The sequence below is a fragment of the Arthrobacter sp. GmRoot5-12 genome, assembly GCF_059739365.1.
The window spans coordinates 2,721,608-2,778,052 of sequence record NZ_AP046056.1; the positions used below are offsets into that span (position 1 = coordinate 2,721,608).

The 56,445-nt window shown below is 66.3% G+C and carries 53 protein-coding genes (2 of these 53 only partly in view); 37 read left to right on the forward strand and 16 right to left on the reverse strand.

Annotated elements, in window-relative coordinates; translation table 11 throughout:
- Positions 1-1,485: the 5' portion of a beta-galactosidase gene (locus tag AC6JAM_RS12445; RefSeq protein ID WP_497934785.1), read on the reverse strand. 567 nt of this gene lie to the left of the window's left edge; 1,485 of the gene's 2,052 nt are visible here — the first part of the coding sequence; it begins with the start codon at positions 1,483-1,485; the stop codon falls past the left edge of the window.
- A gap of 198 nt (positions 1,486-1,683) precedes the next feature.
- On the opposite strand from AC6JAM_RS12445, the gene AC6JAM_RS12450 reads away from it, so the two are divergent.
- Genes AC6JAM_RS12450 through AC6JAM_RS12470 form a run of 5 tightly spaced genes read left to right on the forward strand, consistent with a single transcriptional unit; the run spans position 1,684 to position 6,823 of the window.
- On the forward strand, positions 1,684-2,973 hold the full coding sequence (locus tag AC6JAM_RS12450) for an ABC transporter substrate-binding protein (protein WP_056392636.1): 1,290 nt from the start codon (positions 1,684-1,686) through the stop codon (positions 2,971-2,973).
- A gap of 45 nt (positions 2,974-3,018) precedes the next feature.
- The gene (locus AC6JAM_RS12455; RefSeq protein ID WP_018768924.1) at positions 3,019-3,972 is read left to right on the forward strand and encodes a carbohydrate ABC transporter permease; all 954 of its coding nucleotides are present in this window, start codon (positions 3,019-3,021) and stop codon (positions 3,970-3,972) included.
- On the forward strand, positions 3,969-4,886 hold the full coding sequence (locus tag AC6JAM_RS12460; protein WP_056392638.1) for a carbohydrate ABC transporter permease: 918 nt from the start codon (positions 3,969-3,971) through the stop codon (positions 4,884-4,886). The genes AC6JAM_RS12455 and AC6JAM_RS12460 overlap by 4 nt, the downstream gene beginning before the upstream one ends.
- Positions 4,887-4,904: 18 nt before the next feature.
- Positions 4,905-5,540: a hypothetical protein gene (locus AC6JAM_RS12465; protein WP_018768922.1), complete on the forward strand. Its 636-nt coding sequence runs from the start codon at positions 4,905-4,907 to the stop codon at positions 5,538-5,540.
- 2 nt (positions 5,541-5,542) lie between these two features.
- On the forward strand, positions 5,543-6,823 hold the full coding sequence (locus AC6JAM_RS12470) for an MFS transporter (RefSeq protein WP_497934786.1): 1,281 nt from the start codon (positions 5,543-5,545) through the stop codon (positions 6,821-6,823).
- Here AC6JAM_RS12470 and AC6JAM_RS12475 read toward each other — a convergent pair.
- Together AC6JAM_RS12475 and AC6JAM_RS12480 are read right to left on the reverse strand one after the other, a co-directional pair.
- On the reverse strand, positions 6,810-10,073 hold the full coding sequence (locus AC6JAM_RS12475; protein WP_497934787.1) for a family 78 glycoside hydrolase catalytic domain: 3,264 nt from the start codon (positions 10,071-10,073) through the stop codon (positions 6,810-6,812). The genes AC6JAM_RS12470 and AC6JAM_RS12475 overlap by 14 nt on opposite strands.
- A gap of 5 nt (positions 10,074-10,078) precedes the next feature.
- Positions 10,079-11,287 (reverse strand): Gfo/Idh/MocA family protein, encoded by a 1,209-nt coding sequence (locus tag AC6JAM_RS12480; protein WP_134164119.1) that lies wholly within the window; start codon positions 11,285-11,287, stop codon positions 10,079-10,081.
- 192 nt (positions 11,288-11,479) lie between these two features.
- Between AC6JAM_RS12480 and AC6JAM_RS12485 the strand changes: the two genes are divergently transcribed.
- The 6 genes from AC6JAM_RS12485 to AC6JAM_RS12510 all read left to right on the forward strand — a co-directional run bounded on the left by AC6JAM_RS12485 (position 11,480) and on the right by AC6JAM_RS12510 (position 17,097).
- Positions 11,480-12,202, forward strand: coding sequence for a YesL family protein (locus AC6JAM_RS12485; protein WP_223992630.1), 723 nt, complete (start codon positions 11,480-11,482; stop codon positions 12,200-12,202).
- 124 nt (positions 12,203-12,326) lie between these two features.
- On the forward strand, positions 12,327-13,856 hold the full coding sequence (locus AC6JAM_RS12490; RefSeq protein ID WP_497934788.1) for an extracellular solute-binding protein: 1,530 nt from the start codon (positions 12,327-12,329) through the stop codon (positions 13,854-13,856).
- Positions 13,857-14,831: an ABC transporter permease gene (locus AC6JAM_RS12495; protein ID WP_018768916.1), complete on the forward strand. Its 975-nt coding sequence runs from the start codon at positions 13,857-13,859 to the stop codon at positions 14,829-14,831.
- Between the two features lie 2 nt (positions 14,832-14,833).
- Complete coding sequence (locus AC6JAM_RS12500) at positions 14,834-15,706, forward strand: carbohydrate ABC transporter permease (protein ID WP_018768915.1); 873 nt, start codon at positions 14,834-14,836, stop codon at positions 15,704-15,706.
- 23 nt (positions 15,707-15,729) lie between these two features.
- Positions 15,730-16,425: a rhamnogalacturonan acetylesterase gene (locus tag AC6JAM_RS12505; RefSeq protein ID WP_018768914.1), complete on the forward strand. Its 696-nt coding sequence runs from the start codon at positions 15,730-15,732 to the stop codon at positions 16,423-16,425.
- Positions 16,426-17,097 (forward strand): DUF1961 family protein, encoded by a 672-nt coding sequence (locus AC6JAM_RS12510; RefSeq protein WP_134164117.1) that lies wholly within the window; start codon positions 16,426-16,428, stop codon positions 17,095-17,097.
- A gap of 94 nt (positions 17,098-17,191) precedes the next feature.
- On the opposite strand, the gene AC6JAM_RS12515 is transcribed toward AC6JAM_RS12510, so the two are convergent.
- Positions 17,192-17,755: an ABC transporter substrate-binding protein gene (locus AC6JAM_RS12515; RefSeq protein ID WP_223992628.1), complete on the reverse strand. Its 564-nt coding sequence runs from the start codon at positions 17,753-17,755 to the stop codon at positions 17,192-17,194.
- A 197-nt stretch (positions 17,756-17,952) separates the two neighbouring features.
- Positions 17,953-18,135 carry a hypothetical protein gene (locus tag AC6JAM_RS12520; protein WP_018768911.1) on the reverse strand — a complete coding sequence of 61 codons (183 nt, stop codon included), beginning with the start codon at positions 18,133-18,135 and terminating at the stop codon, positions 17,953-17,955.
- Here AC6JAM_RS12520 and AC6JAM_RS12525 point away from each other — a divergent pair.
- Positions 18,070-18,447: a DUF7793 family protein gene (locus tag AC6JAM_RS12525; protein WP_043424831.1), complete on the forward strand. Its 378-nt coding sequence runs from the start codon at positions 18,070-18,072 to the stop codon at positions 18,445-18,447. The two genes, AC6JAM_RS12520 and AC6JAM_RS12525, sit on opposite strands and share 66 nt — an antisense overlap.
- Before the next feature lie 17 nt (positions 18,448-18,464).
- On the opposite strand, the gene AC6JAM_RS12530 is transcribed toward AC6JAM_RS12525, so the two are convergent.
- Positions 18,465-19,484: a LacI family DNA-binding transcriptional regulator gene (locus AC6JAM_RS12530; RefSeq protein WP_223992627.1), complete on the reverse strand. Its 1,020-nt coding sequence runs from the start codon at positions 19,482-19,484 to the stop codon at positions 18,465-18,467.
- A 150-nt stretch (positions 19,485-19,634) separates the two neighbouring features.
- Here AC6JAM_RS12530 and AC6JAM_RS12535 point away from each other — a divergent pair, with 150 nt between their 5' ends.
- The 8 genes from AC6JAM_RS12535 (at position 19,635) to AC6JAM_RS12570 (ending at position 27,955) form a co-directional block, all read left to right on the forward strand.
- Positions 19,635-19,979 carry an L-rhamnose mutarotase gene (locus tag AC6JAM_RS12535; RefSeq protein ID WP_018768908.1) on the forward strand — a complete coding sequence of 115 codons (345 nt, stop codon included), beginning with the start codon at positions 19,635-19,637 and terminating at the stop codon, positions 19,977-19,979.
- A 120-nt stretch (positions 19,980-20,099) separates the two neighbouring features.
- Positions 20,100-21,266 carry an L-rhamnose isomerase gene (gene rhaI / locus AC6JAM_RS12540; RefSeq protein WP_144601091.1) on the forward strand — a complete coding sequence of 389 codons (1,167 nt, stop codon included), beginning with the start codon at positions 20,100-20,102 and terminating at the stop codon, positions 21,264-21,266.
- A 6-nt stretch (positions 21,267-21,272) separates the two neighbouring features.
- Complete coding sequence (locus tag AC6JAM_RS12545) at positions 21,273-23,309, forward strand: bifunctional aldolase/short-chain dehydrogenase (protein ID WP_497934790.1); 2,037 nt, start codon at positions 21,273-21,275, stop codon at positions 23,307-23,309.
- Positions 23,306-24,757, forward strand: a complete 1,452-nt coding sequence (locus tag AC6JAM_RS12550) for a rhamnulokinase (protein WP_497934791.1) — start codon at positions 23,306-23,308, stop codon at positions 24,755-24,757. Before AC6JAM_RS12545 ends, AC6JAM_RS12550 begins: the two co-directional genes overlap by 4 nt.
- A gap of 106 nt (positions 24,758-24,863) precedes the next feature.
- Complete coding sequence (locus AC6JAM_RS12555; protein ID WP_497934792.1) at positions 24,864-25,883, forward strand: acetylxylan esterase; 1,020 nt, start codon at positions 24,864-24,866, stop codon at positions 25,881-25,883.
- Positions 25,884-26,198: 315 nt separating this feature from the next.
- Positions 26,199-27,338, forward strand: coding sequence for a 3-deoxy-7-phosphoheptulonate synthase (locus AC6JAM_RS12560; protein WP_018768903.1), 1,140 nt, complete (start codon positions 26,199-26,201; stop codon positions 27,336-27,338).
- A 154-nt stretch (positions 27,339-27,492) separates the two neighbouring features.
- Positions 27,493-27,705: a helix-turn-helix domain-containing protein gene (locus tag AC6JAM_RS12565; protein ID WP_018768902.1), complete on the forward strand. Its 213-nt coding sequence runs from the start codon at positions 27,493-27,495 to the stop codon at positions 27,703-27,705.
- A 151-nt stretch (positions 27,706-27,856) separates the two neighbouring features.
- A complete protein-coding gene (locus AC6JAM_RS12570) occupies positions 27,857-27,955 on the forward strand; it encodes a 30S ribosomal protein bS22 (RefSeq protein ID WP_003792170.1) in 99 nt (32 codons plus the stop codon).
- Positions 27,956-28,034: 79 nt separating this feature from the next.
- Here AC6JAM_RS12570 and AC6JAM_RS12575 read toward each other — a convergent pair whose 3' ends face one another.
- Positions 28,035-28,853, reverse strand: a complete 819-nt coding sequence (locus tag AC6JAM_RS12575; RefSeq protein WP_018768901.1) for an HAD family hydrolase — start codon at positions 28,851-28,853, stop codon at positions 28,035-28,037.
- Between the two features lie 78 nt (positions 28,854-28,931).
- Here AC6JAM_RS12575 and AC6JAM_RS12580 point away from each other — a divergent pair, with 78 nt between their 5' ends.
- Together AC6JAM_RS12580 and AC6JAM_RS12585 are read left to right on the forward strand one after the other, a co-directional pair.
- Positions 28,932-29,186 (forward strand): glutaredoxin family protein, encoded by a 255-nt coding sequence (locus tag AC6JAM_RS12580; RefSeq protein WP_018768900.1) that lies wholly within the window; start codon positions 28,932-28,934, stop codon positions 29,184-29,186.
- Positions 29,187-29,279: 93 nt separating this feature from the next.
- A complete protein-coding gene (locus tag AC6JAM_RS12585; RefSeq protein WP_018768899.1) occupies positions 29,280-29,984 on the forward strand; it encodes a redox-sensing transcriptional repressor Rex in 705 nt (234 codons plus the stop codon).
- Between the two features lie 113 nt (positions 29,985-30,097).
- On the opposite strand, the gene AC6JAM_RS12590 is transcribed toward AC6JAM_RS12585, so the two are convergent.
- Both AC6JAM_RS12590 and AC6JAM_RS12595 read right to left on the reverse strand, forming a co-directional pair.
- Entirely contained in the window at positions 30,098-30,898 is an 801-nt protein-coding gene (locus AC6JAM_RS12590) for a hypothetical protein (protein WP_497934794.1), read from the reverse strand.
- Between the two features lie 208 nt (positions 30,899-31,106).
- Positions 31,107-31,655, reverse strand: a complete 549-nt coding sequence (locus AC6JAM_RS12595) for a YceI family protein (RefSeq protein ID WP_018768897.1) — start codon at positions 31,653-31,655, stop codon at positions 31,107-31,109.
- Positions 31,656-31,870: 215 nt separating this feature from the next.
- On the opposite strand from AC6JAM_RS12595, the gene AC6JAM_RS12600 reads away from it, so the two are divergent.
- The 10 genes from AC6JAM_RS12600 to AC6JAM_RS12645 all read left to right on the forward strand — a co-directional run bounded on the left by AC6JAM_RS12600 (position 31,871) and on the right by AC6JAM_RS12645 (position 45,975).
- A complete protein-coding gene (locus tag AC6JAM_RS12600; protein WP_142071195.1) occupies positions 31,871-32,551 on the forward strand; it encodes a histidine phosphatase family protein in 681 nt (226 codons plus the stop codon).
- A 35-nt stretch (positions 32,552-32,586) separates the two neighbouring features.
- A complete protein-coding gene (locus tag AC6JAM_RS12605; RefSeq protein WP_043424873.1) occupies positions 32,587-33,165 on the forward strand; it encodes a TlpA family protein disulfide reductase in 579 nt (192 codons plus the stop codon).
- A gap of 14 nt (positions 33,166-33,179) precedes the next feature.
- Positions 33,180-33,935 (forward strand): cytochrome c biogenesis CcdA family protein, encoded by a 756-nt coding sequence (locus AC6JAM_RS12610; RefSeq protein WP_268001924.1) that lies wholly within the window; start codon positions 33,180-33,182, stop codon positions 33,933-33,935.
- The gene (resB, locus tag AC6JAM_RS12615) at positions 33,935-35,692 is read left to right on the forward strand and encodes a cytochrome c biogenesis protein ResB (RefSeq protein ID WP_497934797.1); all 1,758 of its coding nucleotides are present in this window, start codon (positions 33,935-33,937) and stop codon (positions 35,690-35,692) included. Before AC6JAM_RS12610 ends, resB begins: the two co-directional genes overlap by 1 nt.
- Positions 35,692-36,804 carry a c-type cytochrome biogenesis protein CcsB gene (ccsB, locus tag AC6JAM_RS12620; RefSeq protein ID WP_497934798.1) on the forward strand — a complete coding sequence of 371 codons (1,113 nt, stop codon included), beginning with the start codon at positions 35,692-35,694 and terminating at the stop codon, positions 36,802-36,804. Before resB ends, ccsB begins: the two co-directional genes overlap by 1 nt.
- 197 nt (positions 36,805-37,001) lie before the next feature.
- Positions 37,002-39,089, forward strand: coding sequence for an Hsp70 family protein (locus AC6JAM_RS12625; protein WP_497934799.1), 2,088 nt, complete (start codon positions 37,002-37,004; stop codon positions 39,087-39,089).
- 1 nt (position 39,090) lies between these two features.
- Complete coding sequence (locus AC6JAM_RS12630; protein WP_144601096.1) at positions 39,091-41,190, forward strand: LuxR C-terminal-related transcriptional regulator; 2,100 nt, start codon at positions 39,091-39,093, stop codon at positions 41,188-41,190.
- A 165-nt stretch (positions 41,191-41,355) separates the two neighbouring features.
- Positions 41,356-42,462 (forward strand): IniB N-terminal domain-containing protein, encoded by a 1,107-nt coding sequence (locus tag AC6JAM_RS12635; RefSeq protein ID WP_497934801.1) that lies wholly within the window; start codon positions 41,356-41,358, stop codon positions 42,460-42,462.
- 154 nt (positions 42,463-42,616) lie between these two features.
- A complete protein-coding gene (locus AC6JAM_RS12640) occupies positions 42,617-44,485 on the forward strand; it encodes a dynamin family protein (protein WP_497935956.1) in 1,869 nt (622 codons plus the stop codon).
- Positions 44,482-45,975, forward strand: coding sequence for a dynamin family protein (locus AC6JAM_RS12645; protein ID WP_497934803.1), 1,494 nt, complete (start codon positions 44,482-44,484; stop codon positions 45,973-45,975). The genes AC6JAM_RS12640 and AC6JAM_RS12645 overlap by 4 nt, the downstream gene beginning before the upstream one ends.
- Before the next feature lie 3 nt (positions 45,976-45,978).
- Here the strand turns inward: AC6JAM_RS12645 and AC6JAM_RS12650 are convergent, their stop codons facing one another.
- Both AC6JAM_RS12650 and AC6JAM_RS12655 read right to left on the reverse strand, forming a co-directional pair.
- Positions 45,979-46,548, reverse strand: a complete 570-nt coding sequence (locus AC6JAM_RS12650) for a hypothetical protein (protein WP_224084111.1) — start codon at positions 46,546-46,548, stop codon at positions 45,979-45,981.
- A 5-nt stretch (positions 46,549-46,553) separates the two neighbouring features.
- Positions 46,554-46,943 carry a PLD nuclease N-terminal domain-containing protein gene (locus tag AC6JAM_RS12655; RefSeq protein ID WP_018768884.1) on the reverse strand — a complete coding sequence of 130 codons (390 nt, stop codon included), beginning with the start codon at positions 46,941-46,943 and terminating at the stop codon, positions 46,554-46,556.
- 61 nt (positions 46,944-47,004) lie between these two features.
- On the opposite strand from AC6JAM_RS12655, the gene AC6JAM_RS12660 reads away from it, so the two are divergent.
- Positions 47,005-47,319 carry a DUF4229 domain-containing protein gene (locus AC6JAM_RS12660; protein ID WP_018768883.1) on the forward strand — a complete coding sequence of 105 codons (315 nt, stop codon included), beginning with the start codon at positions 47,005-47,007 and terminating at the stop codon, positions 47,317-47,319.
- Here AC6JAM_RS12660 and AC6JAM_RS12665 read toward each other — a convergent pair.
- The 5 genes from AC6JAM_RS12665 to AC6JAM_RS12685 form a co-directional block, all read right to left on the reverse strand.
- A complete protein-coding gene (locus AC6JAM_RS12665) occupies positions 47,316-48,197 on the reverse strand; it encodes a 1,4-dihydroxy-2-naphthoate polyprenyltransferase (RefSeq protein WP_026265707.1) in 882 nt (293 codons plus the stop codon). The genes AC6JAM_RS12660 and AC6JAM_RS12665 overlap by 4 nt on opposite strands.
- 76 nt (positions 48,198-48,273) lie before the next feature.
- Positions 48,274-49,467, reverse strand: coding sequence for an AMP-binding protein (locus tag AC6JAM_RS12670; RefSeq protein WP_223992608.1), 1,194 nt, complete (start codon positions 49,465-49,467; stop codon positions 48,274-48,276).
- Positions 49,468-49,479: 12 nt separating this feature from the next.
- Positions 49,480-50,433, reverse strand: coding sequence for a 1,4-dihydroxy-2-naphthoyl-CoA synthase (locus tag AC6JAM_RS12675; RefSeq protein ID WP_497934806.1), 954 nt, complete (start codon positions 50,431-50,433; stop codon positions 49,480-49,482).
- A gap of 22 nt (positions 50,434-50,455) precedes the next feature.
- Positions 50,456-50,896, reverse strand: coding sequence for a VOC family protein (locus AC6JAM_RS12680; RefSeq protein WP_056392678.1), 441 nt, complete (start codon positions 50,894-50,896; stop codon positions 50,456-50,458).
- A 52-nt stretch (positions 50,897-50,948) separates the two neighbouring features.
- A complete protein-coding gene (locus tag AC6JAM_RS12685) occupies positions 50,949-51,710 on the reverse strand; it encodes a CPBP family intramembrane glutamic endopeptidase (protein WP_497934807.1) in 762 nt (253 codons plus the stop codon).
- A 166-nt stretch (positions 51,711-51,876) separates the two neighbouring features.
- Here AC6JAM_RS12685 and AC6JAM_RS12690 point away from each other — a divergent pair, with 166 nt between their 5' ends.
- The 4 genes from AC6JAM_RS12690 to AC6JAM_RS12705 form a co-directional block, all read left to right on the forward strand.
- A complete protein-coding gene (locus AC6JAM_RS12690; protein WP_018768877.1) occupies positions 51,877-52,224 on the forward strand; it encodes a hypothetical protein in 348 nt (115 codons plus the stop codon).
- Entirely contained in the window at positions 52,224-54,770 is a 2,547-nt protein-coding gene (gene nirB / locus AC6JAM_RS12695) for a nitrite reductase large subunit NirB (RefSeq protein ID WP_497934810.1), read from the forward strand. Before AC6JAM_RS12690 ends, nirB begins: the two co-directional genes overlap by 1 nt.
- Positions 54,767-55,102, forward strand: a complete 336-nt coding sequence (locus AC6JAM_RS12700) for a Rieske (2Fe-2S) protein (protein WP_497934811.1) — start codon at positions 54,767-54,769, stop codon at positions 55,100-55,102. Before nirB ends, AC6JAM_RS12700 begins: the two co-directional genes overlap by 4 nt.
- Before the next feature lie 174 nt (positions 55,103-55,276).
- Positions 55,277-56,445 carry the 5' portion of an amino acid permease gene (locus AC6JAM_RS12705; RefSeq protein ID WP_497934812.1) on the forward strand. Its footprint extends 292 nt past the window's final position, so the window shows 1,169 of its 1,461 coding nt (coding positions 1-1,169); the start codon lies at positions 55,277-55,279; its stop codon lies off the right edge, out of view.

Sequence of the window (56,445 nt, forward strand, 5' to 3'; positions counted from 1 at the left end):
GTAGCTGACCAGCACCGTTGCGCCGGAGTCGGCCGCAGCGGCGACATTGTCAGCGGACTCATCGGACACGGCGTACAGCGTGCACACCAGCACCAGGTCGTAGCCTTGCAGTGACGTTGACGGATGCACCAGGTCCACGGAGACTCCGCGCAGGACCAACGACCGGTGGAACGCCCGCAGCAGGTCCAGGTACTTCACGTCGATGCTCGGCTTGGAGTCGATCTCAGTGGCCCACCAGGCCTCGTAGTCGAACACAATGGCGGTACGCGACTGGACCCGCGAACCGCGCACGGGTTCGAGGCGTTTCAGTGCCGCGCCGAGCTCCACCACCTCACGCCACACCCGCGTGTCCCGTCCGCCGTGCGGGACCATCGCTGAATGGAATTTCTCGGAGCCCACATAGCTCTGCCGCCACTGGAAGAACATCACGGCGTCGGCCCCGCGTGCCACGTGCGACAGTGAATTGCGCAGCATCTCGCCGGGCATCTTGGGCTGGTTGCGCGGCTGCCAGTTAACGGCCGACGTCGAATGCTCCATCAGGATCCACGGGTCGCCCCCCGAGATACCACGGGTGAGGTCCGCGCTGAACGCGAGTTCCAGGTGGCGTTCCGGGTCCGCGGCCACAAGGTAGTGGTCGTTGGCGATGACGTCCAGGTCTTTGGCCCAGCTGAAGTAGTCCATGGATTTGGTGGCACTTGAGGCCATCAGGTTGGTGGTGCAGGGGATGTCCGGGGTCACCTCGCGAAGGACGGCCACCAGCTCCCGGTAGTAGTCCATCAGCGCCCACGAGTTGAACCGCTGGAAGTCCAGTTGCTGGCCCGGGTTCAGGGTGGACGGGGCGACGGCGGGCGGCAGGATTTCGTCGAAGGAGCCGTAGTTCTGGGACCAGAATGCCGTGCCCCAGGAGGCGTTCAAGGCATCGATGCTCCCGTGCCGGCGTTCGAGCCAGGCGCGGAAGGCGGCTGCGTCCTCTTCCCCGTAGAACTCCGAGACGTGGCAGCCCAGTTCGTTGTCAACGTGCCACAGCGCCAGCGCGGGGTGGTTCTTGTACCGTTCGGCGAGTGCGCGCGTGATCCCGGCGGCGTAGCGGCGGTACACGGCCGACGACGGCGTGTAGTGCCGCCGTGAGCCTGGTCCCAGCACGGTCCCGTCAGCCGTTACCGGCAGGATTTCCGGGTGTTTGCGGACCAGCCAGGCGGGAGGCGCGGCGGTGGCGGTGGCCAGGGCCACTTTAACGCCGACCCCGGCGAGGTTGTCCATGACTTCGTCCAGCCAGCCGAACTCGTAGTGCCCTTCCGCGGGTTCCAGCAGGGCCCAGGAGAAGATGCCGATGCTGAGGAAATTCACGCCCGCTTCCTGCATGAGTTCCAGATCCTCCAGCCGGACACCCGCGGGCCATTGCTCGGGGTTGTAGTCGCCCCCGAATGCGATGCCCCCGACGTTGCTCCAAACTTTGGACGGGCGGGTGCTTTCCTGCTGTGTCATGGGACTCCTTTGTCGACTGAGGTGCTGCCTTACAGTGAGGAAACGCTTTCTTGGAAAACGCTTGCCTGTGGGCTTGGAAAACGCTTGCCCATTGCTTCGAATGCAGCTATTGTATCGTTTCAGACGCCATGTTAGCCAGCTCACTACTTACGTTGTAGACCGAGCCGGGCCAGGCACCCGTAGAGCAAGGAGGCTCCCGTGATCAACAGAAGGCATTTCCTCACAACCGTGGCCATCGGCACCGCATCTGCCGCAGCCCTGGCAGCCTGTGGGAACGGAGGCAGCTCGTCCGGCCAGACCGGATCCGCTGAAAAACCCGTGACCATCAACTACACCTGGTGGGGCAACGACGACCGCGCCGAGCGGACCCGCAAAGCCATCGCCCTGTTCGAGTCGAAGAACCCGGACATTAAGGTCAACGGCAACTTCACGGACTTCGCCGGCTACTGGCAGAAGCGCGCCACCGAAGCGGCAGGCGGCGGCCTGCCTGACGTGATGCAGTGGGACCTGTCCTACCTGCGCGATTACGGCCAGCGCAACCAGCTCCTGGACCTGGGCACAGTGAAGATCGATACCTCCGCGTTCGAGAAATCACTCCTGCCGTCCGGCCAGATCAAGGGCAAGACCTACGGCATCCCCACCAGCACCAACGCCTTCGCGGTCTACTACGATCCCGCCAAGCTGGCTTCCCTGGGCATCGCCGAACCCACCGGTAAGTGGACCTGGTCCGAATTCCAGGCATTCCTGAAGGAAGTTGGGGACAAAGGCAACGGCACCCTGTACGGCTCCACGGACTTCACCGGCGTGTGGTGGCAGTTCAACATTTGGCTCCGGCAGAAGAACATCCAGGCTTTCACCAGCGACGGGAAGCTGGGATTCAGCAAGGACGACCTGAAGACCTGGTGGAACCTCAACTCGAAGCTGCGCGGCACCCAGGCCCTCGTGCCGGAAGACCGGGTAACCCAGCTCAAGCCCAAGTCGCCGTTCGGCTCCAACGTCAGTGCCGCCGAGGTTACCTGGGACAACTTCATGGCCGGATACCTGGCCGACAGCGGTGCCAAGCAACTCAAGCTGGTACCGGTACCCTCGGACGACCCGAACAACCTGGGCCTGTTCCTGAAGCCGTCCATGCTGATGGTGGCCAGCGCCAAGACCAAGTTCAAGGACGCTGCCGCACGCTTCATCGATTTCATGGTCAACGACCCCGAGGTGGGCCAGATCTTCAAGACCTCCCGCGGCGTTCCGGCCTCCAAGACCCAGCGCGACGGCACCACGTTCGATGGCGCCGACAAGCTGGTGGTTGATTACGAGAAGTCCATCGAGCAGTACCTCAAGGACGCACCCGAGCCGCCCATCGTTGGTTTCGGCACGCTCGAAGCGTCGTTCGGCCGGATCGCCTCCGACCTCAACTACGGCAAGCTCACCGTTGACGGTGCCGTCGACGCGTGGTTCAAGGAAGCCGAAGACCTCATCAAGCAGAATGCCTGATCCGGCCAGTGCCGATCGAGTGTTCACGACTGACGGATTGAACTCGTGACTCAAAGCCCAACCCTGAGCAGGCGCCAGGGGCACTCCGGTACCGCGCTGCCGCGCAAGTCGCGGCAGCGCGGGGCGGATGCCCGCGCCGGTTACACCTTCCTGCTGCCCTGGCTGCTGGGTTTCATCGCCCTGACGGTCGGGCCGATGATCTCCTCGCTGTACCTGTCGTTCACCAACTACAACCTGTTCGAGCCGCCCAAGTGGATCGGCTTCGACAACTACGCCACCCTCTTCCAGGACGAGCGGTTCCTGCAGTCCGTGGGCGTGACCCTGTCCTACGTGGTCTTCGGCACCCCGCTCAAGCTCGCCGCGGCCTTGGCGGTGGCGATGCTGCTGAACAGCAAGCGCCGCGGCCAGGGCTTCTACCGGTCGGCTTTCTACGCCCCGTCCCTGATTGGGGCCTCCGTGTCCATCGCGATCGTCTGGAAGGCCATGTTCGGCGATTCCGGACCCGTTGACCAGGGCCTGTCCTTCTTCGGGATCAACATCGGCGGCTGGGTGGGGAATCCGTCCATGACCATGCCCATGATGATCCTGCTGACCGTGTGGCAGTTCGGCGCCCCGATGGTGATCTTCCTGGCCGGCCTGAAGCAGATCCCGGGCGAACTCTACGAAGCAGCATCGATGGACGGTGCCGGTCCTGTCCGGAAGTTCTTCAACATCACCTGGCCCATGCTCTCCCCGGTGATCTTCTTCAACCTCCTGATGGAAACCATCCACGCGTTCCAGATCTTCGCGTCGGCGTACATCATTTCCAACGGTGAAGGCGGCCCCGCCGGATCCACCCTCTTCTACACCCTCTACCTGTACCTGCGGGGCTTCAGCGACTTCCGGATGGGCTACGCCTCAGCCATGGCATGGTTGCTGGTGATCGTGGTAGGCATCATCACCCTGATCTTCTTCCGCACGTCCAAGTCCTGGGTCCACTACAGCGGTGATGCAAAATGACAACCACGGCAACCCCCGTCCAGCCGGCCCCGGGCGCCACCGCCCCGGCCTACAACCCGAAATCCGAATCCAGCAGCGCAAAACGCGCCAAGAGCACCATCTTCCACGCCGCAGCGCTCGTGCTGACCTGCGTGGTGCTCTACCCGGCCCTGTGGATGATCGCCTCCGCGTTCAAACCCAACTCGGAAATCGGCGGCCAGAACACCTCGCTGTGGTCCAACAACTTCAGCCTTGACAACTTCGCCACCGCGATGGACGGCATCGGCGGGGTCTCCACCCTGCAGTTCTTCACCAACTCGCTGATCCTGGCCGTCGGCGCCGTCGTGGGCACCATCCTCTCAGCGAGCGTGTCCGCCTACGCCTTCGCCCGGATCAAGTTCCCCGGACGCAGCGTGTTCTTCGGCATGATGATCGCCACCTTGCTGCTGCCGTTCCACGTGGTGATCATCCCGCAGTACATCATCTTCCAGCAGCTCGGACTGGTGGACACCTACGTCCCCCTGCTCATCGGCAAGTTCCTCGCCGGAGACGCGTTCTTCGTGTTCCTCATGGTCCAGTTCATGCGAAACCTCCCCGCCGAACTCGACGAAGCAGCCCGCATCGACGGCGCAGGGCACGTCCGGATCTTCACCTCCATCATGCTGCCCCTGATGAAACCGGCCCTGATCTCCACCTCGATCTTCTCCTTCATCTGGAGCTGGAACGACTTCCTGGGCCCGCTGCTCTACCTGAACACCCCCGACAAATACCCGCTGCCCCTGGCCCTGCGCCTCTTCGTGGACCAAACCCAGTCTTCGGACTACGGCGCCATGATCGCCATGTCCGTCCTGGCCCTGCTCCCCGTGCTGATCTTCTTCCTGATCTTCCAGCGGTACATCGTCGAAGGCGTTTCCACCCAGGGCCTCAAGGGCTAACGGTCAACGGAGAGAAAAATGAGCATCATGGACAGCACCACACCGGCAGCCCACCAGCACGAGCCCATCCCGGTGAACAGGTTTGCCCTGTTCTCCGAAACCCTCCTGGCAGGACTGCTGGTGCTGGTGCTGTCCATCCCGCTGGTCACCATCCCCGCCGCCTACGCCGCCGGCATCGCCCACCTGAAACGCCACCTGGCGGGCCGGGATGATTCGGTCCGCGGACTCTGGAGCCTCTTCAAGGAGGCCCTGCCGGGCAGCTGGAAGCTGGGCCTCACGACGGCGGCTGCCGCTGTCGTGATTGTCCTCAACCTCCTGCTGGCCTGGGTGGGGCAGCTTCCCGGCCGTGGTGTGGTGCTGCCTGCCACCCTGGTCCTGGCGGCCGGGGCGGCGATCGTGCTGCTCCGCACCGCCTCCGCCTGGTCCGACGGCCAGCCCACCGGCGCCACCGGCAACAACATGTGGCACCAGGCCCTCCGTACCGGCAAGGACATCTCCCTGCGCGACTGGACCGGTTCGCTGCTTCTTGCGGCCGCGCTGTTCTGCGCAGTGGTGTTCGTCTGGATGCTTGCGGCGCTCTTCGTGGTGGTCCCCGGCACCCTGATCCTCGCCGCGGCCGCAGTCAAACTCCGTTCCCACCGCACCCTCCGGTAGCTGTGCCTTCCCGACGAACCCGTTCCGGACCCGCCGCCAGTCCCGGTACCACCCGGGCCCGCTGGTACCACCCCCTCAGCCAACACAATTACCGTCTGTTCCTGGCCATGCAGCTGGCCGGGAGCCTTGGCGTGTGGATGCAGCGGCTGGCGCAGGACTGGCTGGTGCTGCAGCTGACCGGAAGCCCCGCGGCGGTGGGGGCCGCCGTCGCCCTGCAGTTCCTGCCCATGCTGGTGGTGGGCCCGCTGGCCGGACTGGTGGTGGACCTCTTCCCCAAGCGCCGGATCATGATGGTGTGCCAGTCCGTCATCGTGCTTCTGGGCCTTGGGCTGGCGGCATGGGCGGCAAGCGGCACCCTGACCGTCTGGGTGGTCTACGGCAGCTGTATCGCCCTGGGCGTCACCGCCGCAGTGGACCAGCCCACCAGGCAGGTCTTCGTCAATGAAGTGGTGGGCGACGCCGCCCTGCGCTCGGCGATCGGACTCAACAACGCCCTGTCCCAACTGGGCGCCATGGCCGGGCCTGCGCTGGGCGGCATCGTGATTGCGCAGGCAGGACCGGCGGCCGCGTTCGCTTTGAATGCGTTGATCGGGGTTGTGGTGCTCGGCCTGATTGCCGGCATCCGGTTGCACGAACTGCACCCCGGCGCACCGGCCGAAAGGGGCCGGGGCCAGGTCCTTGCCGGCTTCCGGTATGTCCGGGAGAGGCCGCGCCTGCTGCTCCTTATTGTGTTGGCCGGGCTGCTGGGCGCCTTTGGCATGAACGGGCCGGTGGTCCTTGCCGCCTTTGCCGAGCGGGTGTGGCACAACGGGGTGGAAGGCTTTGGCCTGTTCAACACGGTCAGCGCCTTGGGCGCACTGGCAGGCGCACTCCTGGCGGCACGGCTGGGCAACATGGGCCGAAAGGGCATCGTGGCCGCGGCGGCCCTCTTCGGGTTGTCCCAGCTGGTGGCCGCGCTCATGCCCACCCTGGTGCTGTTCGTGGCGATGCAGCTGGTGGTGGGTGTGATGACGCTGCTGTTCCTGACCTCAGCCGCCACGGCCGTCCAGCTCGAAGCCGGTCCCGCTATCCGCGGCCGGGTGATGGCCCTGTATTTGCCGCTCCTGCTGGGCGGGCATGCCTGCGGCGGCCTCCTGGCCGGCTGGCTGACCGAGCAGTTCGGTGTCCGGGCCGGGCTGGTGGTCACCGGCTGCCTGGGCATGCTGTCCGCCGTGGTCATCGGCTTCCTGCTCTGGCGGCACGGGCGGCGCACCCGTCCTCCCGTGGCAACTACCGGGCCGTAAACGTCCAGGTGCCGGTGTGCACGCGGAATTCCCTGGCGGCGCCGGCCGCTGCGCGCAACGGGACGGAAGGTACGACGACGGCATCCGCGGAGGGCCCCTTCACCCCGTAGGCGCCGTCGGGCAGCCGGACGATTGCCGTGGTTCCGGGTGGAATGGTGCATTCCAGTTCCACCAGGCCGCCGCGCCGGTGCCAGCCGGCCTGAACGTATCCGTTGCCGGTAGGGACGCTGCCGCGGGCATGCTCCAGCCGGCAGAGCGGTGGTTCGACCACTACTTCGGTGCCGCCGGCCACGGCGTACCGGATGCCGAGCAGGTGCTCAAGGATCTCGTTGAGCACGGACGCGGACCAGGCATGCGACTGGCTGTAGTCGCTGCCGTCAACCAGGTCCCACGCCTCCCACGTGAAGGTGGCCCCGCGGTCCAGGAGCCGTGCCCAGCCGGGCTGCCCCTTGCCGGTGAGCAGGTCCAGCACGGCGTCAGTCATGCCCTGGTCCACCAGCGCGCGGACCAGCCGGTGGACCGTCATGGGTCCCTGCCGCATTCCGATTCCGGCAATCCGGGCGGCATCCGCAGCCCCATAGGCGGGGTCAGTGATGCCGAGCGACAGCGGGAAGGACGTGGCGTGCTGGGAAGCGTGGGAACTGGGTGTCCCGTCCTCGTGGAGCCCGTCCACCATCACCCCGCCAACGCGCAGCCGGCTGCGGATCGCGCCGGCCAGGGTGCGGGCCATGCCGGCATAGTGGGCCGCCGCGTCCTGTTCGTCGGCCGCGCCGCAGAGCCGGGCGGTGGACACCAGGGCCGAGTAGGCCTGGGCGTTGACGGTGGTTTTGGCCGCGCAGTCCATGTCGTAGCCGAACCGGCCGGGCGCCGGCCAGTCGACGATGCCGTGCAGGTAGGGTCCGGAGCCGCCGCCCAGCCTGGTGACCAGTCCCGCCGTCGGGCCCTCCGCCGGAATGTACCGGAGCGCATAGTCGGCCGTGTCGCGCAGGTGCGGCAGCAACTCCCGGACCAGGGCAAGGTCACCCGTGCGCAGGTGATACTCCTCCGCCCATTCCGGCAGCATCAGTGAAAAATCGGGGATGTCGCGCTTCCCGTCGCCGTTGGGATAGACAGCGTTGTAGCGCCCCTTCTCTTCCCCGTCATGCCAATAGCGGCAGGCTGACCAGGCGAACTCCCGGAGCGCCTGCGCCGTATAGGCGTGTTCGCCGAACAGCGCCATGGTGGCATAGGAAATGTTCGCGGCGTCGGCCAGGAACTGGCCTTTTTCCCGGGTGGGAGTGTCCACGAACTGTTCCTGGATGCCATGCAGCGCAGAATCGCGGAGCAGGCCGAACACCGCGTCCAGGGTTGGGTCCGAACTGCTGAAGCTGCCCTCGGCGGGGTGGCTGGCATGGACGGTAGCGGCGCCAACGCGTGAGACTTCCGCGGCATCCACGCCGGGAAGCTCCAGGTAACGGAAGCCCAGATGCACTGAGGCCCGGTACTGCTGGGGCCCGGAAGCCTGGGTGTAGGGGAAGGACATGTCGGTGTTCTGGCTGGCGGTCTTCCCGGCGTCCACCCTGCCATCGGGGCGCAGGACGTAGCCGGCCCGGAGCATCACGGTGCGCCCGGGCACCCCGTCCAGGAAGTTCACCTCCGGCCGCGCGGCGATGACCTGGCCAAAGTCGGCAACCATTGTGCCGTCGTCGGCCGTCAGGAACTGCCGTGGCGCCACGAACCCGCCGGCAAGGAAGGTCCTGCGGGGGTGCAGCCGGGGAAAGTCCGACGACGGGTGGCCGGCAATGGGGATGGCGGCCGGCAGGTCAAAAGCCGCGTCAAGGGACGCGGCTGCCTGTCCGTCGAGGTGCTCGACGGGATCGCCCTCGTCGTTGCGGTAGCCGGCCTGGCGGTACGGCGCCTCGCCGGCGGACCAGCCAGGGCCCGAGGCAAGGATTTCCCGGCGCCCGTCGTCGTAGTCCACGGTGAGCCGGACCAGGAGGCCGGGGATGCCGGCGGCGCGGCCTTGGCCCGGGCCGTACCAGTGAAGCAGGGCCGTCACCGGCACGGGCGTGTCCGTGGGGTGTCCGGCGAGGAGCTCCGTAAGGTCGGCGGCGTCGTAATAGCCCTCGCCGGGGTAGCCGAACGAGGTGGTGCTGAGGCAGTGCGTTCCTGCCACGGAGAACTGGGCGTGATGGTGGGCTGCGGCGTAGAGCCGGGCACGCCGCACGGTCCCGCCGAGTGTGAAGGTGGTCCGGAACAGGGTCCACTCATCCGGCTGGCGGTGAAGGGTGGTTCGGGGCCAGTGCGCCAGGCATGCCAGGGCCTGGTCAGCGTCCGTGTCGAAACGGTGGTCCAGCAGCAGGTTTTCGCGTCCGCCGGCAGTCCCGGCGACGCGCAGGGAGGCGTACTCGGCCTGGCTCCGCGGGCCCTGGTGCAGCGCAAGCATGGCTGCGCCGCCTTCGTCAACAGGGACGTCAACCGCCAGCAGTTCGGCGCCGTCCACGGCGACGCGGATGATCCGGCCATCATCGCTGACCGCAAGGTTCCGCCAGGCGCCGGACGCCGCGTTGGTGGCCTGGGCGCTGGCTATTAATTCCGTCTCCGGAGCCGCGGGGGAGGGGATCTCCCATGCAGGGGCGTGGCGGAGCACCACTTCCCCCGTGGCGCCCAGTTCCAGCAGCAGGCCGGTGCCGGGGCCGCTGCTGCGCAGGAGCAGGCCGGCCCGGCCCATCACGGGGCGTACTCGGGCGTCAATCCGGAAGCTGGGCAGCGCAGGGCAGGGAACAGGGAGGAAGGGGGAACCTGCCACCCGGAGTGCGTGGTCGAGCACTTCCAGCGGGGCCCGTCCACCCGGGGCCCGTCCCATCCAGCCGGCCCGCCACGAACTGTCCGTGAGGCCGGTGCTGAAGGGCTGGAGGGCGGACCAGGGACCGGGGACACCGGTGGCGTCCCGGATGCGCACGCGCCAGGCGTAGTCGCTGTCCTCGTCAAGGCGGGAACCGCCGTACGGAACGCCACGCTGGGAGGAGGCCGGCACCTGCCCCGAGTTCCACAGCACGGCGCCCGGGGCATCCTGGACCTCAAGCTCGTAGCCGGTCTGCCGCGCAAGGGCGGGGTCGCCGTCGTCGTCCTGCCCCAGCTGCCAGCTGAACTGAGGTGACAGTGCGGCGGTCAGGCACGAGGCAAGCCCGTCCGTCAGGAGGTTGATGGCGTGGAGCTGCCCTGCGTCTTCCGAAATCGCTGCGGCCTCGCGGTCTGGGGCTTCCTCCACGCCCCTCATGAGGCCGGGATTTCGAAGGAAGTTGGTTTGGCGGCAGCCCAGGGGAGGCCAAGCTCACTGAACGTGGCATGCTGCCGGCCCGCGCGCTCCAGGGCGTCCTCGATGCCAACCACCACGGCATGGGCTGCATCGCCTTCGCCTTCCCACCGGACATGCGCTGGATCGATGGGAACGGGACGCGGTGCTGTCCTGACGGCCTCAAGCACCAGCATGAACGCCCCGCTGTCCAGCAGGCTGCTGATCAGCGGAACGCCGTGGGCCCGGTGGGCCAGGAGGTTCTCCGTCAGGTCGTCGCGGCCGTAGGTCTCCTCCGTGCGCCCGGACGCCGTCTCGATGGTGAGCCGGTCCTCGGTGTAGTGGAACACCGCACTGCCGGCCGAGCCCTGAAGGGTGACATAGGGCTCCACGGATTCCGACGCGCAGATGGTCAGGGCGCAGGTGATCGGCAGGCCCGTAGCGGTGCGGATCCGGATCACGGACGTGTCATCCGACTCGATGTCGTTGGCACGGTACAGGTCGGTCTCCACGGAAGCGAGGTCCGCGGTGGTGCGCGCCCCGGCAATCCGCAGCGCGGTTGCCACGGCGTGCGCAAGTGGATTGGTGGCAACACCATCCACCACGTCCACCCCATTGATGCTCCGTTTTCCCGCCCAGCGGGAGCGCTTGAAGTAGGCCTTGTCCCGCACCCAGCGGCCGGTGGCGGAGATGCCTTCCAGGGTTCCGATGGTTCCGGCGGCAACCAGTTCTTCGATGGCTTTCAGGGCGTGCGAGCCGAGGCTTTGAAAGCCGATTTGTACCTCCCGGCGCGGTTGCGATGCCGCCGAACACAGCCGGTTGAAGTCCACGAGGGAGGCCACGGGAGGCTTCTCCAGGTACAGCTCAGCGTCCGTTGAGAGGGCGGCCAGGGCCAGCGGGGCATGGGTCTGGATGGGCGTAGCCACAATGATCAGGTCCAGGTCCCGGGTCGCCTCGAGGAGGTCATCGAGCCCCTGGTAAACAGCGGCCGACGGCGGGACGGCGCCGGGTGCCGGCGGCTGCGGGTCCGCCACGGCCACCAGTTCAACGCTCCCGGCCGCCTGGAGGCGTTCGAGGTTCCGAAGGTGATGGGTGCCAAAGCCGTGCACCCCCACCAGGGCAATCCTTGCCGCAGCAGGTGCGGCGACTGTCCCGGCGCCGCCGCCGGCGGCTTCCGTTGCTGTTCCCAATGGTTCTCCGTTCTGCCCGGGCACCGGCCTGCGGGTACCAGCATCGAGGTGCGCAGCAGTCCAGCAAGCGCTTTCCACCTTTTAGTGTGCGGTATGCAGGCGTCCCCCGTCCAGCTATGTAACGATTCAAAATTCCGCTTGACCCGGGTGTGGAGGGAGGGCTAGATTTTCGAGGAACCGATTACTGGCGTGATGCGGACCACTTTCCGCTTCGCCTCTGCAACGATGGAGAAGGGGGATTGCGGCATGCTGTCCGGAACCTTGAGTGCGCGCGCCTACTCATTTTTTGACACGCTCGTATGGATAGCCTGCCTCAATCTGCTGTGGATCGCCTTCACCGTTCTGGGTCTGGGGGTCTTCGGTGCTGGACCGGCTACTGCCGCCGCCCAGATTGCGGTGCGCAAGCGGGCCGCTGGGGACGCCGCTCCTCTGCTGCGTGGCTTCACCGCCGCATACTTCCGGAGCTTCCCCAGGGCGAACATGCTTTCACTCCCGGTCATGGCCATCGCAGCGGCGCTTGTCCTGAACTGGAACTACTTCTCCCGGGGCGCAGGCCTCTTTTCGCAGCTCATGGCGGCCGGCATTTTCGTTGCGGCGATCTTCGTGGCCGGTGCCGCCTGCTACGTGTTCCCCATGTATGCGCGGTATGAGCTCCCAATGGCGCAGTACCTGCTGGTGTCCTCCCGGTTTGCGGTGCGGCACCTGGCGGGAACGGTGATCCTGCTCTTTGTTTCGGCCGCGGTGGTTTATGCCAGCGGCAGCCTTCCGGGCCTGATCCCGTTCTTCAGTATCGGCGTCTGGCTCTACCTCACCGGCTGGTTGTGTGACCGCTTCTTCACCGCCAATGACGCGGCCGTAGCAGCTGTGGCGGAACCAGCCGTCCCGCCAGCCCTCCAGCAGGCCTCGACTGCCTGACTTCCCCCGGGCAGCCGGCCGCTTGCATTGATGTGGCCCAGACCTGCCCGGACACGTGACTGAAACGTATCAACAAGGGGCGGAACAACCCCCAAGTACCCCAACGAAGTGGAAAAGGAAGAATATGATCCGCAGGAAACTTTCCCTGGCCGCCGCCGTCGTCACCGCCACGGCACTGAGTCTCACGGCCTGCAGCGGGAGCAACACTCCCGCTGCGGACCTCACCTCGGTCTCCATCATGGCCCCGTTCCTGGAGGCGCAGCCGCCAGCAGCGGACGGCGCGGTCCAGAAGAAGCTGGAAGAACTGACCGGCAAACAGGTCAAGATCAACTGGGCCCCCAACGCCTCCTATGAGGACAAGACCAACATCACGCTGGCCGGATCCGACATCCCGCAGGTCATGGTGATCCAGGGCAAGACACCCGGCTTTGTGAAGAACGCCCAGGCCGGCGCCTTCTGGGACCTCACGGACAAGCTGGACAAGTACCCCAACCTCAAGACAACTCTTCCGGACATCCAGAAGAACGCCAGCGTCAACGGCAAGGTCTTTGGGGTATTCCGGGGCCGCGCCCCCATGCGTACGGCCGTCATGTTCCGGCAGGACTGGCTGGACAAGCTGGGTCTCCAGCCGCCCAAGACCGTGGAGGACCTGTACAAGGTGGCCAAGGCCTTCACCGAACAGGACCCGGACGGCAACGGCCAGAACGACACCTACGGCATCACCATCCCTAAGTGGGGTGCGCTGGGCACCAACAGCCCCTACGACGTGATTGAGGAGTGGTACGGCGCGGGGAACCGCTGGACGGAGCGGGACGGGAAACTCATCCCCAGCTTCGAAACGGACGAATTCCTCGAGGCGGACCGGTTCATCAAGAAGATGGTGGACGAAAAACTCATCAACCCGGACTTCGCCACCTTTGACAGCACCAAGTGGAACGAACCGTTCTTCAACGGAAAGGGCGGCATCATTGTCGACGTCGATTCCCGGGTGAGCGTGCTGATCAACCTGTTCAAGCAGGCAGACCCCAACAACTTCCAGAACAAGGTGGGCTTCGTGGGCAACCTCGAAGGACCCGACGGCGAACTGCACGCGCACCCCACCGACGGCTACTCAGGATTCCTGGCCATTCCCAAGGCCAGTGTCAAGAGCGAGGCCGAGCTGGGCAAGGTCCTGCAGTTCCTGAACACCATGAACGGCAAGGACGTGGCCGTCCTGCTGAACAACGGCATCGAAGGCGTGAACTTCACGGTGGAGGACGGCAAAGCGGCCACCATCAAGCCCGAGACCGCTGAGGGCAAGGCTGTGACCACCGATATCAAGAGCTACGCGCAGCTTGGCATGAATGTGGCGGGCAACCAGTTCTACCCGGTCAAGCAGCCCACCGACTACGAGCAGCAGGTGTTCGACAAGCGCACCGAAGTGATGGAGGAAGACTTGAAGAGCGCCGTCTACAACCCGGCCGCCCCCTACGTCTCAGAAACCTACGTTGCCAAGGGTGCGCAGCTGGACAACATTGTGGCCGATGCGCGCATCAAGTACCTCGCCGGCCAGATCGATGAGCAGGGCCTCAAGGACGCCATCAAGCTGTGGGGCACCAGCGGCGGCAACAAGGTCAAGGAAGAGATCAACAAGCTGTGGCAGGACAACAAGTAAATGGCAGCCCCTGTCATTGACACCCTCGCCGGGGAGCAGACGCGCGGGAATGCCACCGCTCCCCGGACCGGGGGCAGGTTCTCTGTCCATTTCGCCCACTACAAGTGGCTGTACCTGCTGCTCCTGCCCGGTGTGGTGTACTTCGCGGTGTTCCGCTACGCCCCCATGTACGGGGTGTCCATCGCGTTCAAGGATTACGTCCCGTTCCTTGGCGTGAACGGCAGCCCCTGGGTGGGGTTCCGGAACTTCGAGGACTTCTTCGCGAACCCCGACTTTCCCCGGCTGCTGGGCAACACCCTGATCCTGGCCTTCCTGAACCTGGGCGTGGCCTTTCCGCTGACCATCATCCTGGCGCTGCTGCTCAACGAGGTCCGGCTGTCCATCCTGAAGCGTACGGTCCAGACGCTGGTGTATATCCCGCACTTCCTGTCCTGGACCATCGTGGCATCGCTGAGCTTCCTGCTGTTCGCGTTGGATATTGGCCCGCTGTTCCAGCTCCTGAACAACGTCCTGGGCACCCACATTGATTTCCTGTCCGACCCCGCGTGGTTCCGGCCCCTGATCGTGCTGCAGGAAATCTGGAAAAACACGGGCTGGGGGACCATCATCTTCCTGGCGGCTCTGTCCACCGTGGACCAGGACCAGTATGAGGCGGCGATCATCGACGGCGCCGGCCGGTTTCGGCGGGTCTGGCACATCACCCTTCCCGCGATCCGTTCCACGATCATCGTGATGCTGATCCTGGCCATCGGGCAGATGCTCAACACGGGCTTCGAGCAGATCTACCTGATGACCAATGCCCTGAACCGGGAAGTGGCGGATGTCTTTGACACCTACGTCTACTTCGTGGGCATCACCCAGGGTGCCTACAGCTACTCCACCGCGGTGGGCCTGTTCAAATCCCTGGTGGGCATTTTGCTGATCTTCGGCACCAACGCCCTGGCCAAGCGATTCAACCAGAGCGGACTGTTCTAGCCATGAAAATCCACAACACCCGCGGCGGCCGCGTCTTCGATGCCGTCAACTACGTCTTCCTGTCCCTGATCGGCATCATCACGCTGTTGCCGTTCGTCTACGTCTTCGCCGGGTCCTTCGCCAACGAAGCCGAGATCACCCGCCGGGCCTTTTTCGTGTGGCCGGAGCAGTTCACCCTGGGCTCCTACGAATACATCTTTGCCACCCCGGCGTTCATCCGCGCTCTGGTGACCACCATCCTGGTCACCGCGGTGGGCACCCTGGTCCAGCTGGCCTTCACCGTGACCATGGCCTACCCGCTGGCCAAGAAAACCCTCCGCGGCAGGAACGTCATCCTGTCCCTGGTGGTTTTCGCAATGGTCTTCTCCGGCGGCATGATCCCTACCTTCCTGCTGGTCAAGGACCTGGGCCTGCTCAACACCTACTGGGCCCTGATCCTGCCCGCGGCCATCAACCCGTTCAGCCTGATCATTATCAAGAACTTCTTCCAGGAACTCCCCGCGGAGCTTGAGGAATCAGCCAAGATGGACGGCGCCACCGAGATTGGGATTCTCTGGCGGATCCTGCTGCCGCTGTCCAAACCGGTCCTGGCAACGTTCGCGCTGTTCTACGCCGTGGGCATCTGGAATGACTTCATGTCGCCCCTGCTCTACCTCAGCGACAACTCCAAGTGGACGCTCCAGATGTACCTCCGCCAGGTCACCGCCGCCTCGGACCTGCTGGGAACCGGCAACGTGGACCCCAACTACATTCCGCCGGAACAGGGCATCAAGTTCGCCGTGATCGTCGTGGCTACTTTGCCCATCCTTATTTTCTATCCGTTCCTGCAAAAGCACTTCGCCAAGGGCATGCTCATCGGTTCCGTGAAAGGCTGATCCGCCCGTTGAGGAAAGACACCATGAAGATCCTGCTGGCCGGAGATTCCACCGTGGCCAACTGTCCCACCCATGAGTTCCCCATGAGCGGCTGGGGTGCACACCTGCCTCCGCTCACGTACAGGTGGGGAGCGGTCCACAACTTCGCCAAGGGCGGGGCCAGCACGGAGTCCTTCCGCGATGACGGGCTGTGGGCGGCGCTGCTGGCGGAGGCCGGTGAAGGCGACGCGGTGCTCATCCAGTTCGGCCACAACGACCAGAAGAAGCAGCACCTGGCCGCCCGGACCGGCTACGCGGCCAACCTGCGCGCCATGGTGGGGGAGGTCCGGGACCGGGGCGCGGCTGCGGTGCTGTGCACCTCCGTGGAGCGGCGGCACTTCCTGGACGCGCCGTCGTCGGACGCTGTCCTGGCGGAAAGCCTGGAGGACTATCCGGAGGTGGTCCGCGAACTCGGCCTGGAGCTGGCGGTCCCCGTCGTGGACCTGAATGCCTGGACCCGGCGCCTGTACCGCCGGCTGGGGCCGGACAGATCCCGGGAGCTCTTTTGCCACTTCGGGCCCGGGGAGCACGCACATTGGCCTGCCGGCCTGGCGGACAACACCCATTTTTCCCAGTCCGGGGCTGCGTTGGTGGCGGGGGAAGTGGCCCGGCAGCTTGGTTCGCTGGGATACGGCGCGGCCGGCACCAAAGAGTTAAGTACGACGGCGGGACGCGGCTAGGTGGGCACGACGGGCTTGGAGACGGGCATCCTCTACAGCAACCCGCTGGCAGGACCGGATGACGTGGCCGGTTGGGTGGCGGAAGGGCCGCTGCGGATGGGGAGCCATGAAGGAGCCCTGGAGCTGTCCGGCGCACTGGACGACCAGGAGTTCGGCGACCACGCGCATTGGACGGTCTGGTGCCCCCGGGACTTCCCGGACGGCATCCGCATCAGCTGGGACTTCCGGCCGCTCGCGGAGCCCGGCTTGGCCATGCTGTTCCTTGCAGCCACAGGACAGGCCGGGCTGGACCTGTTCAGCCCGGCCCTTGCGCCCCGGACGGGCTTCTATCCCCAGTACCACTCCGGCGACATCAACACCCTGCACGTCTCCTACTTCCGGCACAAGCACCCGTCCGAGCGTGCCTTCCGTACCTGCAACCTGCGCAAGAGCGCGGGATTTGAGCTGGTGGCGCAGGGTGCGGACCCGTTGCCGCCCGCGGAGGATGCCGCCGGCTTCTACCGGCTGGAGGTGGTGAAGGACGGGCCCCGGGTGGCATTCTCCATCAACGGCCTGCTCCTCTTTGAGTGGGACGATCCCTCGGGAAGGGTGCTTGGCGGCGGCCGGATCGGGTTCCGGCAGATGGCTCCGCTCCGGGCTGCCTACCGGAACCTGGTGGTGGAGAGGCTTTAGGGACAGCGCAAAACTTGGGGGGACAGCGCAAAAGCGGACGGCCTCGAAGGGCCGCCCGCTCCTGGCAATACCTGGTTGTTGGAGTGCTGGCAGACTACAGTCCCAGGACCCGGTTGAGCAGGTTGGCCAGGCCGCTCAGGCCGGTCCCGCCGTCCAGGAGTCCGGTGATGGCGCACAGGAGGTTGCCCACCAGCTTGCCTGCGCCGGACTGCGCCACGATGTCCAATACCACCTGGTTCAGGTCGACGTTGAGTCCCAGGACATCGAGGTGAAGCGGGCCGAGGACAAGGTTCACCACGTCGCAGCCGCCACCGCCGCCGCCGGCCATGGTGGTGGGTGCAGCAGCGGCGGTTGTGGTTACCGTCTGGCTCACCTGGGTGGCCTTGCCGGCGAGGTCGGTGAAGGTGCCCTGCACCAGGCCGGTCACCATGAGCTGGCCGTCCTGGGCATCGAAGCCGGTGGGAGTGAAGGAGCCCGCAAAGCTGCCTACGCCCTCGATGGTCTGGTTGATGGTGCCCGTAACGCCGGCAACCTTTGATGACTGGGAGGCGGCAGAAGGAGCCGCGGGTGCTGCTGCCGTGGCCGGGCCTGCCATGCCAAAGAGCATGGCGCCGGAGAGGGCGAGAGCGGTGATTGAAGCTGAGACCTTGGTTCGCATTTTCGGTAAATCCTTTCAGCGCCGGGTGGCGGCGCAATGAATCCTCCGAGGCTCCGCCCCCATGGAGAACCCCGGCGGAACTGTTTATTTCAAATGCAGTTCATTTCAAATGCAGCCTCGACGGGCCGCGACACGTGGCGTTTGACTGGTGATCCAGGCCACGGGCACGTCGACCAACCTATTAGTAAGCATGCTGATCAGTCAAGCCCGTCGGAGGGCAGGCCCGTGGTCCGGGGAGTGGCGCGCGCCTGGCTGTCCATGCGTGGGGCAAGATAGAGGGGTTCAGCAACTGCCCACTGGAGGGAGGCGGCGTCATGGAGCCCGTAACGGTCGACGGTGGCAAGGGCACCGTGGAATTGCGCACCGATGGCATCATCCATCTCATTTGGGAACCTCGTGTCCGGATAGAACTCCAGGATGCGCAGGCGGCCATGGCGACGGTGAACCGGATAGCCGGGGATGGCAGCTACCCCATGCTGGTGGATATGGCCACCACGGAGGCCGTCAGCAGGGATGCGCGGTCGGTCTTCTCCATTCCATGTGCGGCCAACCGCATCGCGCTGCTCGGGGCAAGTCCGGTGGACCGGATCATCGCCAACTTCTTCCTGGGAGTCCATATTCCACCCTGCCCCACCCGCTTTTTCACTTCGCGGGATGAGTCCATGAAGTGGCTGCAGCAGGGCGGAAACTAGCCTGGCCGGTGGGGTTGTCAGCCGGCGGTCGGTGCCGTGCTCTGCCGGATGACAAGCTCAGGCGTGAAGACCACTGACCGGTGGACGGGGTTCTGGGACTCCACTTCCTCGGCCAGCAGCTCGATGGCTGTCCGGCCCAGCAGCTCGGTGGGCTGGCGGATGGAGGAGAGCGGCACCACGGCGGAGACGGCAAAATCGATGTCGTCGTAGCCGATCAAGGCTACGTCCTCAGGAATGCGGAACGTATGCGTCATGGTCAGTGACTGCATGACACCCAGGGCCAGAAGATCGTTGGCGCAGAAGATCCCGTCCGGCAGGTCCGCCCGGCCGCGCTGCACCAGCATGTCGCCCACGCTGCGTCCCGCAAGGACCGTCTGCCCCTTTGAATCCAGCACCTCCAGCGTGGCGTCCGGTTCCTCTTTCACGGCCCGCCGGGCACCCTGGAGGCGGTCCGCCACCTGCCGGATGGAGGTGGGGCCGCCAACGAAGGCGAGCCGGCGGCGGCCGGTGTCCAGCAGGTGCCGGGCTGCGAGGTACCCGCCGGCGTCGTCATCCACTGCGACTGAACTGAACTTTGATTCGTCAGCCAGCCGGTCCACCAGTACCGTGGGCACCCCGCGCTCGCGGAGGAGGTCCAGCCGCTCCGTGATGTCCCCCACCGGCGAAATCAACAGGCCCTGGACACGCTGCTCCTGGAAGAGGTCGATGTAATTGGCCTCCCGGCCGGCGTTGTGGCCGCTGTCGCCCAGCAGGACGGCGCTTCCCTGCAGTGCGGCAGCGTCCTCGGCGGCGCGGACCACGGAGGTGAAGAAGGGGTTGCCGACGTCCAGGACAATGAGTCCGATGGTGCGGCTGTGGCCCGCGCGGAGTTGCCGGGCGGCGTCGTTTCGGACAAAGCCAAGTTCATCGATGGCGCGCAGGACCCGTTCCTTGGTCCGTGCCGACACCCGGTCCGGATAATTCAGGACGTTCGACACCGTCCCCACGGCCACGCTTGCATGGTTGGCCACGTCCTTGATACTGGCTGTGCGGTTCATCGATTCTCCGTGCTGACTTGCCCGCTGCAGGAGGTTCCGTGCGGGAGATCAAAAGTTCCTGTCATTGCTTGACAGCTGCTCAAGTCCAAGAGTACTTTGAATCGTATTAATGAAACGATTCAAAGATCAACGTTTGAAAAAGGAGTCCCAATGAGGGTGTGCTTCCGTTCCTCGGTGCAGCCGGCGCTGATCGATGAATACCGTCGCCGGCACGCCGCGGTGTGGCCGGAGATGCTGCATGCGCTCAAGGAAGCGGGATGGCATAACTACTCCCTCTTCCTGGCGGAGGACGGCCTCCTGGTGGGCTACGTGGAGTGCGACGACTTTGACGCCGTCCGCGCCCGCATGGCCCTGACCGAAGTCAACGCCCGTTGGCAGGCGGAAATGGCAACCCTCTTTGCAGATTCCGGCCAGGCGCCCGACGAAGGGTTCCAGGTCCTGGAAGAAGTTTTCAACCTTGACAGCCAGTTGGCCGCACAGCCCTCGGCGGGCTGACGGGCTGAAGCAGGCAGCCCGCCGTCGAATCCGTCGGGCACCACCACCAGCACGGCTCCAGCAGCGGGGCACCCATCCACAACGCATCAGACAGACGCTCAGACACCGGAAAGAACCATCATGAATGACGTAGCAAAGGCGCTGGGCAGGCTCGGGGAGCTTGCCATCGAGGTCCCATCGTGGGCTTATGGAAATTCAGGCACGCGGTTCAAGGTGTTTGGCACACCCGGTACGCCGCGGACGGTCCAGGAAAAGCTGGCCGACGCCGCGAAGGTCCACGAGTTGACCGGGCTGGCTCCCACCGTGGCCCTGCATATCCCGTGGGACAAGGTGGACGACTACTCCGCACTGAAGGATTACGCCGCCGGACTGGGGGTGGGGCTGGGCACCATCAACTCCAACACCTTTCAGGATGATGAGTACAAATTCGGTTCACTGACCTCCTCCAACGAGTCGGTCCGCCGCCGGGCCATTGACCACCACCTGGACTGCATCGACATCATGCACGCCACGGGTTCGAAGGACTTGAAGATCTGGCTGGCGGACGGCACCAACTACCCGGGCCAGGACGACATGCGCGGCCGCCAGGACCGGCTGGCCGAGTCCCTGCAGGAAATCTACGCGGCCCTGGGGGATGGGCAGCGGCTGGTACTGGAGTACAAGTTCTTTGAGCCGGCTTTCTACCACACCGATGTTCCGGACTGGGGCACTTCCTACGCCCAGACCCTGGCCCTGGGTGAGAAGGCGTTTGTCTGCCTCGACACCGGCCACCACGCGCCGGGCACCAACATCGAGTTCATCGTGATGCAGCTGCTGCGCCTGGGCAAGCTGGGTTCCTTCGACTTCAACTCGCGCTTCTATGCCGACGACGACCTGATCGTGGGTGCTGCGGACCCGTTCCAGCTCTTCCGCATCATGTGCGAGGTGATCCGCGGTGGCGGCTTCGGCAAGGATTCCGGTGTGGCCCTCATGCTGGACCAGTGCCACAACCTGGAGGAGAAGATTCCTGGCCAGATCCGTTCCGTCCTGAACGTCCAGGAAATGACCGCCCGCGCCCTGCTGGTGGACACCGCGGCGCTGGCCGAGGCGCAGCGCGCCGGCGATGTGCTGGCCGCCAACGGCATCTTCAACGATGCGTTCTACACCGACGTCCGCCCGGTCCTTGCCGAGTGGCGTGAATCCCGCGGCCTGCCCGCGGACCCGATCGCTGCCTTCAAGGCCAGCGGCTACCAGAAACAGATCAACGAGGACCGCCTTGGCGGCCAGCAAGCCGGATGGGGCGCATAACCAGCCATGAGCAACAAGACTGTTGAAGACCTGATTTCCCGTTCCAACCGCCTGGGTGCGGACAAACGGAACACCAACTTCGCCGGTGGCAACACCTCCGCCAAGGGCACGGAGAAGGACCCGGTCACGGGCGAGGATGTACAGCTTTTGTGGGTCAAGGGTTCCGGTGGTGACCTGGGCACGCTGAAGGCACAGAACCTGGCGGTGCTCCGGTTGGACCGGTTGACCGCCCTGAAGAACGTGTACCCGGGTGTTGAGCGTGAAGACGAGATGGTGGCGGCTTTCGATTATTGCCTGCACGGCAAGGGCGGCGCCGCTCCGTCGATCGATACGGCGATGCATGGTTTGGTGGACGCCGCGCATGTGGATCACCTGCACCCGGACTCCGGCATCGCCATTGCCACCGCCGTTGACGGGGAAGCACTGACCACCAAGATCTTCGGCAACAAGGTGGTCTGGGTTCCCTGGCGCCGTCCCGGATTCCAGCTGGGCTTGGACATCGCCGCCATCAAGGACGCCAACCCGCAGGCCATCGGCACCATCCTGGGCGGCCACGGCATCACCGCCTGGGGCGCTACCAGCGAAGAAGCGGAAGCCAATTCCCTGTGGATCATCGAACAGGCCGAAAAGTACATCGCAGAGAACGGCACGGCCGAGCCCTTCGGCTCCAAGCTGCCCGGATATGCAGCCTTGCCGGAAGCTGAGCGCCGCGCCAAGGCCGCAGCCCTGGCACCTGTGATCCGCGGCCTGGCCTCCACGGACAAGCCGCAGCTGGGGCACTTCAGTGACGACGCCGTCGTCCTGGACTTCCTCGAAGCCGCCGAGCACCCGCGCCTGGGCACCCTGGGCACCTCCTGCCCGGACCACTTCCTGCGCACCAAGGTCAAGCCGCTGATCCTGGACCTTCCGGCCGACGCCTCCATTGAGGATTCGATTGCCCGGCTGCAGGAGCTCCACGCCGGCTACCGCGAGGACTACCAGGCCTACTACGACCGCCACGCGGATGCCGATTCGCCGGCGCTGCGCGGCGCCGACCCGGCCATCGTGCTCGTGCCCGGCGTGGGGATGTTCTCCTTCGGTGCCAACAAACAGACCGCCCGGGTTGCCGGCGAGTTCTACATCAATGCCATCAACGTCATGCGCGGCGCCGAGGCCATCTCCACCTACGCACCCATCGGGGAATCCGAGAAGTTCCGGATCGAATACTGGGCGCTGGAGGAAGCCAAGCTGGCCCGGATGCCCAAGCCCAAGTCGCACGCCACCCGCATTGCGCTGGTGACCGGCGCGGCATCCGGGATCGGCAAGGCCATCGCCACGCGCCTCGCCGCGGAAGGCGCGTGCGTGGTCATCGCCGACCTGAACCTGGAGAACGCGCAGAAGGTCGCTGAGGAACTCGGCGGCCCGGATGTCGCGGTCGGCGTCCAGGCCGACGTCACCGACGAAGCCCAGGTCGCCGCGGCGATCGACGCCGCCGTGCTGGCCTTCGGCGGCGTGGACCTGGTAGTCAACAACGCCGGACTGTCCATCTCCAAGCCGCTGCTGGAAACCACCGAAAAAGACTGGGACCTGCAGCACAACGTCATGGCCAAGGGCTCCTTCCTGGTGGCCAAGGCCGCCGCCAGGGTGATGATCGCCCAGGGCCTGGGCGGGGACATCATCTACATCTCCTCCAAGAACTCCGTGTTCGCCGGCCCCAACAACATCGCCTACTCCGCCACCAAAGCAGACCAGGCCCACCAGGTCCGGCTCCTCGCGGCCGAACTGGGGGAGCACGGCATCCGCGTCAACGGCATCAACCCCGACGGCGTGGTCCGCGGCTCCGGCATCTTCGCCGGCGGCTGGGGCGCCAAGCGCGCAGCGGTCTATGGCGTTGACGAGGAGAAACTGGGCGAATACTACGCCCAGCGCACACTGCTCAAACGTGAAGTCCTGCCCGAGCACGTAGCCAACGCGGCCGCCGTCCTCACCAGCAACGAACTGTCCCACACCACCGGCCTGCACATCCCCGTGGACGCCGGAGTAGCCGCAGCCTTCCTCCGATGAGTGCGGCTGTGTTTGCCGCCGTCGACATCGGTGCCTCCTCCGGGCGGCTCATGCTGGGCCGGGTCTCCCCGGACTCGGGGGTATCGCTGGAGACCGTCCACCGGTTCCCCAACGGTGTAGTGGAGCTCGACGGCGGCCTGCGCTGGGACTTCGACGCCCTGTTCGCGGAGGTCCTTGCGGGCCTCCGCGCCGCGGCTACGGCGGCGGCGGCGCAGGGCGAAACAATTGCCAGCATCGGCATCGACACGTGGGCCGTGGATTACGGCCTGGTGAACAAGGCCGGCGAGCTGGTGGCACAGCCCTTCAGCTACCGCGATGACCGGAGCAGGGCCGCCGTCGCGCCGGTGCACGCCAAGCTGGACCCTGCACGGCTCTACCGGACCACCGGGCTGCAGTTCCTCCAGTTCAACACCATCTACCAGCTGGCCGCCGAGCGTAACCTGGCCGGGCTGAAGGCCCTGTTGATCCCGGACCTGATCGCGTTCCTGCTCACCGGGGTGCGCCGGACCGAGGCCACCAACGCCTCCACCACAGGGCTGTTCGATGCCGTCGCGGGGGAGTGGGCCACCGATTTCTTCACCGCGCTCGGGCTGCGGAAGGACCTGTTCCCGCCGCTGATCCAGCCCGGGGAAGCCTACGGGTACCTCCTGCCGGACATCGCCGCGGCCCTGGGACTGCCGCGTGAAACCACGGTGGTGGCGGTAGGTTCGCACGACACTGCGTCCGCCGTCGCCGCAGTCCCAGCGCAGGGCGAAAACTTTGCCTACATCTCCTCCGGCACCTGGTCCCTGGTGGGGCTGGAGCTGCAGCAGCCCGTCCTGACCGAGGCCAGCCGGGAAGCGAACTTCACCAACGAACGCGGCGTGGACGGCACCATCCGCTACCTGCGCAACGTGGGCGGACTCTGGCTCCTGAGCGAGTGCCAGCGGACCTGGGCGGGCGAGGGTTTCCAGCCTGACCTGGCCGCGCTGCTCTCCGCTGCCGCAGCCCTGCCTGCCGGCGGTCCCCAGGTCAACGCCGACGACCCCTACTTCATCGCCCCGGGCGATATGCCCGAGCGCATCCGGGCAGCAGTCCGGCGAACCGGGGACGTCCTGCCCAACGAGCCTGCGGCGATCACCCGCTGCATCATGGACAGCCTCGCAGCTGCTTATGCCAGGACCATCACCACGGCCGAACGCCTGGCAGGCCGTGAGGTGGACGTGGTGCACGTGGTGGGCGGCGGCTCGCAGAACACCCTGCTCTGCCAGCTCACCGCCAACGCCACCGGCCGCCCGGTCATCGCCGGTCCGGTCGAAGCCACCGCCCTGGGAAACGTGCTCATCCAGGCCCGCGCCGCCGGGGCTGCCACCGGGGGCCTGCCACTCCTGCGCGGAATCATCGCCGCCGGAACGGACCTTCGACGGTACGAACCCCAGGAGCTGACACTGAACGCCGCCAGGAATTGAACTCCTGGGTGTCCACAGGCCCAGGCGGCGGGATGCCGTCATCGTGCGCTAGAAATAGAGGAGCGTCCCGCTGGGGCGCCAACAACCGAAAGCAGGACGGACAACGATGCCCCTCTTCGACCTACCCCTGGCCCAGCTCCGCAGCTACACCTCCGACGTCACCCCGCCGGAAGACCTGGATGCGTTCTGGGATGCCACCCTGGCGGAGGCCCGTGCCTTCCCGTTGAACCCCGCGTTTGAGCCGGTGGAGAACTACCTGGCACTGATCGACACCTTCGACGTCACGTTCGCCGGCTTCGGCGGGGCACCGGTCAAGGGCTGGCTGCACCTTCCCGCCAACCGGGACGAGGGGGCCCGGCTACCGGTGGTGGTGAACTACATCGGCTATTCCGGTGGCCGCGGCCTGGTCAACCAGGACACGCGCTGGGCGCAGGCCGGGTACGCGCACTTCATCATGGACACCCGCGGCCAGGGGTACGGCGGCACCCTGGGCCACACCGCGGATCCCCACCCCTCGGCGGGGGATGTGGCGCACGCAGGCCTGATGACCCGGGGCATCGCGGCCCGGGAGGACTACTACTACCGCCGGGTCTACGTGGATGCCTTCCGGGCGGTGGAGGCGGCCCAGGCCCACCCCGCGGTCGATCCGTCCAAGGTGGTGCTGGCCGGAGTCAGCCAGGGCGGCGGCCTGGTGGTGGCCACGGCAGGGCTTACCGCGGGACGGCTCGACGGCGTCATCGCCGCGCTGCCCGACGTCCCCTTCCTCCAGGACTTTCCCCGCGCCATCGACATCACCCCGCGCGGGCCGTACCCGGAGATTGCCCAGTTCCTGGCACGCCACCGGGACCGCTATGAGTCCACCCTTGCCGTCCTCAACTACTTCGACGGCGTCAACCTGGCCGGCCGCGCCACCGCCCCGGCACTGTACTCCGCGGCGCTGATGGACGACATCTGCCCGCCGTCCACCGTTTTCGCCAGCTTCAACGCCTACGGTTCCGGATCGGGCGCCTCCTCCGCCAGCGGGGCGGACAAGGAGGTCGAGGTGTACCGGTTCAACAACCATGAAGGCGGCCAGGAACATCACTGGATCCGGCAGCTCCAGTACCTCCGCAAACTCCTCGGCTGAGCCCGGGCAGCGGGCCGGTAAAGCCTAAGCTTGTTCGCGGATCCGCACCTTGTGCGTCCGGATCCGCGAACAAGCCCGGGATGGAATGTGACGGAAGCTGATTTTGCTCCCGCGGCGGCCCGGGTTTATGGTCTTTTCCATGACTAACCGTTGGTATGCGTATTTTTCGTTGGCTCTGGAGGGGCCCGCGTCTAACTGACACGCATCCAGCATTCCTTCAGAGCCAACAGGGCAGAGATTATTCTCTGCCCTTCGCCGTTTCTCCGGCGGGTTCTGAAATCCGGGCCCGCTTCCCATCTGGAACAGGACCCGAACATGAGCACCGCAACAGCACCGGCACAAACCACCTCAAACCAGCGCGCCAGCGACACCAAGTCCACGTCCAACCTGCGCGTCAGCGAGTTCACTCCGCTGCCCACTCCTTCCGACCTCCTCGCGGAACTGCCGCTGGACGCCCGGGCCGCTGCCGTCGTCGAACGCGGCCGCGATGAAGTGCGCGCCATCATGGACGGCGTGGACGACCGCCTGCTGGTCATCGTGGGTCCCTGCTCCATCCACGACCCCAAGGCAGGGCTGGAATACGCCCGCCGGCTGGTCAGCCAGGCGGAGAAGCACAAGGAAGACCTGCTGATCGTCATGCGGACGTACTTCGAAAAGCCGCGCACCACCGTGGGCTGGAAGGGCCTGATCAACGATCCACGGCTGGACGGCACCCATGACATGGTCACCGGCCTCCGCACCGCCCGGCTGTTCCTGCAGCAGGTCACCGCGCTGGGCCTCCCCACGGCAACGGAGTTCCTGGAACCGATCAGCCCCCAGTACATGGCGGACCTGATCTCGTGGGGTGCCATCGGTGCCCGCACCACCGAGAGCCAGATCCACCGCCAGCTCGCGTCCGGGCTGTCCATGCCCATCGGCTTCAAGAACGGGACCGACGGCGGCCTCCAGGTGGCCATCGATGCATGCGGTGCCGCGGCGGCGGCGCAGGCCTTCCTGGGGATCGACGGCGACGGCCGGGCTGCGCTGGTGGCAACGGCTGGAAACCCGGACACCCACGTGATACTGCGCGGCGGCCGCAAGGGACCCAACTACTCAGCGGCCGATGTGGAACGCGCCTCCGGTGAACTGGCAGGCAAGGGGCTGAACCCGCGGCTGATCGTGGATGCCAGCCATGCCAACAGCGGCAAGAGCCACCACCGGCAGGCTGAGGTGGCCCTGGAGATTGGCGCCCAGCTGGAGCAGGGCGGGGCTGCCGCGCGGGCCGTGGCCGGCGTGATGCTGGAAAGCTTCCTGGTGGGCGGCGCGCAAAACCTGGATGTTGCCGAGCACGCGGCCGGACGCGCGGAGCTGGTGTACGGGCAAAGCGTCACGGATGCGTGCATGGACTGGGACGTTTCCGCGTCCGTCCTTGAGCAGCTGGCGGCATCGGCACGGAAGCGGCGGCAGTCAGATTAGGGGCTGAAATAGGGGAAGCACTACTTTCACATCTGCCACATGAACATCTAGAGTATCTTTTTAGGTGGTTGGTGGATGGCTCAGCATCGTAACACCGCATTGGCACGTACCTGGGGTCACTGTTGTCCATCCGTCAGCAAAGGAAAATAGGGAAATGTCGGCAGAACAGAACTTCTCCAACGCGAAGTTCCTGACCGTGGCTGAAGTAGCCGAGGTCATGCGGGTCTCCAAAATGACTGTTTACCGGCTGGTCCACTCCGGCGAAATGCCGGCGGTGCGCTTCGGCCGCTCCTACCGGGTCCCCGAAAACGCCGTCGAACAGTACCTCAGGGGTGCTGTCGTGGAAGGCCACACCGAAACCGCCTGAGGCTGCCTGTCCTGAGCGGCTCCCGATAAGCGGTACCCTGTTAAGGAACGTTTTACGTCATTGTAAGAATCTGTCAGTTGTTCAGTTCGTAGCTTTGTCCACGGACATTCTCCATCAGACAGGTACTGCATCTAGTTTGTAAGGAACTTTCGTGGGTTCAGTTATTAAGAAGCGTCGCAAGCGTATGGCCAAGAAGAAGCACCGCAAGCTGCTTCGCAAGACCCGTCACCAGCGCCGCAACAAGAAGTAGCGATACTTCAAGCAGCGTGGAAATGCCCGTCGCCTTCCAAGGCGGCGGGCATTTCGTTTATGCCTGCAAGAGGTAAGAATTATGCCCGCGGGCCGCGGATGCGGGCGAAGCCCTTCCAGAGGCCGTAGATAGCCCCGCCGAAGGTGGCCGCCTTGAGTCCCAATGTCGCGGCACGGCGGCCTGCGCGGAAATCGTAAACCGGCCAGTTGCGGTCGCGGGCGTGGCGGCGCAGCCTGGCGTCCGGATTGATGGCCACCGGATGGCCCACCAGCGACAGCAGCGGGACGTCGTTGTAGGAGTCGCTGTAGGCCCAGCAGCGCTTGAGGTCCAGGCCCTCATCATCGGCGATGGCCTGCACGGCCACGGCCTTGGCCGAGCCGTGCAGGATGTCTCCCACCAGCCGCCCGGTGTACAGGCCGTCCGAGACCTCCCCCACGGTCCCCAGGGCTCCGGTCAGTCCCAGCCGGGTGGAGATTACGGTGGCCACTTCGATGGGGGTGGCTGTCACCAGCCAGACGCGGCGGCCCACCCTCAGGTGCTGTTGCGCCAGCGCTTTGGTGCCGGGCCAGATCCGGGACGCGATCATCTCGTCATAGACTTCTTCGCCCAGCGCCTTGATGTCATCCACACTGATGCCCACGGCCAGGGTCAGGGCCGAGTCCCGGACGGCATGGACATCGTCCATGTTCTCGCCGCGGGCCACAAACTTGAACTGCTTCCAGGCCATACCCGCCGCCTGCCTCAGGGTGAAGGCTCCCCGCTGGTGCATCTTGCGGGCCACATGGAACAGGCTGGCACCCCGCATCAGGGTGTTGTCCACATCGAAGAACGCCGCCTCGCCGGGCTGCGGCGCAGCAACCGGCCGTGTGACTACGGCGACGTATTTCTCCTGGGGCATGGAGTTGAGTCTAGTCAATCCACTGGCCCGCCGCCGTCGGCGTCAGCCTCACGCCGGGAACGGCGATACCGTTAAGCCATGGCTACACCCCGCGTCGTCCTGGTCACCAAAGCTGACTGCCACCTTTGTGAGGAGGCGCGCGACGCCGTCGGCCGGGTCACTGCCTCATTGGGCCTTACCTGGAGCGAAGAGCTGGTGGACAACCAGCCTGAACTGCGGGAGCGCTACGCCGAAGAGATCCCGGTGGTCCTGGTGGACGGCGTGCAGCGCGACTTCTGGAAGATCGACGAGGTCCGGCTGGCACGCGTGCTGCAGCGCGCCATGGGCCGGTAGGGCAGTGGCGGCAGTTTCTGATGGTCCTGGTTTTGAAGGCATGAGCGGCAGGGACCTAGAGTGGACTCACAACGCGACGCAAGGGAGGTGCGGGTGACATCCCTGGGTTCTTCGCCCCAGTCTGTCCCGGACCTTCCGGATGCCACGGGCGCACTGACCAAGCAGATACCTCCTGCCGCCGTGGCCCGGCTCACCATCTACCTCCGTGCCCTGAACACATTGCTGTCCGAGGGCGTGGAGCGCGTTTCCTCCGAATCCCTGGCAGAAGCCTCCGGCGTCAGTTCTTCAACCCTCCGCAAGGACCTGTCCCATGTGGGGTCCTATGGCACCAGGGGCGTCGGTTATGAGGTGCAGTACCTCAGCCGCCACATCGCCGCCGCGCTCGGACTGACCCACGACTGGAAAGTGGCCATTGTGGGCGCCGGCAACTTGGGCAAGGCGTTGGCACGCTACGGCGGCTTTGAGTCGCGCGGGTTCGATGTGGTGGCCATCTTCGACGCCGACCAGATGGTGGTGGGCAACGAGGTGGGATGGCTGCGCGTCAGCGACGTGGCAGACCTGGAGACCGTCCTGCACCGCACCGGGGCCAACATGGTGGTCCTGGCCCTTCCCGCGGCCGTCGCCCAGGGCGTTTGCGACCGTGTGGTGGCGGCAGGCGTGCGCAGCGTGCTGAGCTTTGCACCCGTGATGCTGCAGGTTCCCGAAGGGGTCAATCTTCGCAAGGTGGACATGGCCACTGAACTCCAAATCCTGGCCTACCACGCCCAGCGGGCCCAGACGCCCGGGCAGACGGCCTAGGGTTTCCCTGGAAGTTTTCCCCCGGCCCAAGTTTTGGCGGACCCGTTAAAGCAGGTGGCCCGGGATGCGAATGATGCATCCCGGGCCGCGTGCAGTGTCAGCGGGCGGAGTGGCTACCGCCCGTACGGGTTGCCGAAGCCGCCCGAATAGGGGTTGGCGAAAGGCTGCTGCTTCCGGAAGTACGGGGCGGCTGCGGGAAGGTAGAGCAGCACGATGGCCGCAATTCCCAGGAGCGTTCCGATGGTGGCAAAGCTGGGGGGACCAAAGAGTCCGAAGACGGACAGTGCAGCGAAGACCGTTCCCAGGATGCGGGCCCAGTTCTTGCCCTTTCGGACGAAGAAGGCCACCAGCAGGTAGAGGGCCACGCCAATGATCGCGAACACCACCAGGGTGCCGGCGATGACCCCCTTAATGTCGTCATAAGTGACTCCACTGGCGCCTCCGGCCGCCATCTGGTCCTCGAATGTCCGCCGGAACACCGGATCATCCAGCTGCGTCAGCCCGGTCAGCAGGGAGATCACGAAGATCACTGCCGACGCGATCAACAGCCAGAACGAGATGTTCACAAGCTGCGGGACGCCGTTGCCTCCGGCCGGCTGCGGCTGCTCCGACGGGTACTGGCCGTAGGGGGACTGCCCGTAGGGCGGCTGGCCGTACTGGGGTGCATTCTGCCCGAACTGGGCGCCATACTGCGGCTGGTTTTGGCCGTACTGCGGCGCTGCCGGCGGCTGGTTCTGGCCGTACTGGGGCGCGTTCTGCCCATATTGCGGGGCGTTCTGGCCATACTGCGGCGCATTCTGCCCGTAGCGGGGCTGCTGCTGGTCTCCGGACTGGGGGCTGCCGGCCTGTTCATGCCCCGGCTGGTCGTTGCTGGGGTCTTGGGGCGACGGGGGCGGGACGGGAGGAGTACTCATGGCGTTCCTTCTGCAGGTCGGGATCCGGGTAGGCTGCCGGGAATCAGTCCTCTGCCTTCCCCCAGCATGGCTTAAGTCCACCGTACCCCCGGCGGGCGGCGTTGTGGGTGATTCAGCGGGTATTGGCGCAGGTGGTTGCCGTTAAACAGGGAACCCCGGCGCCAGGCCGGGCAGGCCTGGTGCCGAGGTTGTGCCCTGGCGGGCGGAACTACGCTGCGGGGGCGATGAAGGCGAGTTCAAGGTTGATGGCAACCTTGTCGCTGACCAGCACGCCGCCGGCTTCCAGGACGGCGTTCCAGGTGAGGCCGAAGTCCTTGCGGCTGATGGTGGTCTCGGCGGAGACGCCGGCGCGGGTGTTGCCGAACGGATCAACGGCAACACCGTTGAATTCGGTTTCCAGAGTCACCGGGCGGGTGACACCCTTGATGGTCAGGTCGCCGGTGAGCTCGTAGCTGTTGCCCTTGGCCACCAGGCCGTTGGATACGAAGGAGATCTCGGGGAACTTCTCCACATCGAAGAAGTCCTCGCCCTTGACGTGGCCGTCGCGGTTGGCGTCGCCGGAGTCGAAGCTGGCGGTCTGGATGGTGGCGTTGATCCTGGACTCAGCCACATCCTGGCCCAGGTCCAGCGTGGCGGCGGCCTCTTTGAACTGGCCGCGGACCTTGCTGATGCCGGCGTGCCGGACAGTGAAGCCGATCTCGCTGTGGGAGTTGTCCAGGGTCCAGGTGCCGGTGGTGACGTCTGCGGGAAGTGCCATGATGTTGCTCCTTGTAAAGGTGTATGTACTGAGGTCCTGCCGTTGAACCTTCATCTGTTGAAGCCTCAACTAACTTGCTGCATCCAGTATAAACATGCATTTGCATGTTTTGTTCCCGTCCACGGAACATTTCTTCAAAAACTTAAGTTCTACTCTTTGTAGAAGGAGCGGCCCGAGATTTCGGATCGCACGCCATCTTTGAGAAACTGGTAAACATGCCCCAAGCCACTGTCCATCTGCTCCGCCACGGCGAGGTCCATAACCCCGAGGGCGTTCTCTATGGGCGGCTTCCCGAATTCCACCTCTCCGAACTGGGGCAGGAGATGGCCCGGACGCTCGCCGAATACTTCCGGCAGCGCGCCGAACGCGGCGCCCGCATCACCTACCTGGCCGCCTCCCCACTGGACCGCGCGCAGGAGACGGCACGGCCGACGTCGGAGGCCCTGCAGCTGCAGATCCACACCGACGAGCGGATCATCGAAGCGGAAAACTACTTTGAGGGCATGAAGGTCACCAAGGCCGAACTCCGCCGGCCCAGGCACTGGCCGCACCTGGTCAACCCGCTGCGCCCCTCCTGGGGCGAACCGTACAAGGAGCAGGCCGCGAGGGTGGCGGCCGCGGCGCAGGACGCCCGGCTGCGGGCCATCGAGCTTGCTGCCGGCGACTTCGGTGCCCACGGCCCCGAGGCGATCCTGGTGAGCCACCAACTGCCGATCTGGGCTGCCCGGCTCAGCGCCGAAGGCCGGCCCCTGTGGCACGACCCACGCAAGCGCGAGTGCACCCTGACGTCCGTCACGTCCCTGGTGTTCGACGACGACGGCTCGCTTTTGCGGGTCGAGTACAGCGAACCCGCGGCGTCCCTTCTTCCCGGTGCCGCCAGCACCCCTGGAGCCTAGAAGTGAGCAACAACAACCTCCCGTCCCGCCGCAGCATGCTCGCCGCCGGCGGCATGGCCCTGACCGCGCTGACCCTGGGCCTCTCCGGCTGTGCCCAGGAGGATGCGCTGGCCAAGCAGGCCAAGGCGGGGGACAACAAGAACTATGTGGCCGGCGACGGCTCCGTGACAGAGTTCGCTGCCGGGGACCGCAAGGAAGCCGTGCAAATCCAGGGTGCGCTTTTCAACGGCACTGCGGTAACCCCGGCCGACTTCAAGGGCAAGGTGAGCGTCCTGAATTTCTGGTTCGCCGCCTGCGCGCCGTGCCGCGTGGAAGCTCCCCTCCTGGAAGCGCTGCACCAGGAGTTCAAGGACCAGGGCGTGCAGTTCTTCGGCGTCAACCTCCGGGACGAGAAACCCACGGCGGAGGCGTTTGAAAAGACCTTCAACCTGACCTACCCGAGCTTTGACGACAAGGACGGAAGCGTCCTGCTGTCCGTGTCCGGCCTGGTACCGCCCGGCGCCGTGCCCACCACCCTGGTCCTGGACAAGCAGGGGCGGGTGGCCTCGCGCGTCCTCGGCGAGATCGAGAAGGGCACCCTGAAAGCCCTCATCACCGCCGCCGTGGCCGAGTAGGGCGGGCCGGGACCGTGAACAGCCCCTTCGCCGAAGCCATCCTCAGCGGCTCCATCCTGCTAGCCATTCCGGTGGCACTGCTTGCCGGACTGGTCTCCTTCCTTTCCCCCTGCGTCCTTCCCCTGGTTCCCGGCTACCTGGGTTACGTCACGGGCCTGAGCGGCGTGGACCTGCAAAAGCAGAAGCGCGGCCGGATGCTGGCCGGGATCGGGCTCTTCGTCCTGGGCTTCTCGGTGATCTTCGTCCTGCTGGGCGGCGCATTCGGCCAGTTGGGCACCCTTATTACCGGCAGCCAGAATGCCTGGATCACCCAGCTCCTGGGGGTCCTGGTGATCATCATGGGCATTGTCTTCATGGGCGGCTTCAGTTGGCTCCAGCGGGACGCCAAGATCCACGCCAAGCCGCCCGCCGGGCTCTGGGGAGCACCGCTGCTGGGCCTGACCTTCGGCCTGGGCTGGGCGCCGTGCATCGGCCCCACCTACTCGGCCGTGCAGCTCCTCAGCCTTTCCGGCGGCTCCTCGGCCGCCAAGGGCGCCTTCCTGGCATTCGTCTACAGCCTGGGACTGGGCATTCCGTTCCTGCTGATCGCGCTGGCCCTGCGCCGCGGAATGGGCGTCATGGCGTTCTTCCGCAAGCACCGCGTTGCCATCCAGCGGACCGGCGGCGGAATCCTGGTGGTGCTGGGCCTGCTGATGGCCACCGGCGTATGGGGAGCCTGGGTGACCGGGCTGCAGTACTGGTTCCAAACCGACGTGAAGTTGCCGATCTGATGAGCGAGCGTGTGAACGTAAAGAAGAAGCAATCCGCCCCCGTAGCGGAGGCAAAAGCCCAGGCCGCCCTTCCGGCCCTGGGCCCCAAGGGCATGCTGCGGTGGGCCTGGACCCAGCTGACCAGCATGCGCACCGCGCTGTTCCTGCTGCTGCTCCTCGCCGTCGCCGCCGTCCCCGGATCCCTGTTCCCGCAGCGGCCCGCCAACCCGGCCGTGGTGACCCAGTACATCAAGGACCATCCGGACTACGGCAAGCTGCTGGACTCCCTGCAGCTCTATGACGTCTACTCCTCGGCCTGGTTCTCGGCGATCTACCTCCTGCTGTTCATCTCGCTGATCGGCTGCGTGGTGCCGCGTGCCATCGCCCACTACAAGGCCATGCGCTCCCAGCCGCCACGGACGCCGCAGCGCCTGTCCCGGCTGCCGGAATACGGCACCCTGGTGATTCCCGCCCGCACCGGCATCCCGGCGTCGGAGGCCATCAACAGTGCGGCCGGACTGCTGCGGAAGCGCGGCTACCGGGTGGAGGTCAGGGACGCCGACGGCAACCGCCCGTCCCTGGGGGCCGAGCGCGGCTTCCTGAAGGAAGTGGGCAACCTCGTCTTCCACACCTCGCTCATCGGCGTGCTGGTGGCCGTGGCCGCAGGCGGCCTGTTCGGCTACAGCGGCCAGCGCATCCTGGTGGAAGGCGACACGTTCGTGAACACCCTGGTGGGCTACGACCAGTTCAACCCGGGCACCAACTTCCAGTCCAGCCAGCTGCAGCCGTACTCGCTCCAGCTGGACAAGTTCAACATCACGTTCGACCGCGAATCCAAGGGCAAGTTCGGCCAGCCCATCGACTTCGCCGCCACGGTGACCACCAAGGAAAACCCGGACGCTCCAGCCAAGCAGGAAATCCTGAAGGTCAACGATCCCGTGACCCTGGGCGGCACCAGCATCTACCTCACCGGCAACGGCTACGCACCGGTGGTGACCGTACGGGACGGCGCCGGCAACGTGGCCATGCAGGGCCCGGTGGTGGCCAAGCTGCAGGGCGATAACTACTACTCGTCCGTGGTGATCAAGGTTCCGGACGCCCAGCCGGACCAGCTGGGGTTCGTGGGCTTCTTCCTCCCCACCGCGTTCGTGACGGACAAGAACGTTTCGTTCAGTGCCGACCCCGAACTGTTCAACCCCCAGCTGACCCTGAACTCCTACTACGGGGACCTGGGCCTGAACACCGGTGCCCCGCAGAACGTCTTCGAACTGGATGTCAAGAACCTGACGCCGCTCAACGCCAGGAACCTGGCGGCCGGCGGCATTACGCTGGCACCCGGCTCCACCTTCACACTGCCGGACGGCAAGGGCACCATCAGTTTCGACGGCGTGAAGCGGTACATCGGCGTGGACGTCCACCACAACCCCGGGCAGGTCTACGCCCTGGTCTTCGCTTTGCTGGCCGTGGCCGGCCTGATCCTCTCGCTCTACGTCAACCGCCGGCGCGTCTGGGTGCGGACGGGCACCGCCGCGGACGGCCGCACCATGGTGGAATACGGACTCCTGGCCCGCGGCGAGGACCACCGCCTCGCCGGGGAGGCGGCAGCGCTCCGGAAACTGTTCTCCGCCGAGTGGCAGTTGCCGGAAGACACCGAAGACACTGGCCAGTCCCAGCAAACTCCCAGCCGGCGGAGCGATAATGTCGCAGGCTCCGCCGCTAATGCCGCAGGCTCCGTCACCACCCCAGCAGGCCCCACCGGGCCCGAAAAGGACCAGTAATGCCATTTGGAATCAATGAAACCATGGGCCAGTACAGCGAACTCTTCATGCTGCTGGCGGCGGGTACCTACACGGTGGCCTTCATCGCCTTCGCCTGGGACCTGGCCAAGAGCAGCAAGGCGCTGCGCGCTGTGGACCTCAAGGCCGCGCAGGCCGGTGCTGCCGCCAAGGTCCCCGTAACCGCCGGCGTTGCTGCCGGAGCAGGGGCGCGCGAAGGATCCCGCGGTGTTGAGGCCCGACTGGACGGGCCGGCCGGACGGGCCGAGCGCCCGTCGTCGTCCGCCGCCAAAGCCAGCGGTGCAGGAACCGGAGGCTTCATGACTGCCGACGGCGACATGAAGTACTCCGCCGAGCGCCGGGTTCCGGCGCGTGTTGCGGTGGCCGTGACCACCCTTGCTGTCGTCATCCACGGCGCCGGCGTGGTCACCAGGGCCCTGGGCGCAGGCCGGGTGCCGTGGGGCAACATGTACGAATTCCTCACCACCGGCGCCTTCCTGGTGGCGGCCGTGTTCCTGCTCTCGCTGATTCGCCGCGACCTCCGCTTCCTGGGCACCTTCGTGGTGGGCCTGGTGATCATCATGCTGGTGGCTGCCTCGGTGGCGTTCTGGACCCCCGTGGGACACCTGGTTCCCGCCCTGCAGAGCTACTGGCTGGTCATCCACGTTTCCATCGCCGTGCTCTCCTCGGCGCTGTTCACCCTGACCTTCGCGATGTCCGCACTGCAGCTGGTGCAGACCCACCGGCAGAAGACCCTGGCCGCCGGCGGTGCCGACAAGCTCGGCTTCATGCGCCTGGTGCCCTCCGCGCTGAGCCTGGAAAACCTGTCCTACCGCATCAACGCCATCGCCTTCATCGGCTGGACCTTCACCCTCATGTTCGGTGCCATCTGGGCGGAAAAGGCCTGGGGCCGGTTCTGGGGGTGGGACACCAAGGAGGTCTGGACCTTCGTGATCTGGGTTGTCTACGCCGGCTACCTGCACGCCCGGGCCACCCGCGGCTGGACCGGAACACGGGCCGCCTGGCTGTCGATCGTGGGCTACCTTTGCGTGATCTTCAACTTCACCATCGTCAACCAGTTCTTCAACGGACTCCACTCCTACTCCGGCCTTTAAACAAGGGCCTTTCGGCCCCTAAAACGGGGGTTTCCGGGTCCTAAAACCGGGGGCGCAGTCGAGAGACGGCAACGGTCCGATAAATAACCATTCGATGTAGCAACAGGGGTGTTCCCCGGTCCTTCGGAAATGCTACGTTGGTGACGTTCCCTGTGATGAAGCTTGCAGGTGGACCACCAGCCTTTCGAGGTACCCCAATGAGCTACGCTCTCGCCGTTGACGTCGGGACCAGTTACACGGCAGCTGCCGTTGTGCGCTTTAACCAAGGTCCCAACGCCGTGCCCGAATGCCTGCCCCTGGGCACGCGTGGAGCGTCTGTGCCCTCCGTGGTGTACTACCCGGAGGAAGGCGCGGTCCTGGTGGGGGAGGCGGCAGAACGCCGAGGACTGGACTCTCCGGAACGCGTGGTCCGGGAATTCAAGCGCCGGATTGGCGACGACGTACCCTTCGTCCTGGGCACCCTGGTCCTGCGGCCGGAGGACGTCTATGCCACCGTTGCCCGCTGGGTGGCGGACCGGGCCAACGAGCGTGAGGGGGGCCCGGCGTCGGCCATTTTCCTGACCCACCCCGCAGCCTGGGGCAACCACCGGCTTTCCGTCGTCCGCGACGCCCTCGCCGCGCATGGCCTGGAGAACGTCACGCTCCTTCCCGAACCCGAGGCCGCAGCCCTGCATTACGCCTCCCAGGTGCGCGTGGAGGAAGGCAGCACCATCGCCGTGTACGACCTCGGCGGCGGCACGTTCGACACCGCCGTGCTGAGGAAGTGCGGCAGCAGCCGCTTTGAGCTCCTGGGGCACCCGGAGGGCATCGAGGACCTGGGCGGCGCCGACTTTGATGCCGCAGTGTTCCGGTACGTGGCTGCGCACACCGGGAACGCCCTGGACGATCTGGACACTGGTGACCCGGCGGTGCTGGGGGCCCTAACCCGGCTCCGCCGCGAATGCGTCGAGGCCAAGGAAGCACTCTCCGCGGACAGCGAATCCACCATTCCGGTGCTCCTGCCCGGCATCCAGCAGCAGATCCGGCTGGTCCGTTCAGAATTCGAGGCGCTGATCGAAGAGCCCGTACGGGAAACAGTGGAGGCGCTGGAGCACTCCCTGGCCCAGCTCCACCTGGTTCCGGCAGACTTGTCCACGGTGCTGTTGATCGGGGGATCGTCCCGGATCCCCCTGGTGGCCCAGGTGGTGTCGGAGGAGCTGGACCGGCCTATCGCTGTGGATGCCGATCCCAAGTCCTCCATCTGCCTGGGGGCGGCAGTGGCAGCCGTCCTCGCCCGCACGGCCGCAGTGGCGGCAGCAGCTGACCCGGCAGAAACTGAAGCGGCCGCCCGGGAGGCGCCGGCCGCCGTCGTACCCTCCGACGTGCCGCCCGCTCCAACCGGCCCGGGCAGGCCCAGTTGGTCGCGGAAATATACGACGGCGGCAGGCGCCCCGGCAGGGCCAGTCGCCGTCCGCGGTGCCCGGCGCGGGGCGCGGGGCGCGCACGCGCCGAAGCCCACCGTCCGCGTGACCGCCGTGGCCGCGGCTGCTGCGGTCCTGACGGTCCTCACGGCAACGGCCGCGCAAAGCCCGGACGGTTTCGGAAGCCTGACTGCCATGTTCGTGCCGCAGGCCGGTGCCAGTACCACGGGAGGCTCCGCCGGCACCGATGCGGGCGGTTCGGACGCCGCCGGTGCAGGGGAGTCAGCAACCCCGGCCGCGGTGGCCCAACCACTCGCGGGCATCGAGGCCAGCGCCAGGAAACCCCTTGCTCCAGGGACCGGACTGGAAGCATCTGCCACGCCCCCCGGCGGGCAGGCGGCCGGCAACGACGGGCCGGCGGCTGGAAGCAGCGCGATTGCTGACGGACCTGTCGTCGCAGCGGCGGCAGTCCCCGATGCGCTTGCCGGCTCCGGGGGGACAACGGGCGGGTCAGGCGTTGCTCCCGAGGCCGTTACGGTGGTTCCCACGCCCGCTTCCGACACCCCGCAGGCAGGCGGTTCCGCCGACCCCACACAGAGTGAAGGCACCCCAACGCCCACCGACTCCGGGACGGCTGACCCGACGACTCCTGCGGCGACTGATTCGCCCACGGCAACTGAATCGCCTACACAGGACGACACCAGCCAGCCCACGCAGACAGAGAGCCCAAGTGCCACAACTGCCCCGGATCCCTCGATGACACCAACGGAGGTGGCCGTGGAAGCTACCGGCAGCCCAGCGCCGCAAGTAACACCGCTTGAACCGGAAACCACGTCCGCCGCAGCCGCCGTTGAAACGGCCACGACCGCCGCTCCGGGGGCCTGAGATGGACGGCCAGCTTCAGGACGGACAATTCCAACGGGAGGAACAACCCGGGGCGGCGTCTACGGGACCGGACCACCAAGGGCACCCGCTGCACGCTGCCGAGCAGATGGCCAAGCAGCTGAAGGGTGCCAACGCCGTGGTGCGGGAACTGCTGCTGGCGCTCTCGGTGGGCTTCGCCTTGCCGGGGCCGCTGCCTGCGGACCTGCAGCAAAAGTTCGGCAGCGGCGGGGCGGAGGATCTCGATGTCCTGGTGGACCGGGCCGAGGCCGCGGGACTGCTTGGGCCGGACGGCACCGTGGTGGGGACGGCGCAACACGCACTGCTGGCTGCCACACCTATTGCCAAGGTGCACGCGCTCCAGCGTGAGCTCGTGGGCGTCTACACGGCCGCCGGACAGCGGTTGGGTAATCTCGCCCGCGAGCTTGCCCGCGGCGGGCTCACCGACCCCCGGGTGGCTGCTGAACTGGAGCTGGCCGCGGACAGTGCGTTGGAGCATAACCCCCGGCTCGCGTCGCAGCTTTACGAGGAGGCCCTCCTGGCGGGCGCCGATCCGGTAGCGACGGCAGCCCGCCGCGCGCAGGCGGCGGCCGGTGATGGTGAGCTTGATGCGGCTGCGCGCATCATTGACACCCTCCTGGTCAGCGCCGACCCGCGGGATGTGCGCCGGGGTGCGGATGTGGCCGCCTCCGTTTGGGCGCAAAGGGGCATGCTGGCCCGCGGGGCCGATGTTTACAACTGGTTGGGCCCCGAGCGTGTGGGCGTATCAGCGCCCCTCGCCGCCGTTGTCCTGATAGGAGTCGGAGACCGGTCTGGGGCGGAGGCGTTCTTCCAGCCCGCCGCGCCGGCAGCTTCCCCCACCCTTCTTGCCGCCACGCTGGTCCAGACGGGGCAGGGGGTCTTCGCATCCCTGGGGGAGAAACCACAACAGGGCATCTCCGTGCTGATCCATGCCTCGGACATGCTGAACTCGGCAGGCATATCGCTTCCGCTGCCGGAAACGCCGGCTGCGCTGGCAGCCCTGCTGGCCCTGCACACCGGTGAGCCGCACCTGGCGGAAACCGTCTGCCGGGCAGCGGCCGCTGCCGGGCAGGGAGGCAATGCCGCACAACCCAGGCTGCTGCTGCTGCAGGCCTGGGCGGACATGATGCAGGACAAACTCGAGGATGCCCGGCTTGCCGCCACGGAAGCCGCCAAGGCCAACCATTGGCCGCTGGTCCCGCGCGACGAGTTCATGTGCGCTGCACTTGAGGTGGGGCTAGCCCGGCGGAACGGTGACGTGCCGGAGCTCCTCAGGGCGTGGGAACGGGCCCGCGAGGCCATGCTCCATACCTCGGTGGACCTCTACAACCTCTTGCCGTGGGGGGAAATGCTGATTGCTGCTGCCCGCCTGCGCGAAACGCGGCGCGTGGCGCACTACCTGGAAGAAGCCTGGAAGCTGCTGGGGCGCCTGGACGAACCCGCGCTGTGGGCCGTTCCCCTGCACTGGGCCGGCGTCCAGGCCGCACTGCTGAATGAAAGCCCCGCCGATCTTGCTCCGCATGCCACTGCGCTGGCCCGGGCCTCCGTCCACAGCCAGCTTGCCGCAGTCTTGGCCACCGCGGGAAAGGCCTGGGTTTCGGTGCTCGCCGGCCGCTTCCGTACTGCCGACGTGGAGGGCGCGGCCCGGCTGCTGGGCGCTGTAGGAATGCCCTGGGAGGGTGCAAGGCTGGCCGGCCACGCTGCCGCACGTGCTGACGAGCGGCGGGACATGATGCGCCTGCTGTCCTGCGCCCGGGACCTCCACCCGCAGGGCAACCCGGCCGGTGCCGCGTCAGGAGCCGCCATCCAGGCAGGAACCCCCGCCGACAACGGCGGCAGGGCGCACCAGCCGGACGGCTCCGGACTGAGTGAGCGGGAAAAGGAAGTTGCCAGGCTGGTGCTTGAGGGCAAAACCTACCGGGAAATCGGTGAGGCCATCTACATCTCGCCCAGGACGGCAGAACACCACATTGCCCGGATACGCCGCCGCCTGGGCGCCGAAAACCGGTCTGACCTGCTGGCCCGTTTACGGGTGGCCTTGGGCGTTGAGAATTCCCAGCACATGAACCCGCAACAGGAGTAGTCCCTAATGCCCCTAGCCGCGGACCCGGGAGCACCCCGGCACGGCTTCCACCGGTAGGGGGAATGCGCCCGATGCCCAGTCTCCGGCAGCGAACCTAGTTTTGAAGCAGCCAGACACGTTCCGCCGGATGATCCGCAACTCGACGAAGATGTGAGGACCACTCATATGCCAACACTCGCAAACGACCTTGTTCAATTCCTGATGCACCTCTTTGGCAGCCGCAAGGCAATCCAGGCGTTCCTGGACAACCCGGAGAAGACGCTGGCCGAACACGGCCTGGGCAACGTGTGCTTGGCCGACGTTGACGCTGCAATGCCTGTTGTCCTCGACTACGCTCCCATCACCGTCAACGCCTCGTCGTTCGAACGCGAATACAACACAGGCGGCAGCAGCGCATGGGCGGGCGCAGGTGCGTCGGCTGGCTCTGTGTCAGCGGGTTCTGTGGGGGGCGCAACAGCCATCCACGCCGGAAGCCAAGGAATGGTACATGGCATCCCGAACTACGACCAGGACGACCACGCCCACGCAGTACAGCAACTGCACAACGTGATAAACCACTTCTCCTACACCACCAGCACCACCACGGTTGACGACCGGGACACCATGACCGACCAGTCCGTCAACCAGAACATCTGGGCGCACGGAGACGTGGAGCAGTGGTTCGACAACGACGCCGTGGTGGCCACCGGGGACCGGGCCGTCGCCGCCGGCGATGACGCCGATCTCAGGGACTCGAACAACATCAGGGATTCCTACAACACCGATAACTCCACGGATAACTCCATCCACGCCGGCGGGGACGTCGGCATCGGCAATGAGGAGACTGACATCTCGGACTCCTTCAACACCGACGTCGGCCTGGATGTTGACGACTCCTTCAACGACAACTCCGACAACTCCGACTACTCGGACCATTCGGACCACTCCGTCAGCACCGATACTGACCTCGATGTCCGCGACTCGTTCAACGACAATTCCGACAACTCCACCCAGGCCTCGGTGGAGGTGGAGGACTCCTTCAACCAGGACAGCTCCAGCACCACGACGCTGGAAGATTCGTTCAACCAGGACAACTCCACCGCCAGCACAGTGGATGTCAACGTGGAGGACTCCTTCCAGGACAATTCGGCCACGAGCATCGTGGAGGACAACGTGGTGGTGGCAGACAACCAGTTCGATTTCACGGAGGACAATTCCAGCCACACCGATATCGACCAGGACAACCACACCACCATCGACGATTCAGTGGTTGACGACTCCACCGTCCTGTAACACGCTGTTTCCGGGAGGCGAACCGCCCGGCAGGAGGCATCCCACCTTCTGCCGGGCTCTTCCCGTATTACCGAAGGCGCACTGGACACATTTTCCGCACTGGAACGAGGGGCACGCTGTGGCAGAAGCAGGACCGGCAAGGGCAGCGGGGCCCATGACGGCCGGCCAGCTGGTGAGGCTTGTTGACGAGGGCCTGCAGCTGGTGGGCGGCGGGGAGCGTGCGGACCTGCGCAGGAGGCTGGAGCAGGCCATGGCACGGCTGCAGGATCCCAGCATCCGGGTGATTGTGGTGGGGGAGTTCAAACAGGGGAAGAGCAAGCTCATCAATGCCCTGGTGAACGCGCCGGTGTGCCCGGTGGATGACGATATTGCCACCTCGGTTCCCACCATCGTCCGCTATGGTGAACCGGCCTCGGCCGCCGTGCTGGTCCCGGCAGCTGAAAAGGCGCCCGGGGAGGCTGCCGCCGACGGCCGGGAAGGAAACGTTGAGCGCCGGCCCGTCGACCTGGCAGAACTGCCGGCCCTCGTCTCGGAGCAGGGCAATCCGGGAAACAGCCTGAAGCTTGCGGCCGCGGAGGTCTGCCTGCCCCGACGGATCCTCACCGGTGGGCTCACCATCATCGATTCCCCTGGGGTGGGCGGCATGGGCTCCACCCACACCCTCACCACCCTTACCGCCCTTCCCACCGCGGATGCCATGCTGCTGGTCTCGGACGCCTCCCAGGAATACACGGAACCGGAACTGCGGTTCCTGCGCCAGGCCATGCGGATTACGCCCAGCGTTGCAGCCGTCCTTTCCAAGACGGACCTCTACCCGGACTGGCGCCGCGTAGGGGAACTGGACAGGACACACCTGGACCAGGTGGCACCGGACATTCCCCTGTTTCCCGTCTCCGCGGACCTCCGCCTTGAGGCCTCCCGGCTCCAGGACAGCGAGCTCAACGCGGAATCGGGCTTTCCCGGCCTGGTGGCCCATCTGCGCAACGATGTGGTGGGCAAGGCGCAGCGCATCCAGCGCCGCTCCGTCAGCCAGGACCTGCTGTCCGTGACGGACAACCTGCGGCTGTCCCTGCAGTCCGAGCTTGAGGCCCTGGAGAACCCTGCGGGTACGCCGCAGATGCTCGCGGACCTTGAGCAGGCGAAAACAGAGGCGGACGACATGCGGAAACGGTCTGCGCGCTGGCAGCTGACCCTCAGCGACGGCATCAACGACCTCATTGCCGACATGGAATACGACCTCCGGGACCGCCTGCGCCGGATCCAACGGGAAGCCGAGTCGGCCATCGACCAGGGCGATCCCGGGCCGGTCTGGACGGAATTTTCCCAGTGGCTCGAAGATTGCGCCGCCGCGGCGGTGTCGGACACCTTTGTCTGGACCAGCGAGCGGTCGCAGTGGCTGGCGGCGCAGGTGGCGGAACATTTCGCTGCCGACGAAGTATCGCTGCCCGTCCTGCACGTTGCCGATTCAGGGGACGCGCTGGATCCGGTGGACCAGATGGCGGAACTGGACCCGGGCCGGGTCAACCCAATCCAGAAAGTCCTGATCGGCATGCGCGGCTCCTATGGCGGCGTTCTGATGTTTGGCCTCCTCACAGGTATTTTCGGGATGGCCCTGATCAATCCCCTGTCGGTAGGCGCCGGACTGCTGCTGGGGCGCAAGGCCTACCGGGAGGACAAGGAAACGCGGCTCAAGCGGCGCCAGGGCGAGGCCAAGGCGCTGGTGAGGCGCCAGCTCGACGACGTGACGTTCCAGGTGGGAAAGCAGCTCAAGGACAGGCTGCGCCTGGTCCAGCGGACCATCCGGGACCACTTCACCGACATCGCGGACGAGTACCACAGGTCATTGTCGGATTCGGTGGCCGCGGCCCAGAAGGCCGCCAAATCGTATGCCGAGGAGAGGGAAGGGCGGATCCGGGAGATCAGGGCCGAACTCAAAAAAGTGGATGCGCTGCACCGGGCCGCGGAAGCCGTGGCCGCGGAGGTCATGGCCGCCGGGACCCGTGCCGGGGCGGGCGTTGTATGACGCCGTCCACCACGGCCGGGGCAGCCGGACTGATCCGGGAAGCGCTGGAGGTCTACGGCGACGACACCCAGGCTGCCGAAGCGCTGCGCGGCTACGCGCGGCGGCTTGCCGAGCCATTGCGGATTGCCATTGCCGGCATGGTGAAGGCAGGAAAATCCACGCTCCTCAACGCCATCATTGGTGAGGAGATCGCGCCGACGGACACCGGCGAATGCACGCGGATCGTCACCTGGTACCGGCACGGCCACACTCCCCGCATCACGCTCCACCCCGTCACTGGGGAGCCCCGGAACCTGCCGTTGAAACGCGTGGACGGGCGCCTGGTCTTCGCCCTCGACGGCGTCGAGGCGGAGGAAGTGGAACGGCTCGACGTCGAATGGCCTGCGCCGGCCCTGCAGGCCATGACGCTGATCGACACCCCCGGCATCGCTTCCGTGTCCCAGGACGTGTCCGCACGGTCCATACGTTTCCTGGCTCCGGAGGATTCGGCGTCGGAAGCTGATGCTGTCATCTACCTGATGCGCCACATGCACGCGTCCGATCTGAGGTTCCTGGAATCCTTCCGCGACACCGCGGCGGGCCGCTCGGGTACGGTCAACGCCATCGCGGTGCTGTCCCGTGCCGACGAGGTGGGAGCCGGACGGATCGACTCCCTGTTGTCCGCCGGCAGCATCGCGGAAAGGTACAGCCGGGACCCCAACCTCCGGAAGCTGGCACTGGGCGTTGTCCCGGTGGCCGGACTCCTGGCCCAAAGTGCCCGCACCCTGCGCCAGCCGGACTTTGAAGCCCTCCAGTTGCTGGCCACCCTGGACCGGGCCGCGCGCGAACGGATGTTGCTGTCCGCCGACAGGTTCCGCCGGTCCAGGGAACCCGTGGCACTGACGGAAGAGGCACGGTCCTCACTGCTGGAGCGCTATGGGCTTTTCGGTATCCGGCTGGCCGTGGTCCTTATCCGCAATGGCTACCCCGAGCCAACGCCCCTGGCCCATGAGCTGGCCCGGCGCAGCGGCCTGGATCCGCTGTTGGAGGTGCTGGACCGGCAGTTCCAGGCGCGGGCGGAAGCGTTGAAGGCCAGGACCGTGCTGGTGGCGGTGGGGAACCTCCTGGACACCCGGCCCCGCGAGGGAACGCAAGAGTTGGCGGCGTCCCTGGAGCGCGTCCAGGCCAACGCGCATGAGTTCCGCGAACTCCGGCTGCTGGCGGCCCTGCGCACTGCCGGAGTGGACCTGGCTCCCGAACTGGCGGCGGAAGCTGAACGGCTCATTGGCGGCCGCGGCGCGGCGGCATCCCTGCGGCTCGGCATGGCGCCTGACTCCGGTCCGGACGTGCTGGCCGCTGAGGCGCGGCGCTGCCTGGCGCGGTGGCGCAGGGTTGCTGAAAGCCCGCTGACGGCCAGGTCCGCTGTTGAAACGTGCCGGGTGGTGATCCGCAGTTGCGAGGGTGTCCTTGCGGATTTCGCAGCCAGGGACGCCCAGGCGCAGTCAGCGTAGGGCTCAGGCCTGCGTGGCCTCCCGCTTCAGCCAGGAGCCGGCGGACGGCAGGAACAGAAGCACCAGCCCGGCGAGCGCCAGGAGCAGGCCGGCACCCCACAGCATCACCACGTAGCTGCCGTCGGCGCCGTTTGGGACCAGGAAGGCGGATGCCAGGAGGAGGACGGGAAGGTGGGCGGCCAGCAGCAGGACCAGGACCCAGCGGGCCCAGTTTTTGCGGCCCAGCGCCGCGGCCAGGACAGCAGCTTCAAGCACGGTGACCAGCAACAGGGCGCCGATGCTCCCCCAGAAGACGATCTCCGCCGCGGTCCCTACCGACCCGGCGTCGCTGCCCGCAGCCATGTCCGCCACTACGCCACGGAGCCGCTGCAGGTTGGAATCCCGGGCCACGAAGCATCCCAGCAGGACGGCCAGGCCCGCCACGAAGCTCAAGATCCAGAGCGTGCGGGCCGTCCGGACAACTTGGGGTACCGGGGGAGTGACGGGGATGGGCGGCGGCGCGGAGTAGGACAGGCCGGGCCTCGGTGGGGGAGCCGGCACGCGCCGCTCTTCTCCGCCGGGTTGGAACGCCATAAGCGTTATTTCAGTCCGTCGGTATCGTGTTCATCGGTGCCGCGCTGGCCTTTGCCGCCGTCCTCCTTGGCTTTTGCGTCCAGCTCGTCCCGGAGTTTCTTGAGGCGCTCCGTTTCGGCCTGCTTGCGGCGCCGTGCCTCAAGGTTGCGGAGGAAGTCCGGGTCATCGTCCGGAGCCACGGGATGCGGGTAGCTGGGCCGGGGCTGCTCAGTACCGCGCGGCCTGCCAATCAGCAGCCACAGGATGGCTCCCAGGACGGGCAGGACAATCTGGACGATGATCCAGGCCGGTTTGGAAATCCCGCGGGTCAGTCGGCCCTCAGTGCGAATCACGTCCACCAGGCCATACACGAAGATGACGAGGACTGCGACGGCCAAAGCCACACGGAAGAGCATGCCATTAAGTCTATCGTCAGGACGCGCAGGGGCCGCTGGCGGAGGCGGCTAAACTTGAATAGTGGCCTTTTTGAAATATTCCCTGATCCGGCTGGCAATCTTCGTGCCCCTGTTTGCCCTGTTCGCGCTTCTGCAGGTGGGGGTGCTGATGTCCGTGATCTGCGCCGCGCTCATTGCCTTTGCCATCAGCTACCTGTTCTTCCAGAAGCAGCGCGACGCTGCCGCCGCGGCCCTGCAGCACCGCTTCTCCGGGAAGGCCAAGCCGCTGCGCTCCGCCGGCGAAGTCCAGGACGCCAACGCCGAGGACGCCCTGCTGGACGCCAACCCGGACATCACCATCAACAACGCCAAGGGCAGCAACAACAACAAGCGCTAGAACCCGTGGCTGAGGATCAGCCCCAGTGAGAACAGCACGCTGTAGCCAAGGTTGATCAGGCCGGTCTGCTTCAGGACCGGGATCAGGCTTTTGCGCTTGCGCCCGTTGATCATCAGCCAGGCCGGCATCAGGCAGGCCGGAATGAGCAGCAGCACGATCAGGATCCACGGCCGGCCCGGTGCCAGGATCACCACCAGCAGGATAGCGACGGCGAGCATCAGCACGTAGCTTTCCCGCGCATGCTTGTCGCCCAGCCGCACCGCCAGGGTCTTCTTGCCGGCCTGCATGTCGGTGGGGATGTCCCGGACGTTGTTGGCCATGAGCAGCGCCGTGGCGATCAGGCCGGTGCCGATCGCTCCGATGACCGCGGACAGGCTGATGTGGCCCGCCTGCGTGTAGGTGGTGCCCAGGGTGGCCACCAGGCCGAAGAAGACGAAGACGAACAGGTCGCCCAGGCCCATGTAGCCGTAGGGGTTCTTGCCGCCGGTGTAGCCCCAGGCGGCCATCACACAGCCGAGCCCCACCAGGATCAGCCACCAGGCCTGGGTGAGGACCACCAGGACCAGGCCGAACACCATGGCCAGGGCGAACGTTCCCAGCGCCGCCCACTTGACGTGTTCAGGCTTGGCGGCGCCCGAGCCCACCAGCCGCAGCGGACCCACGCGGTCGTCGTCGGTCCCGCGGATGCCGTCCGAGTAGTCGTTGGCATAGTTCACGCCCACTTGGAGCAGGAGCGCCACCAGAGCCGCAAGGATGGCGTTGGGCAGGAGGAACGAGTCCATTTCGTAGGCGGCGGCGGTGCCGATCAGCACTGGCGCGATCGCTGCCGGCAGCGTCCGGAGTCGGGCGCCTTGGATCCATTGGGCGGCTGTTGCCACGGTTAGTACCTCGTGTTGTTTCGGTAAGACGGCAGGATGGAACGTGCGCACCCGCCGCGGTGGTGCAGGTCCAACTCTACTTTCCCCCGTGCAGGGCGCTGAGTTCGGCGGTCATGGCGAGCCGGTCCGGTTTGCCGTTGGGCAGCATCCGCAGGGCCGGTGCGGTGAGGACGGTCTTGGGCGCCAGGACGCCCAGTTGCTGCTGCCACAGTTGTTGGAGCACGACGGCGGCGTCCCCGGCTTCCTGCCCGGACGCGCCTTCGGGGGTTAGCGCCACGTAGGCGGCCACGGCCTGCCCCCACTCCGCGGACGGCACACCGGCCACGAAAGCCGCGGCGACGGCGTCGGATTGTTCCAGCTGCTCCTGGACGTGACCGGCGGAGACCTTCACGCCGCCGGTGATGATGACGTCGTCGGCCCGGCCCAGCACGGTGAGCCGGCCGTCGTCGTCAATGGAGCCCAGGTCGCTGGTGCGGTACCAGCGCACGCCGTCCTCCTCGAAGAACGTCCCGGTTTCCTCGTCCGGCGCCTCGATGTAGCCTGCGGCCACCGTGTCCCCGCCCAGCAGGATCCGGCCGTCCTCCGCCACGCGGACCGAGACGCCTTCCAGGGGGTAGCCGTCGTAGACGCAGCCGCCGGAGGTCTCGGCGGAACCGTAGGTGGTGATGACCCTGGCCCCGGCGTCCCGGGCGGCTGCCAGCAGGGCCGGCGGGGCCGGGGCGCCGCCCAGCAGGATGGCATTGAAGCGGCGCAGCACGGCGAGCGTGTCCGGTGACGGGTGGTCCAGGAGCCGCTGCAGCTGGGTGGGAACAAGGGAGGTGAACCGGATTTTGTCCGTCAGTTCCAGCGCGGCGGCCGTGAACGCCTCTGGGGTGAAGCCGCCGGACATGTCCATGACCCAGGGCCGGGTGCCGGCGAACAGGGAGCGCACCAGCACCTGGATGCCGGCCACGAACTGGACGGGCAGCGCCAGCAGCCACTGGCCTTCGCCCTTGAGCCGCAGGGCGGTGGCCATGGAGGAGGCCGCCAGGGATTCCACGGTCAGCACTGTTGCCTTGGGTGTGCCGGTGGAACCTGACGTGCGGACCACGGCTACGGCGTCGTCGCAGCCCGGCGTCTCCACGTGGCCCACGACCAGGCTGCCGTCCGGGCCCAGGGACAGTTCGACGGCGGGGCCCTCACCATGGAGGGCGGCCGCGAGGGCTTTCAGGGCGGGTTCGATATTCAGTGGCCCGGTGGGGACGGGCGCCGGTGTTGCTTCGCTGTTCATTGCCGTCCTGCCTTAGAAGTAGTGCGGGAAGCGTGACCAGTCGGGGTCGCGTTTTTGCAGGAAGGCCTCCTTGCCCTCCACGGCTTCATCCGTCATGTACGCCAGGCGGGTGGCTTCGCCGGCGAACACCTGCTGGCCGGCCAGGCCGTCGTCCGCGAGGTTGAAGGCGAACTTCAGCATGCGGATGGCCTGCGGGGACTGGCGGGCGATGTCCACGGCGTACTCCAGCGCCACTTCCTCGAGCCGCGCGTGGTCCACGGCCTCATTCACTGCACCCATGCGAACCATGTCCTCTGCGGAATATTCGCGGGCCAGGAAGAAGATCTCCCGGGCTGTCTTTTGCCCCACCTGGCGGGCCAGCAGCGCGGAGCCGTAGCCGGCGTCGAAACTTCCCACGGTGGCGTCTGTCTGCTTGAACTTGCCGTGCTGCCGGGAGGCGATGGTGAGGTCGCTGACCACGTGCAGTGAATGTCCGCCGCCGGCGGCCCAGCCGTTGACCACCGCGATGACCACCTTGGGCATGGTGCGCATGAGCCGCTGGACTTCCAGGATGTGGAGCCGGCCGGCGCGGGCGGGGTCGATGGTTTCCTGCGTCTCGCCGTCGGCGTACCGGTAGCCGTCCCGGCCCCGGATCCGCTGGTCGCCGCCGGAGCAGAAGGAGTGGCCGCCGTCCTTGGGGGAGGGGCCGTTGCCGGTGAGGAGCACGGTGGCCACGTCGGGGGTCATCCGGGCGTGGTCCATGGCGCGGTAGAGCTCGTCCACGGTACCCGGCCGGAACGCGTTGCGGACCTCGGGCCGGTTGAATGCGATGCGGACCGTGGGCAGGTCACGCACCCAGCCGCCGTCGGAATCCCGCTCCACCTGCCGGTGGTAGGTCATGTCCTGGAAGTCCTCGAAGCCGGAGACCACCCGCCAGCGCGTGGGATCGAAGACGTCGGACACCGGGGCGGGGATCTGGTTGCTCACCGTCCAAGTCTAGTAATCGGCATCAGCTGATGCAGAACTCGTTGCCCTCGGGGTCCGCCATGGTGTGCCAGGAATGGGGCCCCTGCCGCGCCGACCACAGGAAGGAGGCGCCGCGGGCCTCAAGCTCGCGCCGCACTTCGTCCTTGTCCCGGCCGTCCAGCCTGACGTCCCAGTGCACCCGGTTCTTCACCGTCTTTCCCTCCGGGACCGACTGGAACAGCATGCGCCGCGCAGGCGCCTTGGCCTCGATCTCCTCCGGCGGCCGGATGGCAGCGCCGTCCTTCCACACCAGGTTCCCGCGGTGCGTCATGGTCTGGTCCTCCGTGGCGAAGCCCTGGTCGACCATGGAGCGGATGAACCCGGCGTCCTGCGGTTCCACGGCCCACTGCAGGGTTTCCGCCCACCAGTCGGCGAGCTCGTGCGGCCTGGCGGAATCAATGACTATCTGGATATTCAGTCCCATCCGTCCACCGTAGAGGCGCCCGGGGCGGTGCGGAAGATGTTGTGGAGCGGGCCTATGCCTGGATGTTCTGCATCTGCTCGAAGAGTTCCGGCGGGATGGCGTAGACCAGGATTACCGCCAGCAGGTTCTTGGCGGCGTGCACGAAGTAGGAGAACATCACGTTCTTCCCCGTCCACACGTAAACGAACACCAGCGTGGCGCCCATGGCCAGGTAGGGGAGCAGTGCGGTGAGAGTGATCGCTTCCTGCCCCACGATGTGGAGCGCTGCGAACAGCAGCACGGACAGGGCACAGCAGATCCAGATGTTGAGGCGCCTGCTGAGCTTGCCGATCAGCAGGTGGCGGAAGATGTATTCCTCCACGAACGGGCCCACCACCACCAGCAGCGGAACCATGAGCCACGCGGGAACCTGCTGCATGAGCGCCTGCAGGCCTGCCTGGTTCGCGGAGGTCTCCACCTGCCCGTTGGCGGCCACCACAATTGCGGTGAGGATCATCATGGCGATCACGGCCGCCGACACCATCAGCAGCGTGAACCAGGGCCGGGTTGCCAGGACCTTGAGGTCCCGGACCACCACATTGCGGGCGGCCAGCAGCGCCAGTATTCCCACCGAGGCATAGAACAGCAGGTTCACGGCGTAGGTGGCGGCGGCGGGGGACGGTGCGATCTGCCGGACGAAGGGAACCACCAGATCGCCGGCAACCGCGAAGAACCCTGCGATGGCAACGTAGAGGCACAGCGTGGCCAGGTCCATGGGGGAGAAGCGGTACAGCTGGGGCTGTGGCGCGGGCGGTACGCGGTGGACTGTTGCCATGCTTTCAGCCTATCCCCCAACCAGGCAGCAGCAGGTGCCGGTATCCGGGCTGACGGAACGGTGAGAATCGCGTAAAGCAGTCTTTACCGGGGGACCGGCGGCCGGAAACATCGGCGGCGGAAGATGGGCCCATGCCCGTCTTTCCGCCGGCCGAAAGGATCTGTCCGTGATCACCAAGAACCTTTTCCTGCAAGGCATTTACCACTTCCAGGGCGTGGGAATGGAGAAGCCCGTCCCCCTGCACAGCGAACTCTCGCACTACGTCCCGGACGGGGTGATCAACCAGGCGCTGTACTTCCGCGGCGGCAACTCAAGCAGCGAACTGATCGCCGTGGTGCTCATGCGCAACGGCGTTCCGATGCGGTACTTCCCCATCGGAGCCAGGAACGAGGTCCATGTTCCGCTGCGCGTGGTGGAGGACATCGACGGCGGCTCGGTGATTGAGCTGTACCTGGCGGCGCCCGAGGGAGTCCACGGATCCGTGGTGATCGACCTGGGGATGGTGGAACACTGATGGGCAGCATGGCGGAGCAGACGCAAACCGGGGCGCAAGCCGCAGCCCGACCCAGGCCCCGGTCCCGCGCAGGGGACAGTCGCCGGCGCCTCGTGGTCATCGGCAACGGCATGGCCGGCGCCCGGGCGGTCGAGGAGATCCTGGCCCGGGGCGGTGCGGAGCAGTTCAGCATCACCATGTTCGGGGACGAGCCGTACGGAAACTACAACCGGATCATGCTCAGCCACGTCCTTTCGGGCGAGGAGAGCGACGCGGACATCTTCCTCAACCCCCTGTCCTGGTACCAGGACAACGGGATCACGCTGCACGCGGGCGTCCGGGCGGACAGGATCGACCGGTTCGCCAAGCACGTGTTTTCCAGCGACGGCCGGGTGACGCCCTACGACACGCTGATCATCGCCACGGGAAGCCGCTCCCACCTTCCTCCCCTGGACGGCCTTCACACCCCCGGCGGGTCGGTGAAACAGGGCGTCTTCGGCTTCCGCACCATCGATGACACCCGCAAAATGGCTGCCCACGCACAGCAGGAACATCACCGGCACGCCGTGGTGATCGGCGGGGGCCTGCTGGGGCTGGAGGCCGCTGCCGGGCTGCGCAGCTTCGGGCTGGGCGTGGACGTGGTCCACTCCGGCGGCCACCTGATGAGCGCACAGATGGGGCCCGACGGCGGTGCGGTGCTCCGCCGGAGCGTTGAGGCCCTGGGCATTGGGGTGCTGACCGGCTGCCGGACCACGGCCGTCCTTGGCAGGGACAGGGTGACCGGCGTCAGCCTCCGCGGCCGGCCGGACATTGAGTGCGACATGGTGGTGGTGGCGGCCGGGATCCGTCCCAACGTGGACCTGGCTGTCCTCAGCGGGCTCCCGGTGGAGCGGGCCATTGTGGTGGATGACAGCCTGCGGGTCCAGGACGAGGACGACATCTACGCGGTGGGGGAGTGCGTCCAGCACCGCGGTGAGGTGTACGGGCTGGTGGCCCCGCTGTGGGAGCAGGCGGTGGTGCTGGCCAACCATGTGACGGGGACGGACACGGGCGCCGCGTACCTGGGCTCGCGCACGGCCACCAAACTGAAGGTGGCCGGCGTCGAGGTGGCTTCCATGGGCCTGCACGGGCCGGAACTTGAGACGGACGAACACATCGTCTTTTCCGAGCCCAGCCGCGGGGTCTTCAAGTCCATCGTGGTGCGGGACAACAAGATGGTGGGCGCCACGCTGCTGGGGGACAGCCGCAAGGTGGCCTACCTGACCCAGGCGTTCGACCGCGGGCTTCCGTTGCCCGAGGAACGGCTCGGGCTGATGTTCGATCTTGGCACGCCCGGGGAGGAGACCGGAGTCGCGGAGCTCGACGGCGAAGCACAGGTCTGCAACTGCAACGGCGTCAGCAAGAAGGACCTGGTGGGCGCGGTGAAGAGCGGCTGCACCTCGGTGTCCGGGGCCATGGACGCCACCCGTGCCGGCAAAGGGTGCGGCTCCTGCAAGCTCCTGGTGCGGCAGGTGGTGGAGTGGGCGGCCGACGGAGCGGTGGAAGAGGATCCCGCTGCCGGCTACTACGTTCCCGGCATCCCCCTGGACAAGCAGGCCCTGATGGCAGAAATCCGGGCACGCGGCCTGCGGTCGGTTTCGGCCGTGTTCCAGGCGCTGGCGCCGGGCGGCGCCGAGGATGCAAAGTCGAAGATGGGGCTCGCTTCGCTGCTCAAGATGATGCTGGGGGACCGGTACATCGACGAACGCGACGCCCGCTTCATCAACGACAGGGTCCACGCCAACATCCAGCGGGACGGCACCTTTTCCGTGGTGCCCCAGATGAAGGGCGGCGTGACGTCGGTCCAGCAGCTGCGCCGGATCGCAGATGTTGCGGAGAAGCACAACGTCCCGCTGATCAAGCTCACCGGGGGGCAGCGCATCGACCTGCTGGGGATCCGCAAGGAGGACCTGCCGCAGGTGTGGGCGGACCTGGACATGCCTTCCGGCTATGCCTACGGCAAGAGCTTCCGCACCGTGAAAACCTGCGTGGGAAAGGACTTTTGCCGCTACGGCACCGGCGACTCCACCAAATTGGGCATCGAGATCGAATCCCGCTTCCAGGGCCTCGAGGCGCCCGCCAAACTCAAGCTCGCAGTCTCTGGGTGTCCCCGGAACTGCGCCGAATCGCTGGTGAAGGATGTGGGCGTGGTGGCGGTGGAGGGCGGCCGCTGGGAGATCTATGTAGGGGGAGCCGCCGGTGCCCACATCCGCAAGGGAGACCTGCTGGCCACGGTGGACGATCCGGAAGAGGTGAAGGTCCTCACCGGCCGTTTCATGCAGTACTACCGCGAACAGGCCAACTGGCTGGAACGGACCTATGCCTTCGTCCCGCGCGTGGGCATCGAGCACCTGCGGGCCGTGATTGTGCAGGACGCAGAGGGGATCGCCGGACGGCTTGACGAGGCGATGCAGGCCTCCGTGGACAGCTACGTTGATCCGTGGCAGGAACGCGATGACCCGCGAACGCCCGGCCAGTTCAGGACTGCGCTGCCCCTGACCGTCCTCCCTCAGGTGCCGGTCCGATGAGCGGTGCAGGAACAGGTGCCGGTGCCCATGTCCTGGGACCGGTGGACCAGATTCCGCTGGGCGAGGGAAGGGCCTTCGGAGTCGGGAGCGAACTGGTGGCCGTCTTCCGGCTGCGGGACGGTTCGTTGCGCGCGGTCTCCGGGGTCTGCCCCCACCGCGGCGGCCCTGTTGCGGACGGCACCGTGGACCGGCAGGTGGTGATTTGTCCGCTGCACCAGCACGCGTTCGACCTCACGTCGGGATGCTCCACCACCGGAGCGGAACCCTTGCGGACCTACCGGATTTCCCTGGATGCGGAGCAGAATCTGGTGCTGGAGACGGCTGCGATGTAGTGCGCGTCACGTACCACTCCGGACTGTCTTGTAGGATGGTCAGGTCGCGTGAAGCTTCGGCAGTTCGACGATCCGCCCACACATGTGCAGGTTCAACGGCCCACAGGCCGAATTTTGTGAGCTTGATCATACGAAGTCCGGATGCGGCCAACCCCCAACCCACAAGGAATCGTTGTGCCTCAAAGTACCCCCACAGATCTCGAGAACCGCACGGCCCCATCCGTCGCCGTCGACTCATCCCTCAGCGCCGAGGGCTACAGCAAGACGCTGGGCCGGCGCCACGTCACCATGATTGCCATGGGCGGCGCCATCGGCGTCGGCCTGTTCATGGGAGCCGGCGGCCGCCTCGCCTCCACCGGCCCGGCCCTGATCTTCTCCTACGCCATCGCCGGTGTCATCGCCTACCTGCTCATGCGGGCCCTGGGCGAACTCATCATGTACCGCCAGACCTCCGGCTCCCTGGTGAGCTACTCCGGTGAGATGTTCGGCCAAAAGGGCGCCTACCTGTCCGGCTGGATGTACTTCATCAACTGGGGCATGACCGGCATCGCCGAGCTCATCGCCATCGGCCTGTACTTCCAGTACTTCTTCCCCAATGTCCCCGTGGAAGCCTCGGCCATCGCCGCCCTGGCGCTCCTGGTGGCCGTCAACCTGCTGAGCGTCAAAGCGTTCGGCGAGTTCGAATTCTGGGCCTCCTGCCTCAAGGTCGGCGCAATCGTCATCTTCCTGGCCGTGGGCACCTTCATGGTGGTCACCAACGCCAAGGTGGGCGACGGCCATGCGTCCGTGTCGAACCTCTTCGCGGCCGAGGGCGGCATGTTCCCCAAGGGCGCGCTGGTGATGGTCCTGGTCCTCAATGCCGTCATCTTCGCCTACAACGGCATCGAACTGGTGGGCGTCACCGCCGGCGAGATGGAAAAGCCGGAACGCGAAGTGCCCAAGGCGATCCGCGCCGTCGTGCTGCGCATTGTGGTGTTCTACGTAGGGTCCGTCCTGCTTCTGGCCATGCTGCTGCCGTCCGACCAGTACAAGGCCGGCACGTCCCCGTTCGTGACCGTCTTCGGCCAGATGGGCCTGGGCTGGGTGGGCGACGTCATGAACATGATCGTCATCACCGCCGCCCTCTCCTCCTGCAACTCCGGGCTGTACTCCATCGGCCGGGTCTTCCGCACCATGGCCAACAACGGCCACGCCCCGCAGTGGCTCACCAAAATGTCCAAGCGGCACGTCCCGTATGCAGCCATCCTGGCCATCGCCGCGTTCTACCTCGTGGGCATCCTGCTGAACATCTGGCTGGGCGGCTCGCACGCGTTTGACCTGGCGCTCAACAGTGCCTCCATCGG

Excerpts from the sequence above, each read along its gene's own strand:
- nirB (WP_497934810.1), top strand. The coding sequence starts at position 52,224 with ATGGGCAGCATGGCGGAGCAGACGCAAACCGGGGCGCAAGCCGCAGCC.
- AC6JAM_RS12500 (WP_018768915.1), top strand. The coding sequence starts at position 14,834 with ATGAAAATCCACAACACCCGCGGCGGCCGCGTCTTCGATGCCGTCAAC.
- AC6JAM_RS12515 (WP_223992628.1), bottom strand. The coding sequence starts at position 17,755 with ATGCGAACCAAGGTCTCAGCTTCAATCACCGCTCTCGCCCTCTCCGGC.
- resB (WP_497934797.1), top strand. The coding sequence starts at position 33,935 with ATGAGCGAGCGTGTGAACGTAAAGAAGAAGCAATCCGCCCCCGTAGCG.
- AC6JAM_RS12655 (WP_018768884.1), bottom strand. The coding sequence starts at position 46,943 with ATGCTCTTCCGTGTGGCTTTGGCCGTCGCAGTCCTCGTCATCTTCGTG.
- AC6JAM_RS12600 (WP_142071195.1), top strand. The coding sequence starts at position 31,871 with ATGCCCCAAGCCACTGTCCATCTGCTCCGCCACGGCGAGGTCCATAAC.
- AC6JAM_RS12485 (WP_223992630.1), top strand. The coding sequence starts at position 11,480 with ATGCGGACCACTTTCCGCTTCGCCTCTGCAACGATGGAGAAGGGGGAT.
- AC6JAM_RS12560 (WP_018768903.1), top strand. The coding sequence starts at position 26,199 with ATGAGCACCGCAACAGCACCGGCACAAACCACCTCAAACCAGCGCGCC.
- rhaI (WP_144601091.1), top strand. The coding sequence starts at position 20,100 with ATGAATGACGTAGCAAAGGCGCTGGGCAGGCTCGGGGAGCTTGCCATC.
- AC6JAM_RS12530 (WP_223992627.1), bottom strand. The coding sequence starts at position 19,484 with ATGAACCGCACAGCCAGTATCAAGGACGTGGCCAACCATGCAAGCGTG.
- AC6JAM_RS12575 (WP_018768901.1), bottom strand. The coding sequence starts at position 28,853 with ATGCCCCAGGAGAAATACGTCGCCGTAGTCACACGGCCGGTTGCTGCG.
- AC6JAM_RS12465 (WP_018768922.1), top strand. The coding sequence starts at position 4,905 with ATGAGCATCATGGACAGCACCACACCGGCAGCCCACCAGCACGAGCCC.
- AC6JAM_RS12630 (WP_144601096.1), top strand. The coding sequence starts at position 39,091 with ATGGACGGCCAGCTTCAGGACGGACAATTCCAACGGGAGGAACAACCC.
- AC6JAM_RS12555 (WP_497934792.1), top strand. The coding sequence starts at position 24,864 with ATGCCCCTCTTCGACCTACCCCTGGCCCAGCTCCGCAGCTACACCTCC.
- AC6JAM_RS12535 (WP_018768908.1), top strand. The coding sequence starts at position 19,635 with ATGAGGGTGTGCTTCCGTTCCTCGGTGCAGCCGGCGCTGATCGATGAA.
- AC6JAM_RS12640 (WP_497935956.1), top strand. The coding sequence starts at position 42,617 with ATGACGGCCGGCCAGCTGGTGAGGCTTGTTGACGAGGGCCTGCAGCTG.
- AC6JAM_RS12595 (WP_018768897.1), bottom strand. The coding sequence starts at position 31,655 with ATGGCACTTCCCGCAGACGTCACCACCGGCACCTGGACCCTGGACAAC.
- AC6JAM_RS12580 (WP_018768900.1), top strand. The coding sequence starts at position 28,932 with ATGGCTACACCCCGCGTCGTCCTGGTCACCAAAGCTGACTGCCACCTT.
- AC6JAM_RS12550 (WP_497934791.1), top strand. The coding sequence starts at position 23,306 with ATGAGTGCGGCTGTGTTTGCCGCCGTCGACATCGGTGCCTCCTCCGGG.
- AC6JAM_RS12460 (WP_056392638.1), top strand. The coding sequence starts at position 3,969 with ATGACAACCACGGCAACCCCCGTCCAGCCGGCCCCGGGCGCCACCGCC.
- AC6JAM_RS12670 (WP_223992608.1), bottom strand. The coding sequence starts at position 49,467 with ATGAACAGCGAAGCAACACCGGCGCCCGTCCCCACCGGGCCACTGAAT.
- AC6JAM_RS12495 (WP_018768916.1), top strand. The coding sequence starts at position 13,857 with ATGGCAGCCCCTGTCATTGACACCCTCGCCGGGGAGCAGACGCGCGGG.
- AC6JAM_RS12525 (WP_043424831.1), top strand. The coding sequence starts at position 18,070 with ATGGAGCCCGTAACGGTCGACGGTGGCAAGGGCACCGTGGAATTGCGC.
- AC6JAM_RS12625 (WP_497934799.1), top strand. The coding sequence starts at position 37,002 with ATGAGCTACGCTCTCGCCGTTGACGTCGGGACCAGTTACACGGCAGCT.
- AC6JAM_RS12605 (WP_043424873.1), top strand. The coding sequence starts at position 32,587 with ATGCTCGCCGCCGGCGGCATGGCCCTGACCGCGCTGACCCTGGGCCTC.
- AC6JAM_RS12505 (WP_018768914.1), top strand. The coding sequence starts at position 15,730 with ATGAAGATCCTGCTGGCCGGAGATTCCACCGTGGCCAACTGTCCCACC.
- AC6JAM_RS12490 (WP_497934788.1), top strand. The coding sequence starts at position 12,327 with ATGATCCGCAGGAAACTTTCCCTGGCCGCCGCCGTCGTCACCGCCACG.
- AC6JAM_RS12565 (WP_018768902.1), top strand. The coding sequence starts at position 27,493 with ATGTCGGCAGAACAGAACTTCTCCAACGCGAAGTTCCTGACCGTGGCT.
- ccsB (WP_497934798.1), top strand. The coding sequence starts at position 35,692 with ATGCCATTTGGAATCAATGAAACCATGGGCCAGTACAGCGAACTCTTC.
- AC6JAM_RS12650 (WP_224084111.1), bottom strand. The coding sequence starts at position 46,548 with ATGGCGTTCCAACCCGGCGGAGAAGAGCGGCGCGTGCCGGCTCCCCCA.
- AC6JAM_RS12685 (WP_497934807.1), bottom strand. The coding sequence starts at position 51,710 with ATGGCAACAGTCCACCGCGTACCGCCCGCGCCACAGCCCCAGCTGTAC.
- AC6JAM_RS12680 (WP_056392678.1), bottom strand. The coding sequence starts at position 50,896 with ATGGGACTGAATATCCAGATAGTCATTGATTCCGCCAGGCCGCACGAG.
- AC6JAM_RS12545 (WP_497934790.1), top strand. The coding sequence starts at position 21,273 with ATGAGCAACAAGACTGTTGAAGACCTGATTTCCCGTTCCAACCGCCTG.
- AC6JAM_RS12700 (WP_497934811.1), top strand. The coding sequence starts at position 54,767 with ATGAGCGGTGCAGGAACAGGTGCCGGTGCCCATGTCCTGGGACCGGTG.
- AC6JAM_RS12635 (WP_497934801.1), top strand. The coding sequence starts at position 41,356 with ATGCCAACACTCGCAAACGACCTTGTTCAATTCCTGATGCACCTCTTT.
- AC6JAM_RS12645 (WP_497934803.1), top strand. The coding sequence starts at position 44,482 with ATGACGCCGTCCACCACGGCCGGGGCAGCCGGACTGATCCGGGAAGCG.
- AC6JAM_RS12590 (WP_497934794.1), bottom strand. The coding sequence starts at position 30,898 with ATGAGTACTCCTCCCGTCCCGCCCCCGTCGCCCCAAGACCCCAGCAAC.
- AC6JAM_RS12520 (WP_018768911.1), bottom strand. The coding sequence starts at position 18,135 with ATGGATGATGCCATCGGTGCGCAATTCCACGGTGCCCTTGCCACCGTC.